Genomic DNA, 56708 nt, shown 5'->3' with positions numbered 1-56708 from the left:
CGGCCTGTGCGGTTGGCGCCCTTGCGACCGGGCGCCAGGCCGACCACCAGAAGCCGAGCGTTCTTGTCGCCGAACGACGGCGCCGGGCCGTTGAACCAGTCGGGATAAAGGTCCTGGTTCTCGCGCCGATAGGCGACGAGGCGAGGGCACAGCGGACAGTCGCGCGGTGGCTCGGCGGGGTTGGGGACGACTTCGCCGACGATGTTGGAGGGCTGGGCCATGCTCAGTACTCGTCGTCTGCGTCGCGTTCGGCCGGGGTGCGGCTGTCCATCACCTGCCGGGGCGGGGCGCGTTGCGGGCGGCCGATGATGGTTCCAAGGTCGGCGAGGTCGACGAAGTTGTCGGCCTGACGGCGCAGGTCGTCGCTGGTCATCGGCGGCTGGCTCTTCATCGTCGAGACGACCGTGACCCGGCGGCCCTTGCGCTGGACGGCCTCGACCAGGGCGCGGAAGTCGCCGTCGCCCGAGAACAAGACGAGATGATCGGCGGTCTCGGCGATCTGCAGCATGTCGACGGCGATCTCGATGTCCATGTCGCCGCGCCAGCGCTTGCGGCCCTGGCTGTCGGTGAACTCGCGCGCCGGCTTCGTGACCAGGGTGAAGCCGTTATAGTCCAGCCAGTCGACCAGCGGCCGGATCGGCGAATAGTCGTCGTTCTCGGCGATCGCGGTGTAGTAATAGGCGCGGATCAGAATCCCGCGCTTTTTGAACTCGTCGAGAAGCTTGCGATAGTCGATGTCGAAGCCCAGAGCCTTGGCGGCGGAATAGAGATTGGCCCCGTCGATAAACAGGGCGATGCGGTCGGTCGGATAGAAGGTCACGGTAATTCCTTGAAAAATCAGGTCGTTCGAAATGACTTGGACGAGGCCGTTGTCGTGGCGCTCGGCTGCAATCTGCCCGGAGCCTATCCGAGTCGCGAGGCCTTGTTGGAAGCCGCCGTGGCGGCGCTGCCGCAGGTCGGGCTGGAGGTGGTGACGCGGTCGGGCTGGTGGACCTCCGCCGCTTGGCCTGACCCGGCGGGGCCCGCGTATCTGAACGGCGTGGCGGTCGTGCGGACGACGCTCTCGCCGCGTCAGGTCCTGGACGCGCTGCATTCACTGGAGGCGCGGTTCGGGCGGGCGAGGGGAGAGGCCAATGCGCCGCGCACTCTGGACTTGGACCTGATCGCCCATGGCCGCACGGTGCTGGACGACGGCCTGGTCGTGCCGCACCCCCGCGCCCACCAGCGGCTGTTTGTGATGGGGCCGCTTTCGGAGCTGTATTCTGGCTGGATTCACCCCGTCACCGGCGAGCCGGCTTTTCGCCTGGCGGCGACCGCGACGGTCGGCCGCGATGCGCGACCAATGGCGGCGCCGACGGCCTAGAGGGTGGACATCGCACCCCGAAGCGGGCATAAGCGCCCGCTCGCGAAAGCAGGATGCTCGTGCGCGGCGTTGCGTGTCGCGGCACAGAAGCCTATTTTGCGATTGCTTACCGGCAGCCCGAGGAACTCATGGCCCGCGTCACCGTCGAAGATTGCGTCGAGAAGGTTCCGAACCGCTTCGCGCTCGTTCTGCTCTCGGCCCACCGCGCTCGCGGCATTTCCGCCGGCGCCGCGCTGATGGTCGACCGCGATAACGACAAGAACCCGGTTGTCGCTCTGCGCGAGATCGCCGACGACGTGATCGACCACGAAGGCCTGAAGGAACACCTCATCAGCACGCTGCAGCGCGTTGACGAGCACACCGAGGCCGAGGAAGAGGCCGAAACCCTGGCCCTGCTGGCCGATCCCAGCCACATGCAGATGAGCGAACTGGAACTGGTCCGCGCGCTGCAAAGCGACCGAGACGGTGGTCAGGAGGAGCGGTACTGAGCCCCGACGGCGCAGACCCTCTGACCCTTGAAGCGGTCGATCAGACCGCTCCATCCGAACGCGCGCCGGATTCGCCCCCCACGGGGACCGAATCGGGCGCGTTGTCGTCTGTGGCCCCCGTCGCTGTGACCGAAGCGCCGGCCAAGCCGCGTCCCAAGTTTCTTCGCCAGTACGAACTGATCGAGCGGGTCCACGCCTATGACCCGACCGCCGACGAGGCGCTGCTGAACCGCGCCTATGTCTATGCGATGCGCATGCACGGCTCGCAGACGCGGGCCAGCGGCGATCCCTACTATGCTCACCCGATCGAGGTGGCGGGCATCCTCACCGAGTATCGGCTGGACACCGCGACCATCGTCACCGCGCTCCTGCACGACGTGATCGAGGACACCCCGGTCACTAAGGAAGAGATCGCCAAGCTGTTCGGCGAGGAGATCGGCGAGCTGGTCGAGGGCGTCACCAAGCTCTCCAAGCTTGAGCTGCAGGCCGAGCATATGCGGCAGGCCGAGAACCTGCGCAAATTCATCCTGGCCATCTCCAAGGACGTGCGCGTCCTGCTGGTCAAGCTGGCCGACCGTCTGCACAACATGCGGACGCTGCACTTCATCAAGAACCAGGCCAAGCGCGAGCGCATCGCCCGCGAGACGCGCGACATCTACGCGCCCCTGGCCCGCAATATCGGCTGTCACCGCATCTGCACCGAGCTGGAGGAGCTCAGCTTCCAGCACACCAACCCGGTGGCGCGCGACGCCATCATCCGGCGCCTGGACGTCCTGCGCGAGGAGCAGGGCGGGGCGGTGACGCTGGTCAGTCAGGAAATCGCGGCGCGCCTGGAGTCGGCCAGTTTGCCGGCGCGGGTCTTTGGCCGCGAGAAGTCGCCCTATTCGATCTGGCGCAAGCTGCAGCGCAAGTCGATCGGCTTCTCGCAGATGTCCGACATCTATGCGTTTCGGGTGATCGTCGACAGCGAGGAAGACTGCTATCGGGCGCTTGGCGTGGTCCACCGCGCCTGGTCCAGCGTGCCCGACCGCTTCAAGGACTACATCTCGACGCCCAAGCGGAACAACTACCGCTCGCTGCACACCACCGTGGTGGGGCCGCGCGGCATGCGCATCGAGATGCAGATCCGCACCGAGAGCATGGACCGCGTCAACGAAGAGGGCGTCGCCGCCCACTTCCGCTACAAGGACGCCTCCTACGGCCTCGACCTGGAAGGCATGGAGGCCGCCGGCGGCCGCGACCCGCTGGCCAACCTGCGCCAGTTGGTCCAGGTGCTGGAGCATGGCGGCGACAGCGAAGAACTGGTCGAACACGCCAAGCTCGAGATGTTCCTCGACCAGGTGTTCGTGTTCACGCCCAAGGGCAAGCTGGTCAGCCTGCCGCGCGGGGCCATGCCACTGGACTTCGCCTATGCGGTTCACACCAGCGTCGGCGACACCTGCATCGGCGTGAAGATCAACGGCGAGCTCAAGCCGCTGCGCACGCCGCTGGTCAATGGCGACGTGGTCGAGGTCGTGCGGGGCTCCAAGCCCGTGGTGCCGCCGGACTGGCGCTCGCTGACGGTCACGGGTCGCGCCCGCTCGGCCATCCGTCGCCATATCCGCCAGACCGAGAAGGAAGAGTTCCTGCGTCTGGGGCGCGCTTCTCTGGAGCAGGTGTTCGAGCGGGCCGGCAAGAAGCTGAAGGACGTGTCGCTGCGACCGATCCTGGAGCGCTTCGTGCTGGAGACTGACGAGGCCCTGTTCGACGCTGTCGGGCGCGGTCGGGTGTCGCCCAGCCAGGTGCTGGAGACGGCCTATCCGGGCATGAAGGACTCCGAGCGCGAGGCCGCGACGGCCCGGCGCAAGATCGAAGGCGGTCAGGAGGCGGCGCGGCTCTATGTGCGCGGCGGCGGCCTGACGCCGGGCGTCTCATTGCATTTCGCCCATTGCTGCAGCGCCGTGCCGGGCGACCGCATCGTCGGCATTCTGCGCGAGGACGGCGAGGGCCTGGACGTCCACACGATCGACTGTCCGCGCCTGGCCGAATACGAGGACCGCGAGGAGCTCTGGCGCGACCTGAACTGGACGCCCGAGGCCGAGCGCTCGACCATCTCGCTGACCCGCCTGCACGCCACCATCCAGAACGCGCCCGGCGTGCTGGGCCTGGTCTGCACGATCATCGGCGAGGCCGGCGGCAACATCGTCAACCTGCGCATGCACCACCGGCAGAGCGACTTCTTCGACACCGACATCGACGTCGAGGTCCGCGACGCCAAGCACCTGACCAATATCCAGGCGGCGCTGCGGGCGTGTCCGTCGGTGGAGACGGTGGACCGGACGCGGGGGTAGGGGGGCGTCTTCGGTCGCGTTATGGGATGGGCGTTGATGTCCGGACACGACCCTTGTCGGACGATCGGAAAGTCAGCTCTAAGATTGCGCGCGTGGCCTGCCTCAGCGACAAGGGCCCATGGCCAGGTCGAAAATTGGCGACATCGTCGAGATATCCACGGGCCGAGGCTTTGCCTACGCTCACCATACCCATCGACATGCGATCTACGGATCGCTGTTGAGGGTGTTCACAGGCTTTGACGCAGAGCGTCCTGACGTTCTCCAGGTTGCTAGCCGACCTGTTCGGTTCTCAACATTCTTTCCTCTGAACACCGCCGTGACACGGAAGCTCGTCCAAATTGCTGGACACGCACCCGTTGCTCCCTCCCTGACCTCGTTCCCCACCTTCCGAGCTGGAGTTGTCAACCCTCTCACCGGAGAGGTCGGTACCTGGTGGCTGTGGGACGGAGAAAACGAATGGCGCGTCGGGGCTTTAACCCCTGAACAGAGACAGTTTCCCGTTCGCGGAGTGATGATCGACACTCTTCTTATCGAAAGGATCGAGGAAGAGTGGAATCCGGCGATCGATGTCCGATAACCACCCGTTGCGGAACTTCCCTTCGACCGCTCCCGGCGCGAGCGCCTAACCCGCCCCCAACGCCGCCACCGCATCCCGCGTCGCCGCCGTCAGCGGCGAGGGCAGGGCGTCCAGGGGAAACCAGCCCCATTCGTGGAGGGCGTGGGCTTCCTGAATGAGCGGCTCGCCCTCGAAGCTTTCGGCGGCGTAGGTGATCGCCACCCAGTGGTAGTCGTCGGCGACCATGTCGGTGACGGCCAGGACGCGGCCGGCGGTGATCCGGACGCCCAGCTCTTCATGGATCTCACGCGCAGCGCAGGTGCGGGTGGCTTCGCCCCAGTCCAGCTTGCCGCCGGGCACGCCCCAGTGGTCGGCTTCGGGGGTCTTGACCCGCTTGACCAGCAAGAGGCGGCCCTGGTCGTCCAGAATGGCTGCGCCGCAGCCGACGCGGGGGCGTTGGGCTTCTTCCGTCATGGTCGCGGTAGAGCCCGAAACGCGATGCCGAGGCAACCGGGATTTGAAGACTCGCCCGCTTGGGCCTATAGGCAGCGCTCATGACCAACGACGACGTCCTCGACGAATTCCGCGCCGCAGGGGCCCTGCGCGAAGGCCACTTCGTGCTGTCCAGCGGCCTGCATAGCCCGGTGTTCCTGCAGAAGAACCTGGTGTTCATGCGCCCCGAGCGCTGCGAGCGGCTCTGCAAGGCCTTGGCCCAGAAGATCATCGCCACGGTCGGCCAGGTCGACGTGGCGGTTTCGCCGGCCGTCGGCGGCATCATTCCGGGCTATGAGACCGCGCGCCACCTCAACGTGCCGTCGATCTATGTCGAGCGCGAGGGCGGCGGCTTCAAGTTCCGGCGCGGCTTCCACCTGGAGCCCGGCCAGAAGGTCGTGATGGTCGAGGACATCGTCACCACCGGCCTGTCGTCGCGCGAGTGCATCCAGGCGATCAAGGACGCCGGCGGCGACGTCGTGGCGGCTGCGTGCATCGTCGACCGCTCGGGCGGCAAGGCCGATGTCGGCGTGCCGCTGATCGCCCTGGCCAGCCTGGAAGTCCCGGCCTATCCGGCCGACGCCCTGCCGCCGGAGCTGGCCGCGATCCCGATCGAGGATCCGGGCAGCCGCCGGCTGAAGGGCTGAGCGAGCACGTCACACGATAAAGGGTGTCATCCCGGAAGCCTCGCAGAGGCTATCCGGGACCCAGGGGTGACGAAGCGCTGTGCGCGCCGCCCCTGGGTCCCGGCTCTACCCCCGGCTTTCGCCGGGGTTCGGCCGGGATGACACGCGTTCTTGGGACTGGGTTGCCCCTGCCTACTTCGCCGCCGCCGGCGGTGTCAGCGTCTTCACCGGCCAGGCGACGCCCAACTGCTCCAGGTATGTGCCGTACTTGTCGGGGTCGTAGTAGAACGCCTTCATCTCGGGCCGGTACGTCGCCATGATGTTGGCGTTCATCTGGGTCTGCGGCTTGTCGGCGGCCGAGAGCATCGGCACGTACTTCTGGTCCTTGGTCTGGACGTTGGTGAAGTAGGCCTTCGAGTCGGCCAGCAGCTTGGGCTGGGTCAGCAGGTCCAGCGTCGTCATCGCCACCACCTTGGAGCCGGCCACCACGCCCTTGTGGGCGATCGGCGTCGCCATTGAGATGGCGTTGGCCCAGTGGTGCCCCGGCAGGTCGGGGATGTTGGACGGATAGTTGATGGTGATCGTCGGCATGATCCACGAGATGTCGCCGATGTCGTCCGACCCGCCGCTCTCGGGCTTTTCCTCCGGCGGCTTCAAGCCCTTCAACTTGACGTCCAGACCCTCCTGCTTGGTCGAGCCGACGTTCTTCTGAACCGCCTTGGCGAAGGCCTGCTCGTCTTCGGTCCATTTGGGCAGGCCGACCTGCTCGATGTTCTTCTGGGCGGCCTCGGCCATGGGGCGGTTGAAGTGGCGCGGCGCGGCCGTGCCGACGATGGCGGAACTGACCTTGGTGTCGGTCATGTCGGCGGCGGCCTTGGCGATCTTGTCGCCGATCGCCCAGTTCTTCTTGATCGCGTCGAAGGTCTGTTCGCGGAAATAGTACCAGACGGTCGCCGCGGACGGCACGACATTGGGCTGGTCGCCGCCGTCGCTGATCACGTGGTGCGAGCGCTGTTCGGGCCGCAGATGCTCGCGGCGCATGTTCCAGCCGATGTTCATCAGCTCGACCGCGTCCAGGGCGCTGCGGCCGCGCCAGGGCGCGCCGGCCGAGTGGGCGGACTCGCCGTGGAAGCTGTACTTCACCGACACCAGGCCTGTGCCTGACGGCTGTCCCCAAGTGGTCTGCAGGTTCGCGCCCACATGGGTGAAGATCGTCGCGTCGACGCCTTTGAACACCCCGTCGCGCACCATATAGGCCTTGCCGGCCACCAGCTCCTCGGCGACGCCGGGCCACAGCACCAGGGTCCCGGCGATGTTCTGCTTGACCATCAGGTCCTTCACCGCCAGGGCGGCGACGACATTTACGGCCTGACCGGAATTGTGTCCTTCACCGTGTCCCGGCGCGCCGGGGATGATCGGATCATGCCAGGGCACGCCCGGCTTCTGCGAGGCCTTGGGGATGCAGTCGATGTCGCTGCCCAGGGCGATGGTCGGACCGCCCTGGCCGTGGGTCCAGGTCGCCGTCCAGGCGGTCGGGATGCCCGACACGCCACGCTGGATGGTGAAGCCGTTCTCCTCCAGCACCTTGGTGATGTAGGCCGAGGTCTCGACCTCCTGGAAGCCCAGCTCTCCGAACGAGAAGATCTTGTCGTTCATCACCTGGGCCAGCTTGGCCCGGCTTTCGACGCCCGCGACGGCGTCGGCCTTCAGGCTCTTGAGCTTGCCGGCCGAGATTTCGGCTGCAGCAGCGCCTTGCGCGACGACGAGCGTCAGCAGGCTCGCGGTGATCGCGAGACCAGTCTTCCTGAACATGGCTTGATGTCTCCCCCAATTGCCCCGGCCGCACGATCCGACGCCTTCCGGGCTTTGTCCATCCGGCGAACGCCCGCCCCCGTTGCAAAGCCTCACCTGCCCAAGTGAGGTGCGGCGCCCTAGGATTCGGGCGGCGGGGGGAGTAACCCTGCCGTCGAAGGCAGGAGGACCTGAGCGCATGAGCTTGCGGCTGGGCGTCAATATCGATCACGTGGCCACGATCCGGAACGCGCGCGGCGCGTCCTATCCCGAGCCCGTACGCGCGGCCGAGCTGGCGCTGATCGCCGGCGCCGACGGCATCACCGCCCACCTGCGCGAGGATCGCCGCCACATCAGCGACGCCGACATCGCCGTGCTCACCGACCTCTGCCACAAGCGCGGCAAGCCGTTGAACTTCGAGATGGCCGTCACCGACGAGATGGTCGGCATCGCCCTCAGCGCCCGTCCGCACGCGGCCTGCTTGGTGCCCGAGCGCCGCGAGGAGGTCACCACCGAGGGCGGCCTCGACGTCATCAAGGGCCAGAACCGCATCGCTGATGCGACCGCGCGGCTGCGCACCGTGGGCGCGCGGGTGTCGCTGTTCATCGAGCCCGATCCCGACCAGATCCGCGCCTCGGTCGCCGCCGGCGCCCAGGTCGTGGAGCTGCACACCGGCGCCTATTGCGACGCGGCGCGGGCGGGGGAGGAGGCCCGGGCCGAGGCGATCCTCAAGCGCCTGAAAGCCGGCGCCGCCCTGGCTCACGACCTGGGTCTGGAGGTCCATGCCGGCCATGGCATCGACTACGCCACGGTCAAGCCGATCGCCGCCATCCCGCAGATCGCCGAGCTCAACATCGGTCACTTCCTGATCGGCGAGGCGATCTTCGTGGGTCTGCCTGAAGCGATCCACCGCATGCGGGCCCTGATGGAGGCTGCGCGCGTCGAACTTGAGGCCCTGGCGTGATCATCGGCATCGGCTCGGACCTCTGCGACATCCGGCGGATCGAGAAGTCGCTGGAGCGCTTCGGCGACCGGTTTACGCACAAGGTCTTCACCGAGACCGAGCGCATGCGCTCTGAGCGCAAGCCTGATCGAGCCTCCAGCTACGCCAAGCGGTTCGCGGCCAAGGAAGCCTGCTCCAAGGCCCTGGGCACCGGCCTCAAGCGCGGCGTGCATCTGGCCGGCATGGGCGTGGTCAACCTGCCGTCGGGCCAGCCGACCATGGCCCTCACCGGCGGGGCGCTGGAGCGCCTGAACGCCATGGTGCCCGAAGGGATGGAGCCTGTGATCCATCTGTCGCTGACCGACGATCACCCCTACGCCCAGGCGTTCGTGATCATCGAGGCCCTGCCAAAGCGCTAAGGGAGACCTGCGTGGCCGAGTACATCCTGCTGATGCATGACGACGGCGGGGAGGAGCGGGCGGCCGACTGGGAGGCCTATCTGGATGGGCTGGCCGGCGCGGGCCGCCTGCGCGGCGGCAGCGCCATGGGCGAAGGCGCCTGTTACCGGAAGGTCGGCGCTCCAGGGCCGGTCTCCGGGCATGTGACGGGCTTTGTCCGCATTGTCGCCGAAAGCCTCGAAGACGCGGCGCGTTGTCTGGCCGGCAACCCGGTCTACGAGGCCGGCGGCACGGTGGAAATTCGCCTGCTGCCCGAGGACGTTTGACGCGGCGGCCCAAACCTCGCCATGAAGCTTGGCTACGCGCCGCTCTTGCCCGTCCGGCCAAGCCCGTCTAGCAAAGCCGAACCGGTTCGCCGGCCATCCCATTTCGTAGAGCTCCGCGCCCGCATGACTGACGCCGCCGACGACTTCACGCCGCCCGAAGAGAAGGGCGTCGTCGCCGAGCTTATCGAGATCGTCAAAACCGTCGCCTATGCGCTGGGTATCGCCCTGGTGCTGCGCGTGCTGCTGTTCCAGCCCTTTACGATCCCGTCGGCCTCGATGGAGCCGAACCTCTACCAGGGCGACTACATCATCGTGTCTAAGTTCAGCTACGGCTGGAGCAAGCACTCGATCCCGTTCAGCCCGCCGATCATCAAGGGCCGAATCTTCGATCGCGCGCCCAAGCGCGGCGACATCGTCGTGTTCAAGCTGCCGCGCGACAATCGCACCGACTACATCAAGCGCCTGATCGGCATGCCCGGCGATAAGGTCCAGATCCGCGGCGGCGAAGTCTACATCAACGGCAAGGCCCTGCCGCGCAAGGCCCAGGCCCCGGCCCTCGTTGACACCGGCTATGGCTTCACCCAGCAGGTCCAGCGCTTCCAGGAAACGAGCCCCGAGGGCCGTCCGTACAACATCCAGGACTTCGGCCCCGACAGCCGTGGCGACAACACCGGCATCTATACGGTTCCGGCCGGCTGCTACTTCTTCATGGGCGACAACCGCGACAACTCGGCCGACAGCCGCTTTGATCCGGGCGTCTCGCCCTACAAGGAAAGCGCCTGCAAGTGGGACTATGAACTGGACCAGTACATCGGCGACGAGATCGGCGTCGGCTTCGTGCCGGCCGAGAACCTGGTCGGCCGCGCCCAGATCATCCTGCTGTCGTGGAACGCTGAGGCGAGCCTCTTCAAGCCGTGGACCTGGTTCCTGGACGCGCGTCCCAGCCGCTTCTTCCACGTGCTGAAGTGATCTTGCCTCATGGATAGACGGGTCGCCGCCGTCGGCGACCTGGAGCGCCGGATCGGCCACAGGTTCGAAGACCGCGAACTGCTCGAACGCGCCCTGACGCACGCCAGCGTCGGGGACGGGGCCAAGAAGGTCCGCGACAACGAGGTGCTGGAGTTCATCGGCGACCGCGTGCTGGGCCTGCTGGCCGCCGAGGCGCTGGCGCAGCGCTTCCCCAAGGCCAAGGAGGGCGAGCTTGCGCCGCGCCTCAACGCCCTGGTCAGCCGTGAGACCTGCGCCCGCGTCGCGCGCAAGGCCGAACTCGGCCCCGCCCTGCGGCTGTCGGCCTCGTCCAGCAAGATCGGCGGCCGCGAAACCGACTCGATCCTGGCCGGCGCCACCGAGGCCCTGATGGCCGCGCTTTACCAGGACGGCGGGCTGGAGGCGGCGCGCAAGGTGTTCCTCGATCTGTGGAACGACGAGTTCGACCGGGCGGGCGAGGGGCGTCCGCGCGATCCCAAGACCGCGCTGCAGGAGTGGGCGCAGGGCCAGGGCCGCCCGCTGCCGACCTACCGCGTGCTGGACCGCACGGGTCCCGACCACGCGCCGGTCTTCACGGTCGAAGTCGCGGTCAAGGGCGTCGATCCGGCCATCGCTAAGGGCAAGTCCCGGCAGGAGGCCGAAAAAGCGGCGGCTAAGGCGCTGCTGGAGCGCGAGGGGGCTGATTAGCTCCGCGCCACGAGACGCGCTGGATCCGCAGCAGGCGGCGGCGCCGAAGACCCCTTTCGACCCGAGACAGACATCCGGCTAGGTTGGCGCCTCGGCTCGTGGCCATCAACGGGACGGTGCGATCTCGTTGGGCATGCACCGCAAACATCCGGCCGCCGTCCGCTACATGCCACGCCCCAAGCCGACGTATCCCTAATGCGAGAGCAGCATGGGGACCGGAACATGATGAAGCATGTGTTCGGTCGCTCCGCCCAATAAAAACTCCCTTGCCCGCGAATGGCCATAGGCTCCCATGACGAAAAGCCCGGGACGCTTCGCTGCGACATAGTCCGAAAACACGACCCCTGTTCGACGTCCATCGCCGTCTATCTCTTCGGCCACGGCGCTTATGCCGTGGGCTCCGAGATACCGCACGACGTCCCGGCCCGCGCCCGAGCCGGTGGACGCTTTATCGTTTGTCACGGTGAGCACCGTGATCTCACGAGCTTTCCGAAGGATCGGCATGGCGTCGGCCATGGCGCGCGCCGCCGTGCGGCTCCCATCCCAGGCAAGCACAACGGTATCCAGACCGCTGGGTGGCAGATCCGCGCCCCCCGGGCAGAAGGTTAGAACAGGGCGGCCAGACCCGAAGGCGACGGCCTCAACGACAGCGCGCTGACCGTCTGACTGGGAAGCAACAGGTACGATACACAAGTCGCGCGTCCTAGACCGCTCAGCAACATAGGCCGCGACAACGTAGAGGTCAGCTTTTGCGTGGATAGCCTCGCCCAAAACGCCCAATTCGCGAGCCTTTGATGTGAACGTCCCAAGCGCCGCAGTGCAGAACTCGCGGCTCTTTCGCTCCTCTTCCGCCGCCATGTGGCTGAGGCCGATCACATAGTTGGCCAGACGATTATTTGGAGGTTTGATGTCCACCTCAACCGCGATAGCTGACAATACCCCGCCAACCGAGGCGGCAAATCGTACTGCTTGATCAATCGCTTCAGTTGAAGTCGCTTCGGGGTAAGCGTCAAGATGAAGTAAAATGTCCAGCGGCGGCATGATTTGTCTCCACGAAGCGTAGATTGACTGTGAACGCTTGGGATTTTCGGACTTTGATCTAAGTCAAAATAGCCGGCTGGATACGAACAGCAGACCACCCCTTAGATGGGCTCCGGCCAAGGTCGGCTTCCACCCTCAACAGCCCCTGCGAACATCCGCTCTCACGTCGGTTGAAGCCCCTCGCTACCGCCGAACCCCCATTGGTGCTACACGCACGCGCAATGACTGACACCACCTCCAAAACCCGCGCAGGCTTCGCCGCCATCATCGGCGCGCCGAACGCCGGCAAGTCCACCCTGGTCAACCGCATGGTCGGGGCCAAGGTCTCGATCGTGACCCAGAAGGTCCAGACCACCCGCTTCCCCGTGCGCGGCGTCGCCATCGAAGGCGACACCCAGATCGTCCTCGTCGACACCCCCGGGATCTTCAGCCCTCGCCGCCGCCTGGACCGCGCCATGGTCCGCGCCGCTTGGGCTGGATCGGAAGAGGCCGAGGCCACCGTTCACCTCGTTGACGTGCAGGCCGAACTGGCCAGCCGTGCCGACAAGGCCACGCCCGGCGAGTATCGCTCGGCCCAGGACGTGCAGACCATCATCGAGGGCCTGAAGGCCGCCGACCGCAAGGTCATCCTGGCGCTTAACAAGATCGACGGGATCAAGCGCGACACCCTGCTGGCCGTGGCCAAGGACTTCTTCGACACCGGCGTCTATTCCGACGTCTTCATGATCAGCGCCTCGACCGGCGCGGGCGTCGAGGACCTGACGGCCAAGCTGGTGTCGATGATGCCGGAAGGGCCCTGGCTCTATCCGGAAGATCAGACCGCCGACCTGCCGGCGCGGCTGCTGGCCGCCGAGATCACCCGCGAGAAGGTCTATCTGCGCGTCCACGAGGAGCTTCCTTACGCAGCGACGGTCGAAACGACCGCCTTCGAGGAGCGCAAGGACGGCTCGGTGCGCATCGAGCAGACCATCCTGGTCGAGCGCGAAGGCCAGCGGGTCATCGTCATCGGCAAGGGCGGCCAGACCCTGAAATGGATCGGCCAGGCCTCGCGCGAGGAGCTGTGCGACATCCTGGATCGCAAGGTGCACCTGTTCCTGCACGTGAAGGTCAAGGAGAACTGGGCCGAGGAACGTGGCCTGTTCAGCGACATCGGCCTGGACTTCGATGTTTGACGCGCCGGCGCCGGCCGTGGAGCTGGACGCCTATTTCCGGCGTATCGGCTATGACGGCCCGCGCGAGCCGACCCTGGATACGCTGCGGGCCATCGCCTTCCGCCACCCGGACGCCATCCCGTTCGAGAACCTCGACGTCCTCTTGGGGCGTGGGATCAGCATTGTCCCCAACGATGTCGACGCCAAGCTGATCGGCGCCGGGCGGGGCGGCTATTGCTACGAGCAGAACGGGCTTTTGAAACGCGTGCTGCAGGCGCTGGGCTTCCAAGTCGAGGGGCTGATGGCCCGCGTGCTGTGGATGGCGCCGGAAGGTGCGCCGCCGCGTCCGCGCTCGCACCAGGTGCTGGGTGTCACAATCGACGGCGAGACCTGGCTGGCCGACGCCGGCTTTGGCGGCTGCGTGCTGACCGCGCCGCTGCGCCTGTTCTCGGACGAGGTCCAGGACAGTCCGCACGGCAAGTTCCGCATCGTCGACACGCAGACGAACGGCGTCGCCGAACGCCAGGTCCAGGCCGATTTGTCGGGCCGCTGGGCGCCGCTCTATCAGGTGTCGCAAGGCGCCTGGGCCGAGGTCGACTACGAGCAGGCCAATTTCTACACCTACACCCACCCCAGCTCGCACTTCACCTGGAGCATGACGGTGGGGCGCACGACGCCGACCGCGCGCTATGCCCTGAAGAACAACCGCTTCACCCATCGCGACGTCACGGGCGCCGTGGTTGAGCAGCGCGACCTGAGCGTCGATGAGCTGGAGGCGACCCTGCGGGAGGTGATCGGCCTGCCGGTGGAGCCGGACTGGCGGCCGGTGCTGGAAAAGGTCGTGGCGTGGGGAACCCCCGCTTGAGCCTGGAGTGGGAGGACGAAGCCTATGTCCTCTCGGCCCGCTCGCACGGCGAGACGGGGGCCATTGTCGAACTCCTGACCGAGGCGCGTGGCAAGGTCGCCGCCCACGTGGCCGGCGCGGCGTCGCGGCGGATGAAACCCTTCCTGCAGCCCGGCGCGCGGGTGATCGTCCGCTACCGGGCCAAGGTCGAGGGGCAGCTGGGCTCAGCCACTTTGGAGCCGATGGGTGAGGGGCCTTCATCCCTGTTCGATGATCGCCTGGCCCTGGCCGGTCTCTCGGCCGCGGCGGCCGTCGCGGCGGCGGCCTTGCCGGAACGCGAGGCTCACCCTGGCGCGTTCCACGCCCTGGAGGCGCTGATCCGCGTGCTGGAAATCCCCGAGATCTGGCCGGCGGTCTATGTCCGCTACGAGGCGGGGCTGTTGCAGGAGCTCGGCTTTGGCCTCGATCTGTCGAAGTGCGCAGCGACCGGCGCGTTCGACGATCTCGTCTATGTCAGCCCGCGCACCGGGCGGGCCGTCAGTCGTGAAGCGGGCAAACCCTATCACGACAAGCTGTTGCCCTTGCCGCCGTTCATGCTGTCGTCGCAAGGCGGACTGGCAGAGGGCGACGTGAAGGCGGGCCTGGACATCACCGGCCACTTTCTGGAGCAGTTCGTCTTCGGCCCCCTGAACAGGCCGCTGCCACCGGCCAGGCTTTGGCTGCTGGATCGCCTGACTGAGGCGGGAAGGCTTTAAGAGGCGTCATAAATGCGGTTTATCCCGAGACGGAAGTTTCGGAGCCGCTTGATGTCTGTTCTCGATCGTTACGCTCTCAGCCGCCGCCGTCTGCTGTCCGTGTTCGGCGGCGCGGCCGTCACCGCGCTCGCCATCCCGATCGAGAGCGGCAAGGCGCTGGCCCAAGCCGTGTTCTCGACCTACCCGTTCCAGCTGGGCGTCGCGTCGGGCGACCCGTCGTCGGATGGCTTTGTGATCTGGACGCGTCTGGCGCCCGAGCCGCTCGAGATCGGCTACGGCATGCCGTCCGCGCCGGTCGCCGTCGAATGGGAAGTCGGTGACGCGCCCAACATGCGCAACATCGTGGCCAAGGGCACGGCCATCGCGCCGCCGGAGCTGGGCCACGCGGTCCACGTCGAAGTCGGCGGCCTGCAGCCCAATCGGGACTACTGGTATCGCTTCACCGCCGGACGGGAGCGCAGCCTGCTGGGCCGGGCCCGCACGACGCCGGCGCTGGGCGCGGCGCTGGAGCGCGTGCGCTTCGCGGTGGCCGGCTGCCAGCACTACGAGCAGGGCTACTATACGGCCTATCGCCGTCTGGCCGAAGAAAACCCCGACTTCGTCTTCTGCTACGGCGACTACATCTACGAGTATCGTGGCAACCGGGTCTGGAACAGCGCCAGCGGTCCGGTGGAAAACGTGCGCCAGCATTTCGGTGGCGAGATCTACAGCCTCGACGACTATCGTCGCCGCTACGCCCAGTACAAGATGGACACCGACCTGCAGGCCGCCCACGCGGCCGCGCCGTGGTTCACGGTCTGGGACGACCACGAGATCGACAACAACTGGGTCACTGACCTCGACCAGGACGGCGTCGATCCCAAGATCTTCAACCTGCGCCGCCAGGCCGCCGTCCAGGCCTATTACGAGAACATGCCGCTGCGGGCCTCGAGCTTCCCGACCGGCACGTCGCTGCAGATCTATCGCCGGGCGACCTATGGCCAGCTGCTGAACCTGAACCTGCTGGATACGCGCCAGTATCGCACCGACCAGCCCTGCGGCGACCGGTTCGGCTACTGCGACGCGGTGGAGGCTTCGCGCGCCGAGGTCATCGGCCAGGTTCAGGAAAAGTGGCTGACCAACGGGCTGATCGAGTCCAAGTCGACCTGGAACGTGCTGGCCCAGCAGATCATGATGATGGACCTCGACCGCGAGCCGGGCGAGGGCAAGGCGGTCAATCCGGACTCGTGGGCCGGCTATCGCATGCCGCGCAATCGCCTGCTGCAGACCATCCGCGACCGCAAGGTCGGCAATGTCGTGGTGCTCACCGGCGACGAGCACCAGAACTATGCCGGCGATCTCTATCTCGACGGCGCCAAGGCCGAAGGGGCTCCGATCGCCTCGGAGTTTGTCGTCACCTCGATCAGCTCCGGCGGCGACGGGACTGACCAGCGCGCCGACATGGCCAGGATCCAGGCCGCCAATCCGATCCTCAAGTTCAACAACGCCCAGCGCGGCTATGCGCTCTGCGACGTCACGCCCAAGGCGTTCGTGGCCGAGTTCAAGGTGCTGGACGCGATCACCCGCCGGGACGGCAAGCTGTCGACCCGCGCCAAATGGGCGCTGGAGGCCGGAAAGACGGGGATCGTTCAGGCCTAAGAGGCCCTGACCGCTCGAATCATCGAGGGGATTTCTGCTAGGCTCCTTCCCCGGAGTAACGAATCCCCTCGATGAACAAGCCTGTCCTTCCTCCCCCCGGCGGCCCCGACGACGGCGACCGCATTCTCGACGAGCCGCTGACCGAGGCGCTGTCGCGGCGCTATCTGGCCTATGCGCTGTCGACGATCGGCTCGCGGGCGCTGCCTGACGTGCGCGATGGCTTGAAGCCCGTGCACCGCCGCGTGCTCTACGCGATGAGCAATATGCGGCTGAACCCCGACGCCGCCGCGCGCAAGTGCGCCAAGGTGGTCGGCGAGGTGATGGGTAACTTCCACCCGCACGGCGACCAGTCGATCTATGACGCCCTGGTGCGCCTGGCGCAGGACTTTGCGCAGCGCATCCCGCTGGTCGAAGGGCAGGGGAACTTCGGCAATATCGACGGCGATAACGCCGCAGCCATGCGTTACACCGAATGCAAGATGACGGAGGCGGCGACGCTTCTGCTGGACGGCATCGACGAGGACGCGGTCGACTTCCGCCCGACCTATGACGGCCAGGACGAAGAGCCGGTCGTGCTGCCCTCGGGCTTCCCGAACCTGTTGGCCAACGGCTCGTCGGGCATCGCCGTCGGCATGGCCACCTCGATCCCGCCGCACAACGCCGCCGAGCTGATCGACGCCTGCCAGCTGTTGCTGGCCAATCCCGACGCCACCACCGAAGACCTGCTGGAAAAGGTCCCGGGGCCGGACTTCCCGACCGGCGGCGTGATCGTCGAGTCCCGCGCCTCGTTGCTGGAAACCTACGAGACCGGACGCGGCGGCGTGCGGATGCGCGCCAAGTGGGAGAAGGAAGACACCGGTCGCGGCACCTACCAGATCGTCGTCACCGAGATCCCGTATCAGGTGAAAAAGTCAGACCTGGTCGAGCAGCTGGCCGACCTGATCGACAGCAAGAAGGCGGCCCTCTTGGGCGACGTCCGCGACGAGAGCGCCGAGGACATCCGTCTGGTGCTCGAGCCGAAGTCCAAGAACGTCGAGCCCGAAGTGCTGATGGAGAGCCTGTTCAAGCTCTCGGCGCTGGAGAGCCGGTTCCCGGTCAATATCAACGTGCTGGATGCGCGCGGCACGCCGGGCGTGATGGGCATCAAGCAGGCGCTGATGGCCTTCCTGGCTCACCGCCGCGAGGTGCTGACCCGCCGAGCTCGCCACCGCCTGGCCAAGATCGAAGCCCGTCTGCACATCCTGGACGGCCTGCTGATCGCCTATCTGAACCTCGACGAGGTCATTCGGATCGTCCGCTATGAGGACAAGCCGAAGGAAAAGCTGATCGAGACCTTCGGGCTCACGGACATCCAGGCCGACGCCATCCTCAACACCCGCCTGCGCCAACTGGCCAAGCTGGAGGAGATGGAGATCCGGCGTGAGCACGCCGAACTGGTGGAAGAGCGCGACGGCATTCTGGCCATGCTGGCCAGCGAGGCCAAGCAGTGGAAGCTGGTCGGCGTGGGCCTCTCCGAGGTCCGCACAGCGCTGCTCAAGATCAAGCATCCGCTCGACAAGCCGCGCCCCACGGGCGTGACCGGCCGTTCGGTGTTCGGCGAGGCCCCGCAAGTCGACGCCGACGCCGCGATCGAGGCGATGATCGTGCGCGAGCCGATCACGATCATCCTGTCCGAGCGCGGCTGGATCCGCGCCGCCAAGGGCAAGATCGACGATCCCTCGGAACTGAAGTTCAAGGAAGGCGACAAGCTGGGCTTCCTGGTCCCGGCCGAGACCACCGACAAGCTGCTGATCTTCTCCAGCGACGGGCGCTTCTTCACGCTGGGCTGTGACAAGCTGCCCAGCGCGCGCGGTCACGGCGAGCCGGTACGGATGATGATCGAGCTGGACGACAAGGTGAAGATCATCGACGTCTTCCCGTTCAAGGCCGGCCGCAAACGCATTCTGGCCTCGAAGGGCGGCTATGGCTTCCTGATGCCCGAGGAAGAAGCCCTGGCCAACCGCAAGGCCGGCAAGCAGGTCCTGAATGTCGGCAATGAAGGCGCGGCCTTCTGCCTGGAGGCCGTCGGCGACCAGCTGGCGGTGATCGGCGACAATGGCAAGATCCTGATCTTCCCGCTGGAAGAGCTGCCGGAAATGCCGCGCGGCAAGGGCGTCAAGCTGCAGGCCTACCGCGAAGGCGGCCTGCGCGACGGTCTGTCGTTCAACGCCGAGACCGGAGCCTACTGGATCGACACCGCCGGCCGGCGTCGTGACTGGGCCGAGTGGAAGGAATGGGTGGGCCGCCGCGCGGGCGCCGGGAAGCTGGTTCCCAAGGGCTTCGCCACCAACAAGCGGTTCCGTCCCAAATGAGGATCGGACGGTCGCGTCGCCGCGCGTTGAGCCTGTTGGCCGGCGTTTTCGGCTGCGCGGCCGTCGCCGCGACTCCGGCGCTGGCCCTGCCCAAGGGCAAGCCGGAGGAGGGCGGCTTCAGCGCCGAACGACTGAAACGCCTCGACGACCATATGCAGACCATGGTCGATCGGGGACAGATCGCCGGCGGTGTAACCGTCCTGGCGCGCCACGGACGGGTGGTTCAGGCCCGCGCCTTCGGGCGCCGCGTGCTGGGCGGCGACCCGATGCCGATGGACGCGATCTTCCGCATCCGCTCGGAGACCAAGCCGGTCACCGGCGTCGCCATGATGATGCTCTACGAGCAGGGGCTGTGGCGGCTGGACGATCCGGTGAGTCTGCACATTCCGGAGTTCGCCAATCTGCGTGTGGCCAAGGGCGTCGATGAGACCGGACAGCCGATCCTGACCCCGGTCTCCAGATCGCCCACCATGCGCGAGCTGATGACCCATACGGCGGGCTTTGCCTATGGACTGGCCAACGATCCCAGCAGCCCGGCCGACCAGGCCTATTACCGGGCCGAAGTCCTGCAGTCGGCGTCGCTGACCGACCTGGTGCAGAAGGTCTCGGGCCTGCCGATGTTCGCCGAACCCGGACAGCTGTGGCGCTACAGCGTGGCGGCCGACATCCAGGGCTACATCGTCGAGAAGCTGTCGGGCCAGAGCCTGCCGGTGTTCATGCAGGAGCGCATCTTCACGCCGCTGGGCATGAAGGACACGGCCTTCTATGTGCCCGAGGAGAAGCAGGGGCGTCTGGCGGCGCTGTATGACGGCGATCCGGCCACGGGGCAGTTGGTCCCTGCGGTCGAGGGGGCCTGGCGCGATGTCAGCAAGCCGCCGGCCGCGCCGCTGGGGGGCGGTGGTTTGCTGTCGACGGCCAGCGATTTCGCGCGCTTCGCCCAGATGATCCTCAACAAGGGTGAGCTCGACGGCGTCCGGATTCTGAAGCCGGAAACCGTGGCGCTGATGACCCAGAACCATCTGCCCGAGGGTTTCGTTGTCACCACCAATGGCACCGCAGGGGTTCTGGCGCCGGCGGCTCGGCCTTTTCCGTTCGCTGCGGGTATGGGCTACGGGATCGACATGGCGGTCGCCGTCGACCCGGCGGCGTCTGGCGCGCCGGTCGGCCCCGGCACGGTCAGCTGGGGCGGCAGCGCGGGCACCTGGTTCTGGATCGACCCGACCAACAACCTGTTCTTCGTCGGCATGATCCAGCGACTGGGCGGCGTGGGCCCTGGCCTGGACGCGCAATCGCGTACGCTCGTTTACCAGGCGCTGGAGCGGCCGCCTCTTCCGCCGGTCCAGGTCTCGGCCAAGGCGCCCGCCAAGCCGACGGCGTCCCGCTGAGAAGGAAAGCTCCCCCCGCCGTAAGGCGAGGGGAGCTCCTGCGCGACCTGGAAGGGCTGAAGTTCTAGGCCGCGAAGAGGATGTCGCCGGCGCCGTTGGCGCGTCCGACCGAAAGGCCCGTGACGCCGGACAGCTTGATCAGACCATCGCCCGCATCCAGGCCCGCCACGCTGTTCTGATGGAAGACGTAAGTGTCGCCGTTCCATTCGAAGACGGTGTTGCTGTTCGCGGCGGTCATGCCGGCATAGGCCGTCAGGGCGTCGTCGAAGGTGGCCGTGGTGATGAAAAAGAGCTGCTTCTTCTCGCCCGGTCCGACGACGCCCGCGAAGCTGAGCAGGTCACGGCCTTTCTGGAAGTCTTCGATGACGGCGATGTCGGAGACCTTGCCGCTTGCCATATGGACGCCCGCGAAGGACCCGACATCCACGGAGTCATAGCCATCGCCGGTGGTGATCCGACCGTCGAATTGCTCGACAAAGATGATGTCGTTGCCGGTTCCGGTGTCGATTTGACCGCGCATCGGACCATTGTCGGCATGGACGATGTCATTGCCGCCGCCGGTGCGGATGTAGCGCCCGGCGTCCAGCCCGCCCTTGTCGGCCACGATCGGCTTGAGGATGTCGTTGCCCTCCGTGGCCAGCACATGGACGTCCTGGCCCTCCCTCTTGGAAACATCCACGTTCCAGTCATGGGCGTAACTGGCGCGTTCGCCGGGCAAGCCCGGATCTGAAGCGCCGCCCTTGGCGTAGTCGCCGCCGGGCCCATAGGCCGAGATGAACACCGAGAGCGGCGAGGCCGTTCCGTCGATCCCGATGTCGGCGAGATAGGCGTGCGCAGCCTCGACATAGGGGCCCTTGTTGGCCTTGATCGCTTCGGCCATCAGCCAGCCGACCATCGCCGCCCGCGTGCCGAGGCCATTGCCGCCGTCGCCGCCAAGTTCGGCAGAGTACTCTCCGCGCGTATAGGCGCCGCCACGGCCGTTCGTGATCTCTTCGGCCAGGATATGGATCACGTCGTCAATCGACTTTTCGACCCCGAAGAGCTTGGCGTACGCCTTGCGGAAGGTGTCGTAGGCGGTTCCCGACGCGCCGTAGGCGTCGATGAAGTTCTGCTTGGCCTCGCCGTGCTTCACGAGGTTGACCGCGAAGTTGATGTAGCGGTTCTCCAGGTTGAAGTTGGCGTAGTAGGCGCTGTTGAGGTTGTTGGGATTGCCGCCCGCTGGAGACACCAGATAGTCCAGACCCGCGCGGCCCAAGGTGATGTCGGCGAGGAAACCATACGACAGGGCCGCGACTTGGGTCGTCGTCCTCGCGCTGTCGTAGATCCATTGGACCGCCGAGGCGTATGACCAGGGATCGGCGACCTGACCGTTGCGGCCCGCATCGATCCCATTCGCCATGATGGAGAGCTGCGCATCCGCCGATGGGGGGAGAGGATCTTTTCCGGGGAGCCGTGTGACGTTCCGGTAGAGCGTTGTGAGATGGTCGAGCGTGGCCATGGCTGGCTGAAACCTGTCTATTTCGTAATCCCTCGTGCAGTAAAAAATATACATACCTCGCGTCCAGGCAACCCAGCTTCACATGAAATAACCTTCACCTTGCGGGTCGGACTCTGGGTGAGGATCGCGCGAAAAACGGGTTCCAAGGTTTGGAGCCAAGCTCTAAGGTCTCTCAAACAATTGTTTGGGAGGTAGGGTTGGCGTTCCGGAAATGGGTGGCGGCCAGTGCGGTCGCGATGCTGCTGGCGAGTGGAGCGCCGGCGGCCTGGGCGGAGACCAAGGCGCCCGCCATTGTCGCGGCTGCGCCCGAAAGCGTCGGCTTCTCGGCCGAGGGGCTGAAGAAGCTCGACGCCCACATGCAGGGCCTCGTCGACAAGGGTCACCTGCCGGGCGTGACCACCATGCTGATGCGCCACGGCAAGGTCGTGAACTTCCAGGTTCATGGCAAGAAGGGCTTCGACGGCCCGCCGATGACCAAGGACACGGTCTTCCGGATCTATTCTCAGACCAAGCCGGTCACCGGCGTGGCCATGATGATCCTCTTTGAAGAGGGCAAGTGGACGCTGGATGACCCGGTCAGCAAGTTCATCCCCGAGTTCGCCAATCTTCGTGTTCTGAAGGGCGTCAACGCCGACGGATCGTTTGACACGGTCCCGGCCGAGCGCCCGCCGACGATGCGCGAGCTGATGAGCCATTCGGCGGGCTTCGCCTACGGCCTCACGCCCGATAACCCGCTCGACAAGGCCTATGCCGACAAGGTGCTGGGCGCGCGCTCGCGGGCTGACTTCGTCAAGGCGATCGCCGAGATTCCCCTGGTGGACCAGCCCGGCAAGCGCTGGAAGTACAGCATCGCCGTCGATATCCAGGGCCTGATCGTTGAGAAGCTGACCGGCCTGTCGCTGGGCGACTTCATGAAGAGCCGTATCTTCGACCCGCTGAAGATGAAGGACACCGGCTTCTGGCTTCCCGCCGAGAAGGCGGACCGCCTGGCGTCGCTCTACGTTTGGAGCCCGAAGGTCAACAAGCTGGTCCCGGCGGACGGCTACATGGTGCTCGACATCACCAAGCCGCCGGCCATGGCCTCGGGCGGCGGCGGTCTGGTCTCGACCAATGCCGACTACGCGCGTTTCGCCCAGATGCTGCTGAACGGCGGCGAGCTGGAAGGCGCCCGCATTCTTAAGCCCGAGACCGTGACGTTGATGCGCACCAACGCGCTGAGCGATGCGATCATGACTTCTAGCGAACCGCCGTTTAACACGGCGCGCGGTCGCGGCTTCGGTCTCGACTTCGCCATCGTGCTCGACAGCGCCAAGGCCGGGCCGCAAGGCGAGGGGACCTACAGCTGGGGCGGGGCGGCCGGCACCTGGTTCTGGATCGACCCGAAGAACGACCTGTTCTTCCTGGGCATGATCCACATCCTCAACAAGGCCGGCGATCCGGCGATCAAGGACATCGACGACGACAGCGCCAAGCTCGTCTACGACGCGCTGATCGATCCGAAGAAATAGCGGCCAAAGCTGCAAACTGTTCAGGGAGGATCGCCCCATGAAGGCGGCTGTCTATTATGAAACCGGCGCTCCGGACGTCCTGCGCTATGAGGATGCCGCCGATCCGGTCTGCCACGCGCAAGGCGTCGTCATCCGCGTCGAGGCCGTCAGCATCGAGGGCGGCGACACGCTCAATCGCGGCGGCGGCCAGATGGCGGGCGTCCCGCACATTGTCGGCTACCAGGCGGCCGGCGAGATCATCGAAGTCGGCGCCGAGGTCTCGCACCTGAAGGTCGGCCAGAAGGTCGTGACCGTGAACGCCTTCGGCTCGCATGCCGAACTGCGCTCCGTGCCGGCGCGTAACGCCTGGCCGATCCCCGAGGGCTTTGATCTCCACAAGGCCGCGGCCATCCCGGTGCCGTTCGGTACGGCGCATGAGTGCCTGTTCGGCGCGGGGCGCCTGAAGGCCGGCGAGACGGTTCTGGTGCAGGCCGGGGCCGGCGCCGTGGGCCTTGCCGCCATTCAACTGGCCAAGCAGGCCGGTGCGACGGTTCTGGCCTCGGCCTCCAGCGACGAGCGTCTGGAGCGCCTGAAGCCGTTCGGCATGGATCACGGGATCAACTATCGGCGCGATGATCTGGTCGAACAGGTCATGAAGCTGACCGGCGGCAAGGGCGTCGATCTGGTCGTTGACCCCGTCGGCGGCGCGACGCTGCCCGGCAGTCTCGCGGCGCTGGGCTATCGCGGCCGCGTCTCGCTGGTCGGCAACGCCGGCCGCGAGCCCATGAAGGTCGATGTCGGCTCACTGATGGGCGGCAATCGCAGCCTCACCGGCGTGTTCCTGGGCGCCGAGATCATGACCGATCGCGTCCACGATATGATCCAGGACCTGATCGAGAAGGCCGCGCGCGGCGAGCTTGAGGTCGTCATCGACCGCACCTTCCCGCTGTCGCAAGCCGCCGCCGCCCACGCCTATATCGAAAGCCGCCAGGCCGTCGGCCGCGTGCTGCTCATCCCCTGAGGCCGATCATGACCAACCGCGTGCTTGCCCATACCGGGGCGAAATATCCGATCATCCAGGCCCCGATGGGCTGGATCGCCCGCTATCAACTGGCCAGCGCCGTCTCCCGCGCCGGAGGCCTCGGGATTATCGAGACCTCGTCGGGCGAAACCGAGAACTGCAAGGCCGAGATCACCAAGATGGCCCAGAGCGGCCTGCCGTTCGGGGTGAACCTGCCGATCATGTTCCTGCGCGACGACGCCATGCTGCGGTTCGTCTGCGAGAGCGGGGTCAAGTTCGTGACCACCTCGGCCGGCAGTCCGGCCAAGTTCATCGGCCCGCTGAAGGACGCCGGCATCGTCGTCTATCACGCCGTGCCGACCGTCGATGCGGCGGTCAAATGCGTGGAGGCCGGCGTCGATGGCCTGGTGGTCGAAGGCGCCGAGGGCGGCGGGTTTAAGAACCCCGAGGAGGTCTCGACGCTGGTCCTTCTGCAGGCCATCCGTGAGAAGGTCGAGGTGCCGCTGGTCGCCGCGGGCGGCATCTGCGACGGGCGCGGCATGGCCGCCGCCTTCGCCCTGGGCGCCGAGGCCGTGCAGATGGGCACCCGCTTCGTCAGCTCGGCCGAGAGCCCCGTCCACGCCAACTACAAGGCCGCCATCACCGGGGCCAAGGAGACGGGCACCTGGGTTCTGAACAAGAAGGCCAGCCCCTGCATCCGGGCCATCAAGTCTGAGCTGACCAAGGAAATCCACGACGCGGGCGTCATGCCGCCCGACGTTCTGAAGAACATTCTCGGCGTCTATTTCGGCGGCGACATGGAGGCCGCGCCGGCCCTGGCCGGTCAGACCGTGGGTCTGATCAACGAGGTGAAGTCCGCCCACGACATCATCGACGAGACGGTCGCCCAGTTTCACCAGATCACCGGGCGTCTCGGCGCCCTGGCCGCCGCTCGCGGCTTCTAGAGGACGAAGACTATGCAGAACCTGTTTTCGCTTGAGGGCCGCGTGGCCCTGGTCACCGGCGGCTCGCGCGGTATCGGCGCGATGATCGTCAAGGGCTTCCTGACCCACGGCGCTAAGCGCGTCTACATCACCGCCCGCAAGGCCGCCGCCTGTGACGCCGCCGCCGAGGAACTGAGCCAGTACGGCGAATGCGTCTCGCTGCCGGGCGATGTCTCGACCATGGAAGGTATCCAGGGCCTGGCGGCCCGCATCAAGGAGCGCGAGCCCAAGCTCGACATCCTGGTCAACAACGCCGGCGCCGCCTGGGGCGCGGGCTTTGACGAGTTCCCCGAGAGCGGCTGGGACAAGACCGTCGACCTGAACATGAAGACGCCGTTCTTCCTGACCCAGGCCCTGATCGGCGAACTGCGCGCGGCGGCCAAGGACCGTGTCGCCAAGGTGATCAACATCGCGTCGATCGACGGCCAGTCGGTGACCAAGGACGAGACCTATCCCTATGGCGCCTCCAAGGCCGGCCTGCTGCACATGACCAAGCGGATGGCCCTGCGTCTGGCGCCGGAGAACATCGCCGTCAGCTGCATCGCGCCGGGCGCCTTCGCCTCGGACATGAACAAGGTCGCCCGCGACCACGCCGACGCCGTGGCCAAGATGATCCCCGCCGGCCGCATCGGCGAGGCCGAGGACATGGCGGGCGCGGCCATCTATCTGGCCTCGCGCGCCGGTGACTATGTGATGGGCGGTGCGGTAACCGTCGACGGCGGCGTCAGCTTCGCGCGGTGATCGGTCAGACGCTCCCCGTTCTTCCCGAGCGGGGAGCGTCTAATCCAGGTCTTCTATGTCCGCCGGCTGGGCGTCGCTGAGCGGCAGGTCGCAGGCGTCCTTGAGAGCGCCAGGCCCACGCGGCGGCCGCGCGCCGCGCTCGCGGGCCGACATCAGCGACCAGCCGCCGGGCTTGAGGATCTCCAGCGGCGAGAAGCGCGCCTTGTAGGCCATCTTCTCGCTGCCAGGTACCCAATAGCCGAGATAGACATAGGGCAGGGCGTTCTGCTGCGCCTGCACGATGTGATCCAGAATGATGAATGAGCCGAGGCTGCGACGTGGCTGGTCCGGCTCATAGAAGCTGTAGACCAGCGACAGGCCGTCAGCGAGCACGTCGACCAGGACGCAGGCCACGAGATCGCCGGGGCCTCGGTCGAGTGACTTGCGGCGATACTCGATCAGGTGCGTACGCACCGCCGTGTCCTCGACCATCGCCACATAGTCTGGCCAGGTCATCTCGGCCATGCCGCCATCGGCGTGGCGGGTCAGCAGATAGCGGCGCAGCAGCTCGAACTGCTCCAGCGTCGCTTCTGCTTCGACCAGGTGACGTTCCAGATCATCGTTGCGGCCGAGGATCTTTCGCTCGGAGCGCGACAGGATGTACTCCGTCGCCGGCGCGCGAGCGGACTGACATGCACGGCATGTCTCGCAGGCGGGGCGATAAGCGATGTTCTGGGAGCGGCGAAAGCCGACCTGGGTCAGGCTGTCATTGACGATGGGGCCGTCGGACAGCGGCAGGTGGGCGAAGACCTTCCGCTCCTCGCGACCGGGCAGGTACGGGCAAGGCGTGGGCGCCGTCAGAAAGAACCGAAGCTGTCGCGTCGGAAAATGCTGCGTCACGTCTAGCCAGTCCCTTTCAGCGCTCTGTCACCTTGAACGAGATTAGGCGGCATACCGTTTCGTTGCGCAAGCTCCACAAGAGGCCACGCGCGGAGAACGGTCACAGGCCGTCAGGCAGTACGGGCTTTTCTCGAAGCAGGACGATGGAAATCCGCCGGTTGCCCGCCAGGGTCGGGTCGTCGGCGTAGAGTGGTTCGGAGTTGGCCTTGCCCGACACCTGATAGACGCGGTCATCGTCGACGCCGGCGCTGCGGAGCACCTGCCGCGACGCGTCGGCGCGCTGGGCCGAGAGCGCCCAGTCGCCGTCCTGCTTCTTGCCGAAGGCGTTGGCGCTGGTGTGGCCGGAAATGGTCACGCGGTTCGGAAGCTGGTTGATCACCTTGGCGACCGCGCGAAGCAGCACCCGGGCCCGGTCATTAGGCTCGCGCGAGTTCTCCTTGAACATCGAGCGACCTTCCTGATCGACGAGCTGGATGCGCAGGCCTTCGGGCGTCTGATCGATCAGGATCTGCTTCGAGAGTTCGGCCAGTTCCGGCATGTCTTGCAGCGACTGGCGCAAGGACTGGGCCGCAGAGGCGAAGCTGTCCTGCTCCTTCTTGGCCAGGGCGTCGCGAAGGGCCTGCTCGCTGGCCGAGTCCAGATTGGCCGTTTCGCTGCTCTGGGCTTCCTTGGTGACGTCCTGGGCCTCGGGGGCCATCTGCTGGACGACCGACAGCTTGCCGTCGGCCTTGGCGCCGTCATCGCCCAGCGACGTGCCGCCCAGGATGCCGCCGGAGCCGCTGGTGGTGGACGAGATCGAGGCCGGCGCGAAGTAGTCAGCGATGCCCTGCTTTTGCTCGGGGCTGGTCGTGTTCAGCAGCCACATCAACAGGAAGAACGCCATCATCGCCGTCACGAAGTCGGCATAGGCCACCTTCCAGGCGCCGCCATGGTGACCATGACCGCCGCCCTTCTTGACCTTCTTGATGATGATCGGCTGTTCGCTGTTGACCGCCATCGTGCTTAAGCCTGCTTAACCTTAAGTCCGCAACCTGCCCAAAGGTCGTTAAGATGGGGTTGCCGGAATGGTCATGGCGCGCGTAATCCCAGCCTTCTTTTTAGGAGCAGCGGCATGAAGACGGCGTTTATCGGCATGGGCGTGATGGGCTTCCCGATGGCCGGTCACCTGAAGGCCGCAGGCCATGAGGTCGCCGTTTACAATCGCTCCCCCGAAAAGGCCCGTCGCTGGGCTGAAAAGCATGGCGGAGCGGCTTTCGAGACCATCGCTGAGGCCGTAGCCGGCGCCGAGGTGGTGCTGCTGTGCGTCGGCAACGACGACGATGTCCGCGACCTCGTAGCGCAGGTCCTGCCGGCCATGGGCGAGGGCGGCGTGATCGTCGACCATACGACCACCTCGGCCAAGGTGGCTCGCGAGATGGCGGCGCTCGCCGCCCAGAGCGGGAGAGCCTTCGTCGACGCGCCCGTCTCCGGCGGCCAAGCCGGCGCCGAGAGCGGCCAGCTGACCATCATGGCCGGCGGCGACCAGGCGGCCTATGACCGGGTGCTGCCTGTGATCGAGGTGTACGCCAAGGCCGTGCGGCGCATGGGCGAGGTGGGCGCGGGCCAGCTAACCAAGATGTGCAACCAGATCGCCATCGCCGGCGTCGTCCAGGGCGTCGCCGAGGCGCTGCATTTCGCCAAGCGCGCAGGCCTCCCGACCGACGATGTGCTGGCGGCGATCTCGAAGGGCGCGGCCCAGTCGTGGCAGATGGAGAACCGCTGGCCGACCATGGCGCAGGGCAAGTTCGACTTCGGCTTCGCGGTCGACTGGATGCGCAAGGATCTCGGCATCGCCCTGGACGAGGCGCGAACCAATGGCGCGAAACTGCCGGCCACGGCTCTGATCGACCAGTTCTACGCCGAGGTCCAGGCTATGGGCGGGAACCGCTGGGATACCTCCAGCCTGGTGGCTCGCCTCGAGAAGGACGGCTAGGCCATAAGCAGATCGACCAGCGACCCTGCGTCCCAGGTTCCGGCGCGGGGCGCGCTCAGGATCGTCGCCTGGTGTTCGAACGCGCGCAGCAGGCCCAGGGTCTGATCCAGGTCCGGCGCGTCCAGGCTTTCGCTGACCACGATCGCCGCGATGGACAGGCCTCGCGCGCGCAAGACCTCCAGCGCCGTGAGGAGGTGACTGGCCGTGCCCAGATAGCTGCCCGCCACCAGCAGGACCGGCAGTCCAAGCGCGACCATCAGGTCCAGATTGGTCGCCTCGTCGGTCATGGGCGACATCACCCCGCCTGCGCCTTCGATCAGGGCCAGACCGACATCGCGCCCGATCAGCCACTCGCGACAATCGGTGATGAGGTCGTCCATCTGGAGGGTGTCGCCTTCCAGCCGCGCGGCGATGTTCGGCGCCAAAGGCGCGCGGTAGCGACGCGGCGAAACGTCTGTCCAGGCTTCCGGGCGGCCCAGGGCGCGGGCCAGCCGGGCGGGGTCGCTGTCGTCTGGCGCGTCCGGATCAAAGCCGCTGACCACGGGCTTGAAGGCGTCAACACTCAGGCCCCCCGCGCGCGCAGCCTCCAGAAGGGCGCAAGCGACATGGGTCTTGCCAAGGTCGGTTCCCGTACCGGCGACAAAGAGCGATTTCACGAGGCGGTCTCCCGGAGCTTGGCGATGGCGTCGGCCAGTCGGATGATATCGGCGTCTTCATGGGCGGCGCTGAATGCGATCCGCAGGCGCGCCGTGCCGTCTGGAACTGTCGGCGGGCGGATCGCGACGACGAGGAAGCCCTGGTTCTGCAATTCCGTAGAGGCGGCGAGGGCGCTTTCCGCCGATCCCAGCACCACAGGAACGATGGGGCTGCAGGCCTCGGGCAGGCCCAGACGGCGCGTGAACAGCCGCGCCTTGGCCAGCGGGACTTCGGTCATCGTCGGGTTGGCCGCAATCAGGTCCAGCGAAGCCAGCGCCGCCGCAGCGGAGGCGGGGGGCAGGCCGGTCGCATAGACCAGGGTTCGGGCGCGGGTCTTCAGAAGGTCGACCACCGCCTGAGAGCCGCACAGATAGCCGCCATACGATCCCAGCGCCTTCGACAATGTGCCCATCTGCAGGGGGATCTTGGCGGTCGGGAAGAGCGCGCCCGAGCCGCGTCCCTCAGCGAGGACGCCAACGCCGTGCGCGTCGTCACTGAGCAGCCAGGCGTCATGGCGCTGGCAAAGCTCCGACAAAGCGTCCAGCGGCGCGATGTCGCCGTCCATTGAAAAGACGCCGTCCGTGGCCACCAGGGCGTGGCGGGCCGCGCCGCGCTCGGCGAGCAGAAGCCGCTCGAGATCGGCCGGATCGTTGTGTGCGAACTTGACGACCTTGGCGCCCGACAGCTGCGCGCCCGCCCAGATGCAGGCGTGGGCCAAAGCGTCGATGAGGATGACGTCGCCGGGGCCGACCAGGGTCGGGATCACCCCGGTGTTGGCCAGGTAGCCGGAGCCGAAGACACAGGCGGCTTCGGTTCCCTTCAAGCGCGCCAGCCGCTTTTCGAGGTCGGAGAGCAGCGGATGATCGCCGGTGACGAGACGCGAGGCCGCCGCGCCGGCGCCGTAGTTCAACGCCGCTTCAGCCGCCGCAGCCCGCACTAGATGGTGCTGCGACAGGTTCAGATAGTCGTTGCAGGAGAACGAGATCATCCGCTTGCCGTTGCGTTCGACCACCGCGCCGTCGTGGCGACGGGTCGGGGACAGGCGCCGCCTGAGGCTCTGGGCGTCGAGAGCCGCCAGCTTTTGGCCGGCGAAGGCGTCGAGGCTCCGCATGTCATTTTCCTTTCCGAGGATCGAGCCGGGGGATAGGCAAGGCGCCCCGAGTCCGCAAACGGAAAGCGACATGTCCGATCCTCGCTGGCTAACCGAAGGCGCACCGCACGTCTGGCGCCCGTACTGCCAGATGAAGACCGCCAGGCCTCCACTGCCGGTCGTCGCCACGCGCGGCGCCCGCCTGATCCTTGAGGACGGGCGTGAACTGGTCGACGGTCTGGCGTCCTGGTGGACGGCCTGTCACGGCTACAACCACCCCCATATTGCTGGCGCGCTGCGCAAGCAGATCGAGACCATGCCGCATGTCATGTTCGGTGGTCTGGCGCATGAACCCGCCTATCGCCTCGCCAAGCGGCTGGCCCGCCTGCTGCCGGGTGATCTGGACCATGTCTTCTTCGCCGAAAGCGGCTCGGTCGCGGTCGAGATCGCGATGAAGATGGCGCTGCAGCACCAGATCAATCGGGGCGTGGGCGGTCGTACACGGTTCCTGGCTTTCCGGGGCGGCTACCACGGCGACACCCTGGCGACGATGACGGTCTGCGATCCCGAGGAAGGGATGCACAGCCTGTTCGCCGGCGTGATGCCCGCTCAGGTGATCGCCGACCTGCCCCGGGACCCTGCGTCCGAAGCGGCGCTCGATGCTCTGCTCGCCGCGCGCGGACACGAGATCGCCGCCATGCTGGTGGAGCCTCTGATCCAGGGCGCAGGCGGGATGCTTCCGCACCCGCCTGAGGTGCTGCGGACCCTTCGCCGCCTGGCCGACAAGCACGGCGTGCTGCTGATCTTCGATGAGATCTTCACAGGCTTTGGCCGGACGGGATCCTTGTTCGCCATGCAGGCGGCGGGCGTCGAGCCGGATATCGTCACCCTGTCCAAGGCGCTGACCGGCGGAACCTTGCCGCTGTCGGCGGCGGTCGCCCGCCGGCATGTGTTCGAGGCCTTCTGGTCGGATGATCCGGGCGCGGCCCTGATGCACGGCCCCACCTACATGGCCAATCCGCTGGCCTGCGCCGCCGCCAACGCCTCGCTGGATCTGTTCGAGGATGGCGCCTGGGCGCGCAACGTCGCGCGCGTGTCGGCGGCGTTGGCCGAAGGGCTTGAGCCCTGTCGCGCCGGCGAGGGCGTGGTCGATGTCCGCACCTTGGGCGCGATCGGCGTCGTCGAGTTCGAGGCGCCCGTGCCTGTATCGGATCTCTGTGCGCGGTTCGCCGCCCTGGGCGTCTGGATCCGGCCGATGGGCAAGGTGGTCTATCTGACGCCGGCCTTCACGACGCCAGACGAGGATCTTTCGCGGCTCACCTCGGCGGTGCGACAGGTTGTCGGCGTCGATTGACCGGGCTCGCCGGGTCTGGTCCAAGCGTGGCCATGTCCGGCAAGTCATCCCCGCTCTCGGTCCTGGAGTATCTGGCGATCTTCGCGATCATCATGACCTGGGGGATCAACAACGCCGCCGCCAAGGTCGCGACCGCCTATTTGCCGCCCATGACCGTCGGCGGTCTGCGTTTCCTGGCCGCGCTGGTCTTTCTGTTTCCGTTCATTCGTCCGCCGTTCCCCGAGCCCAAGAAACTGGCGGCGATCGTGCTGCTGACCGGCCCGATCCACTTCGGTCTCGTCTATGTCGGGTTCGGCATGGGCCAGTCGCTGAGCCCCCTGGTGGTGGCCAGCCAACTCTGGATCCCGTTCACGGCCCTGGTCGCCTGGAAACTGCTCGGCGAGACCATGCGGCTGCCGGCGGTTCTGGGCCTGATCGTCGCCTTCGTCGGGGTCGCCTGGATGACCCTGGATCCCCACACCTCCGGTGATCTGCCTGCGATTGTCCTGATCGTGCTGGCCAGCGCCTGCTGGGCGGTGGCGACGATTCTGGTCCGTATGACGCCGGGCGCGAAACCCCTGAAGGTGCAGGCGGTCACGGCGCTGTTCGCCGCGCCGAGCCTTCTGGCGATGTCGTTCGCGTTCGAGACCCAGGTCGTAGAACGGATCATGACCGCGCCGCCGATCGCCTGGGCGTGCGTGATCTTCGCGGGGGTGGTCTCAACGATCGGCGCCAGCGCGCTGCTCTTCTGGCTGGTCCAGCGGCGCGAGGCGGGCCGGGTGACGCCGTACTTTCTGCTGACGCCTCTGGTGTCCTGCACGCTCGGCGTCGCTTTCCTGGGCGACAAGCTTACACCGCAACTGCTGATCGGCGGGGCGGCGACGATGGTCGGCGTGGCGCTGGTGGCCATGACGGAAAAGCGCGCGCGGGCCGAAGAGGCGCTGGCGGAAACGGCCTAGAGCCCTTTCCCATGGCGGGCGGACCGCCATGGGAGGAGGCTCATGATGGCTACTTGATCACCCCGCAAGCCACCCGCGCGCCGGCGCCGCCGATGGGCTGAGTCTTGTGATCGTCGGGGTTGGCGTGAACGACGATCGACGAGCCGTCCGCATCCAGCAGGGCGGGGCGGCCGCCGGCGCCCTTCAGCGAAACGAGCGGCGAGTAGATTTCAGCCGTCGCCGCGCCATCTGCTGCGGCGAAGATGTTCGGCAAGTCGCCGCTATCGTTGGCGTCGGGGTTCAGCAGGCCGTGGACGGTGGTCGCGGCGGTGTGGACGTGCGCGCCCGCCGACTTGAAGTCCGGGGTCCCGCAGTCGCCCTTCTCGTGGAAATGCACCGCGTGCCAGCCGGGCGTCAGGCCCTTGAGTTCGAGCTTGAGGAGCACGCCGCGCGGGGCTTCGGTGACGGTCACCGCGCCGGCGTCCTTGCCGTCGCCCGCCTTGACGACGGCGGTCGCGCTGGTCTGCGCCAGGGCCGGGGAGGCGGCGAGGGCGGCGGCGAGGCCGAGCGCGGCGGCGGCGGAGAGACGGATCATGCGTTTTTCCTTCGGATTCAAGCGAAACGGTGGGGAGAAGCCCCCCGAAAGGTGGCGTCTTCCCTGTCCGAATGCTAACAGTTTTAGACAGTTCCGTGTTCGATTCTGACGGCGAAAAATTCCCTTGAGCGACGATCACAACACCATCCCCGCTGACGGTTCGCGCGGGGATATCGCCCCGATCAATATCGAGGACGAACTCCGCCGCTCGTATCTGGATTACGCGATGAGCGTGATCGTCAGCCGCGCCCTGCCGGACGCGCGCGACGGTCTTAAGCCCGTGCACCGCCGGGTGCTGTTCTCGATGCATGAGCAAGGGCAGACGCCCGAGCGGCCTTACGTCAAGTCGGCCCGCGTGGTCGGTGACGTGATGGGTAAGTATCACCCGCACGGCGACGCCTCGATCTACTTCACCCTGGTGCGGATGACCCAGTCGTTCTCGATGGGTCTGGTTTTGATCGACGGCCAGGGCAATTTCGGCTCGGTCGACGGCGATATGCCCGCGGCCATGCGCTACACCGAGTGCCGGATGGCCCCGCCGGCCATGGCCCTGCTGGCTGATCTCGACAAGGACACGGTCGATTTCGCCGACAACTACGATGGCAAGGAGCAGGAACCGACCGTCCTGCCGTCGCGGATTCCCAATCTACTCGTCAACGGCGCGGGCGGCATCGCCGTCGGCATGGCCACCAATATCCCGCCCCATAACCTGGGCGAGGTCATCGACGCCTGTCTGCTGCTGATCGATCAGCCGGACGTGACGACCGACCAACTTCTTGATCTCGTGCCCGGCCCCGATTTCCCGACCGGTGGCGAGATCATCGGTCGCGCGGGTCCGCGCCAGGCGCTGCTGACCGGCCGTGGCTCGGTGATCATGCGCGGCGTCGCTAGCGTTGAAGAGCTGCGCGCGGGGCGCGAAGCGATCATCGTCACCGAGATCCCGTATCAGGTGAACAAGGCCAATCTGGTCGAGCACATCGCCGAACTGGTGCGCGACAAGAAGATCGAGGGTGTCGCCGACATCCGCGACGAGTCCAACCGCGACGGCATGCGCATCGTAGTCGAGCTGAAGCGCGACGCCTCGGGCGAGGTGATCCTGAACCAGCTCTATCGCTTCACCGCGCTGCAGAGCTCGTTCGGCGTCAACATGCTGGCCCTGAACCGGGGGCGCCCGGAGCAGATGGGCCTGCACCAGCTGATCCAGCTGTTCGTCGACTTCCGCGAGGAAGTCGTCGTCCGCCGGACCAAGTTCGAGCTGGGCAAGGCCCGTGATCGCGGCCACGTGCTGGTCGGTCTGACGATCGCCGTCGCCAATATCGACGAGTTCATCCACATCATCCGCTCGTCCAAGGATCCGACCGAGGCGCGCGAGCGCCTGGTGGCCAAGTCCTGGCCGGCCGGTGACATGCTGCCCCTGGTCGAGCTGATCGCCGACCCGCGCACCGTGCAGGAAGACGGCGGCCTCATCCGCCTGACCGACGAGCAGGCCCGCGCCATCCTGGCCCTGACCCTCTCGCGCCTGACCGGCCTTGGCCGTGACGAGATCGGTAACGAGGCGGCGGCCCTGGCCGACGCCATCCGCGGCTATCTGGAGCTGCTGTCCGACCGCGCCAACATCATGGCCGTGGTCCGCGAGGAGCTGGTCGAGGTCCGCGAGAAGTTCGCCATTCCGCGCCGCTGCCAGATCGTCGACGGCGACGCCGACATGGAAGACGAAGACCTGATCGTCCGCGAGGACATGGTCATCACCGTCACCATGGGCGGCTACGTCAAGCGCACGCCGCTGGCCAACTACCGCACCCAGCACCGGGGCGGGAAGGGCAAGTCGGGCATGGCGACCAAGAACGAGGACGCCGTCACCCGCGTGTTCTCGGCCTCGACCCATGCGCCGCTGCTGTTCTTCACCTCGGGCGGCAAGGTCTACAAGATGAAGGTGTGGCGTCTGCCGCTGGGCGTCGCCAATTCGCGCGGCAAGGCGTTCGTCAATCTGCTGCCGATCGAGCCGGGCGAGACCATCACCTCGATCCTGGCCCTGCCGGAGGACGAGGCCACCTGGGGCGGCCTGGATGTGATGTTCGCCACCCGCTCGGGCAGCGTCCGCCGCAACAAGCTCAGCGACTTCGTGGACGTGCGCCGCAACGGCAAGATCGCGATGAAACTGGACGAAGGGGATGGCATTGTCGGCGTGGCGGTGTGCAACGCCGACCAGGACGTGCTGCTGACCACGGCGGCCGGCCGCTGCATCCGCTTCTCGGTCGATGAAGTGCGTGTGTTCGCCAGCCGCGACTCGACCGGCGTGCGTGGCGTGAAGCTGCTGGACGGCGACCAGGTCATCTCGATGGCCGTGCTGCGCAGCGTGGACGCCACACCTGCTGAGCGCGCCGCCTACCTCAAGCATCAGCGCGCCATGCTGCGCGCCGCCGACGGCGAGGAGGGCGAAGACACCGCGACCGCCGCGGATGACGGCGATGAGGAGGTCGGCGAAGCGTCCCTGACGCCCGAGCGCATCGCCGAGCTGGGCGCTGCCGAGGAAATCCTTCTGACCGTCTCGTCGGAAGGCTTCGGCAAGCGGACCAGCGCCTATGATTTCCGTCGCACGGGTCGTGGCGGTCAGGGCCTTGCGGCGCAGGATCTGAGCAAGCGAGGCGGCCGTCTGGTGGGCTCGTTCCCCATCGATGAGAGCGACCAGATCCTTCTCGTCACCGACCAGGGACAGCTGATCCGGGTGCCAGTCTCGCAAATTCGTGTTGCGGCGCGGAATACTCAGGGCGTAACCATCTTCCGCACCGCGCAGGACGAGCACGTCGTCAGCGTCGAGCGCCTCGCCGATTCCGGCGGGGACGACAACCAGGGCGAGGACAGCGGGGCGGACGAGACCCCGTAACCCTCGGAGCCAGAATAGGGGGTTGCATGCGGGTCGGGCTTTATCCGGGGACCTTCGATCCGGTCACCAACGGTCACCTCGACATCATCGGGCGGGCCGTGAAGCTGGTCGACAAGCTGGTGATCGGCGTCGCGATCAATATTGGCAAGGGCCCGCTGTTCTCTCTGGAGGAGCGGGTTGAGATCCTCGAGCGCGAGACCGCGCATCTCAAGAAGATCGCCGAGATCGAGGTGCGGCCCTTCGACAGCCTGCTGATGCACTTCGCCCGTGACGTGAACGCCCAGATGATCGTGCGCGGCCTGCGGGCCGTGGCCGACTTTGAGTACGAATTCCAGATGACGGCGATGAACCAGCAGCTGGATCGTGAGATCGAGACAGTCTTCCTGATGGCCGATCCGCGCCACCAGGCGATTGCTTCACGGCTGGTGAAAGAAATCGCGACCCTCGGCGGCGACATCGGCAAGTTCGTGCCGCCCGGCGTGGCGGAGCAGCTGCTCGCCAAGGTCCGTAGGGGCTAGTTTGTCCGGCCTGGTGGTTCGTCGCGCGCGTCAGACCGACGGGAGCGCGCTTTGCGCCATCCTTAACGATACCTACGAGAGCACTTGGCTTCCTCAGCTCAAGCCCGACGCCGCGCGGGCTTTTCCGGGTGAGAACCGGCCAGCGGCCTATGTCGCCGAGCGCGGGACCCTTTTCTGGGTGGCCGAGACGGACGACGAGGTTGTGGGCTTCGTCGATTGGGACGCCGATTTCGTCAATGCGCTTCACGTGCGCGCAAGTCATGCCCGGAGGGGTATTGGCGCTCGCCTGATGGATATGGCTGAAGATGAGATTGCCCGCGCTGGGTACACCGCCGCGCGCCTTGAGACCGATACCTTCAATACACGTTCTCGCGCGTTTTACGCCAAGCGTGGCTATCGCGAGGTCGATCAGTATCCGGATGAGGAATGGAGAAGCGGTCTCACGACTTTGCTCCTAGTGAAGACATTTGATGAAGCGTGACCCTTGGCGACAAAACAACGAGGCGCTCGCCCCGAAGCCGCCGAATTCCTGCGCTTGAACGGTCGCCGCACTTGTCGGAAAGGCCGCGCCGTTCTACGCCCGGCTCCGACTGTTCTGTTCGGGGTACTCCATGAAGCTCGCCATGACCGCCGCCGCGCTGGCGCTGGCCGCCACCACGGTTTCCTTTGGCGCGGCCTCGGCCCAGGCCGTGTCTGACTGGCGCACGCCCGATCCCAACAATGTCCTGGTGGTCGAGACCAACAAGGGCCGCATCATCGCCGAGCTCTATCCCGAGGTCGCGCCGAACCACGTCGAGCGCGTGCGCGGCTTGGCCAAGAGCGGCTTCTATGACGGCCTGACCTTCTTCCGCGTGATCTCGGATTTCATGGCCCAGACGGGCGACCCGAAAAACACCGGGGAGGGCGGATCGGACCTCCCGGACCTGACTGCGGAGTTCAACTTCCGTCGCGGCGCCGACATGCCGCTGGGCGCCGGTTTCAAGGTGGGCAGCAACGAGTCGGGCTGGGTCTACGCGCTGCCCGTCACCAGCCAGCCCTCCGCCCTGGCCGTCATGACCGCCGACCGCAAGGTGTCGACCTGGGGCAACTTCTGCCCCGGCGTGGTGGGCATGGCGCGGGCGGGTGACCCGAACAGCGCCAACAGCCAGTTCTACTTCATGCGCGCTGCGAACGCGGGCCTCGACAAGACCTACACGGCCTTCGGCCGCGTGCTGCAGGGCGTGGATGTGGTCAAGGCCATCAAGACCGGCGAGCCCGTGCCGGACCCGCAGGACAAGATGCTGAGCGTGAAGGTTCTGGCCGACATCCCGGCTGACAAGCGCCCGACGATCCAGGTCATGGACACGCGCGGCCCCGCGTTCAAGGCTCTGGTGACCAAGCGCCAGGGCGAGCTGGGCTCCAGCTTCACCAATTGTGACGTCGACGTCCCCGCCCAGGTGAAATGATGATGCTCTCGCGCGCGCTTCTGACCGGTCTTTGTCTTGCCGCCTGCGCCAGTGTCGCAACGGCGGCGCCGAAGACGGCGAAGCCGGGCGAGGCTGATTGGCGCACGCCTGCGCCTGAATCGATCATGGTGATCGACACCAACAAAGGCCGCGTGCTGGTCGAACTGGTTCCAGAGGTCGCCCCCAACCACGTGGCGCGCCTGCAGGACCTCTCCCGCGCGGGTGTCTATGACGGCCGTACGTTCTTCCGCGTCATCGACCGTTTCATGGCTCAGACCGGTGACCCGACGAACACGGGCGAGGGCGGTTCGGATCGCCCGAACCTGAAGGCCGAGTTCACGTTCCGGCGCGCCGCCGACACCGGCTTTGTACCGATGGCCGCGCCGGCCGGGCTTGAGGTCGGCTACATCAAGTCGCTGCCCGTCGTCAGCCAGAACTGGAGCTGGAGCGACGTCACCAGCGACAAGAAGGTCGCCGCCTGGGCCACCTATTGCCCCGGCGTGATCGGCATGGCGCGAAGTGAGGATAACAACTCCGCCAACAGCCAGTTCTTTCTGATGCGCCAGCCTTATCCGTCGCTCGACAAGCGCTATACGGCGTTTGGTCGGGTGATCAGCGGCCTGGATGCGGTCCGCGCGATCAAGACGGGCGAACCGGTTCCCGCGCCGCAGGACATGATGCAGAAGGTCCGTCTGCTCTCGGACATCCTCGAGAGCGAGCGGCCCAAGGTGCGCGTGATCGACCCCAAGGGTCCCTGGTTCGCCGCCGAGACCAAGCGCCTGCGCGCGGAGAAGGGCGCGGACTTCTCGGTCTGCGATATCGCGCTCCCGGTCGAGGTCCGCTGAGGCTAAACCGATTTCCGGCCGCAACTTGGTTCACAGGCGGGCGTGAACCGCGCTAGAAGCGCGGATAACACTCGCCATCCAAGGGAAGACCATGTCGGCCGACCTCGAAAACACCCTGATCCTGACGCTCGAGAGCGGTCCGGTCACCATCAAGCTGCGTCCCGACCTGGCGCCGGGGCACGTGGCCCGCATCAAGGAACTGGTGCGCGAAGGCTTCTACGACGGCGTCGTCTTCCACCGCGTGATCCCGGGCTTCATGGCCCAGGGCGGCGACCCGAGCGGCACCGGCCGTGGCGGTTCGGACAAGCCGGATCTGAAGGCCGAGTTCAACGACGAATCGCACGTGCGCGGCGTCTGCTCGATGGCCCGCACGCCGAACCCGGACTCGGCCAACAGCCAGTTCTTCATCGTCTTCGACGACGCCACCTTCCTCGACAAGCAATACACTGTCTGGGGCCAGGTGACCGAAGGCATGGAACATGTTGACGCCCTGCCGAAGGGCGAGCCGCCGCGCGCGCCGGGCAAGATCGTCAGCGCCAAGATCGCCGCTGACGCATAGAGCCCTTTAGCTTTAGATTGAAACATCTAAAGCGTTTGAAAGGACTCTAAGTGTTTGATTTTAGAGCCTGTTTATCTGGTTTAGATGGTTCCATCTAAACCAGACAGGCTCTAAGGTCTCCCGCAGAGATCGGCAGACGGCCTCGGACCTCGTCCGGGGCCGTTTTCTATTGGCGGCGGAACGTCACCACGATCGGCCGATGGTCCGAACCGACGGCCGGTCCCCGTTCAACCTTGACCGCGCGCCATTGCTCGCCCGCGTAGACGTGATCGATCGGCAAGAACGGAGCGGGCGCGGCCATGATCCGCGAGAACTTGCCCGCCGGCCAGGAAGCCATCGCCCGCGTCCACCGTCGCAGTCCCAGGGTCTCGTCCTGTCGTTTCAGCGTGAAAGACCAGGGCGTTGAGTTGAAATCGCCGGCTAGGATCATGCTTTTGCGGTCAAATCCGGAAGCCAGTCTGGCCAGCTTGCGGCCTTGCGCCTGCTGAGGTCCGGCAGGCACGGGCCAAGTGTAGTGCACGCCGATCACCGTGAAGGGGCCCTTGGCGTCTGCCAGCGTCGCCCAGGCTGCGGAAAGATAAGGCCCTTCAAAGGTGGCTCCGCCTCGGGCGATCATCTTCTTGCGGGAGAAGATCCAAGTCTCGCAGCGCGCGCCCTTTCCGCAGGAGGCGAAGGGATAGTTTGCGCGGAGCGCCTTGACGATCGGCCAAGATTCGCCGGCGCCTTCCTCAATCACAACGACATCCGCGTCTTGGGCGAGGATCCAGGCGAGGCTCTTTTCAGGCGATCGGTTGTCGTGCCAGACGTTGAACTGCACGACCTTGAGATCACTTTGGGCGACCGTCGCCGGCTTGAAGCGCGCGGCGGCCCAGAGTTCCGGCGCCATCAGGATGGTGCATGCCAGCAGGCCGATCCCGCCGAGGGAGACCATCACCCACCGCTCCGCGCCACGGGCGCAGACGCCACCCAGGACCACCGCGCCAACAGCCATCGCCAGCCATAGCGGCGCGGCGTGGGTGAAGGCGTCCAGCCGGTCGCTGAACGCGCCGCCGAGACAGACGAGGGCCATGCCGGCGCCCACCAGACCGAGCATCAGCGCGGTGCCGCGGAAAAGCAGGCTGAGGAGTTGGGCGAGCAAGCGCATGGATGGCCCTTAGCACGGCTTTGCGACGGTGAAAGAGCGATCTAGTCGCCGGCGAAATAGCTGAGGGCGATGTTGCGCAGCCGCAGGGCGCCCACGGTGAGATCGCCGCGTAGAACAGGTCGATCTACGCTCTCGGCCTCGCCGCTCTTGGCCGCCGCGAGCGCCTCCAAGTCAAAGGCGCCGGTAAAGACTATCTCGCCAAGCTTCGGATCCTTGGCGCGATAGACCACCTCGCGCGTGTTCACGCGATAAGCTTCCGGCAGAAGGCGTATGCTGACGGTATAGTAGGTCTGCCCCAGTTCGCTGACGGCGGTGGGGCTGGTGACATTGTCGAACTCCAAGAAGATCGGGGCGTAGGTGCTGGTACGTTTGCCGCCCTCCCAAGCCGCGAAGTCGTCCAAAGCCCCGATGTGCAGGGAGGAAAGTTCCCAGTCGCCTGATCGGACGGGGGTTTCGCTAAAGTAGTAGCCGAAGGCGTCCAGTTTGGGGTCATGCTGAAAGCCTGCGACGGTCGACGGGGCAGGGCCTTCCTGCGCTGGCTTGGCCGCTGATTGCGTCGCGGGCGGGGGCTTGCTCCCTTGGCTTGCCGGATCTTCGCAGGCGGCCAGGAGCGCAAGAGGCGCCACGAACGGAACAAGCAGACGTTTCATTATGATGGGGCCCTCAATCGTCTTCGCAGCGAGCATGCGATCTTGCGAGCGGCGTTGTCTACCGAGCCACGAAGACGGGCGCGTCTTGACCTTGGGCGGTCATCGTGTGCTTGAAGCCGCCCATGCGACTTTCCGATTTTGATTTCGACCTGCCTGAGGACCGCATCGCGTTGCGACCCGCAGAGCCCCGCGACTCAGCGCGCTTTCTGGTCGTGCGCCCTGATCAGGCTATAGCTGATCACATCGTCAGCGACCTGCCGGACTTCCTGCGGCCGGGCGATGCTCTGGTGTTCAACGACACGCGGGTGATCCCCGCGCGCCTTTCCGGTCTTCGCGAAGGGCGCACGACGGGCGGCGCCGACGGTACGCCCGTGGCCGTCGAGGCCACCTTGCACCGCCGCCTGGCGCCCGATCGTTGGAGCGCCTTCATGCGCCCCGGCAAGCGTCTGAAGGTCGGCGATCGGGTCGCGTTCGGCGGACACGAAGGCCGCGTCGGCGATCTTGGCCGCCTGGACGCCGTGATCGCCGAGAAGCATGACGGCGGTGAAGTCGTCCTGACGTTCGACCTTTCAGGTCCGGACCTGGATGTCGGCATCGCCCAGCATGGCGACATGCCGCTGCCGCCCTATATCGCCGCCAAGCGGGGCGAGGATGAGCGCGATCGCGCCGACTACCAGACGGTCTACGCCCGCGAGGACGGTTCTGTCGCCGCCCCGACCGCGGGGCTGCACTTCACGCCGCAGCTCCTAGAGCGCCTGAAGGCCAAGGGCGTTTCGCTCCACTTCGTCACGCTGCATGTCGGCGCGGGCACCTTCCTGCCCGTCAAGACCGACGAGGTCTCCGAACACAGGATGCACGCCGAGTACGGTCAGGTGACGCAAGAGATCGCCGACGCCCTGAACGCCGCGCGCGCGGCCGGCGGACGCATCGTCTGCGTCGGCACCACCTCGTTGCGGCTGCTGGAGAGCGCGACGGGCGAAGACGGGATTGTGCGGCCGTTCGCCGACGAGACTGCGATCTTCATCACGCCCGGCTACCGGTTCCGGGCGGCTGATGTGCTGATGACGAACTTCCACCTGCCGAAGTCGACTCTGTTCATGCTGGTCAGTGCCTTCGCCGGGACGCAGGCCATGCGCGCGGCCTATGAGCATGCGATCGCGACGGGTTACCGCTTCTATTCCTACGGCGACAGCAGTCTGCTGTTCAAAGACGAGACCTGCTGATGGCAGCGTTCCCCTTCGAGATCGAAGCCACGGACGGCAAGGCGCGCACCGGCGTGCTCAAGACCCCGCGCGGCGACATCCGCACGCCAGCCTTCATGCCGGTCGGCACCGCCGCGACGGTCAAGGCCATGACGGTCGATCAGGTCAAGGACACCGGTGCCGACATCATCCTGGGCAACACCTATCACCTGATGCTGCGGCCCTCGGCTGAGCGGGTGAAGCGCCTGGGCGGGCTTCATAAGTTCATGCGCTGGGACAAGCCGATCCTGACCGACAGCGGCGGCTTCCAGGTGATGAGCCTGTCAGGGATCAGCAAGCTGACCGAGGAGGCGGTGACCTTCTCCAGCCACGTCGACGGCTCAAAGCATGTGCTGACGCCTGAGCGTTCGATCGAAATCCAGGCCGACCTTCTGGGCAGCGACATCGTCATGCAACTGGACGAGTGCGTCGCCTGGCCGGCGGAAGAGGCGCGGGCGCGCAAGGGCATGGAGCTTTCGGCGCGCTGGGCCAAGCGTTCGAAGGACGCCTTCGGAACCCGCGACACCCAGGCCCTGTTCGGCATCCAGCAGGGCTCGACCTTCGAAAATCTGCGTCGCGAGTCGTCCGAGCGCCTGCGCGAGATCGGCTTCGACGGCTACGCCATCGGCGGCCTGGCGGTCGGCGAGGGTCACCAGGCGATGTGCGAGGTGTTGGACTATGCGCCGGGTTTCCTGCCTGAAGACCGCCCGCGCTATCTGATGGGCGTGGGCAAGCCGATCGATTTGGTCGAAGCGGTGGCCCGAGGCGTCGACATGTTCGACTGCGTGTTGCCCACGCGCTCCGGCCGCCATGGTCAGGCCTGGACCTGGGACGGGCCGATCAACCTGAAGAACGCCAAGTACGCCGAGGACGAGACGCCGCTGGATCCCGACAGCGACTGCCCCGCCAGCCGCGACTATTCGAAGGCCTATCTGCGCCACCTCTTCAAGGCCGAGGAAATCCTCGGCCAGGTGCTGCTGTCCTGGCACAATATCGCGTTCTTCCAGGCGCTGACCGCCGCCATGCGCGCGGCGATCGCGGAGGGGCGCTTCGAGCAGTTCCGGCGCGATTTCGCCGCGCGACACCTCGGCGGCTAGAGCCCTTTAGCTTTAGATGGAATTATCTAAAGTGTTTAAAAGGGCTCTAAGTATTTGATTTTAGAGCCTGTTTATCTGGTTTAGATGGTTCCATCTAAACCAGACAGGCTCTAGTCTTCAGGGCCGTTGGGAACCCGAGGGGCCTCTTCCTTGACGATCGGGAATCTCGGGCGCCGGGGACCATAGGGGTCAGGCGGCGGCGGCATGCCGGGATCGACCACCGGCGGCGCAGTGGGAGGCTTGTGCTGAGGCGTGGCCGGCGGGGGACAGCCGCGCGCTTCGCCGAGGCCCTTCAGATAGGCCCGGCGCACGGCGCCTGAAGCGATGGCGCTTTGCACGAGCTTGTCGTGCCGTTCGGCCCCGGTCAGCTTGCGCACCCAGCCTCGCAGGGGAATCAGATCCTGGGCGGTGCTGGCGATCGCGCCCAGCGCGGCGTCACCGGCGGCCTTGCGCCCCCGATCCATCAGATCCTCGTTTTCCTGGGGCGGGTTGCGATCGATATCCTCGCCCAGGGCGGCGTCGAGCGGCTGAACCAGGGCGATCAGCGTCCGGCAGTCCGCGCGGGCAGGGCGCTGGTAGGGGTCATCCATCGCCTCCAGCAGAATGCGCGGGATCTTGGTGCGGACGATGTTCACGTCGCGCAGCGGGGCGCTGACCGCACCGGTGATTCCTTCCTTGTTGGCCTCGGAGGTTGACTTGATCCGCTCGTCGCTTCCGGCGGCCGGGGCTTGTTGAGCGCGCGCGGAAGCGCCAGCGGCGAGCGTCGCGCCGCAAAAGGCCGCCAAAAGCAAGGTTCGACGCATGAGTCACCCTAACGCGTACACAGCTTTACCGTCATCCCACGCAAAAACGGCGAAACCGTGCTTGCGACGCAGGCGACCCCCGACTATGTTCCGCGCCGCTTCCACCGGTCCCCGCCGGATCGTGAGCGGGCCGGTAGCTCAGTGGTAGAGCATTCGACTTTTAATCGAATGGTCCTGGGTTCGAGTCCCAGCCGGCCTACCAACTCCCCGAATACCCAAGCAGAAACAATGCGACGGGTCGGGTTAGACACTGAGATTGCTGAAGCGCCGCCCCTCGTGCGCCGCGGCTGCCCCGGTGGCAGGCGTCACGCTCTTGATGAGCGTTGAACAGCGCGGGTCGTACCTGGTTTAGCGTTGTCCTGGATCAGCGACAGGTCGGCATTGACCCGATCAGCGTCGCCCTTACTCACCCCCCAGCCATCATCACAGCGATGGACGGCGTCTTGGGCTGGCGCCAGTCCATCTTTATGCCGCCTTTACGCCCGGCGACGTCTTCCGCATGGAGCCTTTACGCGCCTCCGTGGTCCCTGGCCTCCGACACCTAAGGAGGCCGCGATGGCTGATCTTTTCTATGGGGCGCTGGCCTTGGGCCTGTTCGCCCTGTTCGGCGCGTTCGTCGCCGCGCTGAGGCGCGTCTGACGATGCTTGTGAACATCCTGTGGGCCGCCGGCGCGATCATCGTCGCCGGCTACATGGTCGCGGCGATGCTGCGGCCCGACAAGTTCTGACGGACCAATTCCATGACATGGCAAGGATGGGCGGAAATCGCCCTGACCCTGAGCCTAGCGGTCGCCATCGGCTGGCCGCTGGGCGTCTTTCTTTCGCGCGTCTGGAACGGCGAGAAGACCTTCCTCGATCCTGTGATGCGCCCCGTCGAGGGCCTGTTCTACAAGGCCTGCGGCGTTGATCCGAGCAAGAGTCAGAGCTGGCACGCCTACGCCCTGGCGCTCCTGGCCTTCAACCTGATCGGCTTTGTCTTCGTCTATGCGGTGCTGCGCCTGCAGGGCGTGCTGCCGCTGAACCCGCAGGGCTTCCCGGGGCTTTCGGGCCACCTGGCGTTCAACACGGCGATCAGCTTCATCACCAACACCAATTGGCAGAGCTATGCGGGCGAGACCACCATGTCGACGCTCAGCCAGATGCTGGTGCTGACGGTGCAGAACTTCGTTTCTGCGGCCACCGGCGCGACTGTGGCGGCGGCCCTGGCGCGAGCGTTCGTCGCCAATCGCGGCGAGGGCGTCGGCAACTTCTGGGCCGACCTGATCCGTACCACCCTCTACCTGCTGCTGCCCCTGGCGTTCGTGGTCGCGGTCGTTCTTGTCGCCCTGGGCCTGCCCCAGACCCTGGCCGCCGGCGTCACCGCCCATACGCTGGAAGGCGCCGAGCAGAAGATCTCGCTCTATGCGGTGGCCTCTCAGGAGGCGATCAAGATGCTGGGCATCAACGGTGGCGGGATCTTCAACGCCAACTCGGCCCACCCGTTCGAGAACCCGACCCCGCTGACCAATCTGATCACGGCGATCTCGATCAACACCCTGGGCTGGGCGGCCTTCTTCGCCTTCGGTCGCACCGTGCTGGCCAAGAAGGACGTCCGCGCCCTGGTGATCGCCGCCTTCGTGCTGCTGTTCGCCGGCGCGGCGGGAGTCTACGCCGCCGAGACGCAACCGGCCCCGGCCCAGGTCGCGGCGCAGGTCGACACCTCGGCGAACATGGAGGGCAAGGAGGTCCGCTTCGGCGCCCCCGCCACGGCCGCCTGGGTCGCCATGACCACCGGCGCCTCGAACGGCTCGGTCAACGGCATGCACTCCAGCCTGATGCCGCTTGGCGGCGGCATCGCGATGTTCCTGATGCAGCTGGGCGAGATCCTGCCCGGCGGGATCGGCTCGGGTGTGGCGATCATGGTGGTGATGGCCCTGCTGTCGGTGTTCGTCGCCGGCCTGATGGTCGGCCGCACGCCCGAATATCTGGGCAAGAAGATCGAGGCGCGCGAGATCCAGTTCTCGATCCTGGCGGTGGTGATCATCCCGCTGTCGATGCTGGGCTTCTCCGGGGTCGCCGCGGTTTTGCCCGAGGCGCTGAAGGGCCTGATGCACAGTGGCCCGCATGGGCTGTCGGAAATCCTCTACGCCTACGTCTCGGGCACGGCCAATAACGGCTCGGCCTTCGCAGGGCTCACCGCTAACGCCCCCTGGTGGAACGTGACTCTGGGCATCGCCATGGCCATGGGCCGCTTCATGCCCATCGTCGCGGTGCTGGCCATCGCCGGCAGCCTCGTGAGCAAGCCCAAGCTCGCCCCAACCGCCGGCACGCTGCCGACCGACGGCGGCCTCTTCATCGGCCTCCTGATCGGGGTGATCCTGATCCTGGGCGGCCTGCAGTTCTTCCCCGCGATGGCGCTGGGACCGATCGTCGAGCACTTCCAGGCGCTCGACGCGGTCGCCGCCCTCCGCTGAGTGGTGATCCCATGAGCACTCCCGACATCCATGCCGATCAGGGCCGACGCGCCCTGGCCGGCGGCCTCTCCAACGCCGTGCTCGCCCGCGCGGTCAAGGAGGCCTTCCTCAAGCTGGATCCGCGCAAGCTGACCGGCAATCCCGTGATCTTCGCCACCTGGATCGTGGCCCTGCTGGCCACCCTCTCGGCGGTTGCGGCGGTCGTGGGCCAGCAACCGGCGGGCTTCGCCATCCAGATCGCCGTCTGGCTGTGGGCCACGGTGGTGTTCGCCAACCTGGCCGAAAGCGTCGCCGAGGGGCGGGGCAAGGCGGCCGCCGACAGCCTGCGCGCCACCCGCGTGACGACCAAGGCCAAACTGATCGTCGATCCCAACACCGGAACCTGGATTCCCACTCCCGCCCACAAGCTGGGCGTCGGCGAGGTGATCCTGGTCGAGGCCGGCGAGGTGATCCCGACCGACGGCGAGATCATCGAAGGCATGGCCAGCGTCAACGAGGCGGCCATCACCGGCGAGAGCGCGCCTGTGATCCGCGAAAGCGGCGGCGATCGCTCGGCCGTCACCGGCGGCACCACGGTCGTCTCCGACTGGATCAAGGTGCGGGTGACGGCCGAGGCGGGCTCGACCTTCCTGGACCGGATGATCGCCATGGTCGAGGGCGCGGACCGTCGCAAGACGCCGAACGAGATCGCGCTCGCCGTGCTGCTGGCGGGCCTGACCCTGATCTTTCTGATCGCCGTGGTGACCCTGCTGGGCCTGGGCAAGTTCTCGGGCGTGGCGCTGGACCCGCTGGTGCTGGGCGCGCTGTTCATCACCCTGATTCCGACGACCATCGGCGGCCTGCTGAGCGCCGTCGGCATCGCCGGCATGGACCGCCTCTTGAAGGTCAATGTCCTGGCCACCTCAGGCCGCGCGGTCGAGGCGGCGGGCGATGTCGACACCCTGCTGCTGGACAAGACCGGCACCATCACCTTCGGCAACCGGATGGCCACCGAGGTGATCCCGGCGCCGGGTGTGCGTCCCGACGCGGCGATGAAGGCGGCCCTGATGGCCTCGCTGGCCGATGAGACGCCGGAAGGCCGCTCGATCATCGAACTGGCGCGCAACGCCGGCCTGACCCTGGAGGCCCCGGACGGCGCCACAGCGATCCCCTTCACCGCCCAGACACGCCAGTCGGGCCTCGATCACAGTGGTCGCAGCTGGCGCAAGGGCGCGGTGGACGCCGTCTACAGGACGCTTGGACTGGAGCCCCAGAGCATTCCGACTGAACTGTCCGCCGCCGTGGATCGCATCGCCCGCTCGGGCGGCACGCCGCTGGCGGTCAGCGAGGATGGCGTCCTGGTCGGCGTCATCCACCTGAAGGACGTGGTGAAGCCCGGCGTGAAGGAGCGCTTCGCCGACCTGCGCCGCATGGGCCTGCGCACCGTGATGATCACCGGCGACAACCCGGTGACCGCAGCGGCGATTGCTTCCGAAGCCGGCGTCGACGACTTCCTTGCCGAGGCCACGCCCGAGGACAAGCTGCGGCTGATCCGGGAAGAGCAGGGCAAGGGCCGCTTGGTGGCCATGTGCGGCGACGGCGCCAACGACGCGCCCGCGCTCGCTCAAGCCGACGTCGGGGTGGCCATGCAGACCGGCGCCCAGGCCGCGCGCGAGGCCGGCAACATGGTCGACCTCGACAGCGACCCGACCAAGGTCATCGAGATCGTCGAGGTCGGCAAACAGATGCTGATCACGCGCGGCGCCCTGACCACCTTCTCGATCGCCAACGACGTGGCCAAGTACTTCGCCATCATCCCGGCGATGTTCGTGGTCTCGCTGCCGGCGCTCGGCGCGCTGAACGTGATGAAGTTGCACAGCCCGCAGAGCGCCATCCTGTCGGCGGTGATCTTCAACGCCCTGGTGATCGTCGCCTTGATCCCGCTGGCCCTGAAGGGCGTGAAGTACCGCGCCGTCGGCGCCGGCAAGCTGCTGTCGCGTAACCTGACCCTTTATGGGTTGGGCGGCCTGATCGCACCGTTTGTCGGCATCAAGCTGATCGACCTCGTGGTCTCAGCCCTGGGTCTGGCGTAAACACGAGCCATCGGAGAGTCATCCGTCATGCTTTCACATCTTCGTCCCGCCCTGGTCTCGATGGGGCTGTTCACCGTCCTGCTCGGCTTGGCTTATCCGCTGGCCGTCACCGGCGTGGCCCAGGCGGCCTTTCCCAACCAAGCCAATGGCAGTCTGATCCGCGACGCCGACGGCAAGGCGGTCGGCTCGGCCCTGATCGGCCAGGTTTTCGCCAAGCCCGAGTACTTTCATGGTCGTCCTTCGGCTGCGGGCGCCGGCTATGACGCCAGCGCGTCGAGCGGCTCCAACATGGGCCCGCTGAACGAGACCCTGATCGCCCGGCAAAAGACCGATGCGGCCGCCCTGCGGGCCGAGAACCCCGGCGTGGCGATCCCCGCCGACGCTGTCACCACCTCGGGCTCGGGCCTTGATCCGGACATCTCGCCGGCCAACGCCCGCTTCCAGGCGCCGCGCGTGGCCGGGGCGCGAGGCGTTCCCGAGAAAGACGTGACCGCGCTGATCGACGCACAGGTCCAGCAACCGTTGTTGGGCTTCATCGGCCAGCCCCGCGTCAACGTCCTGGCCCTCAACCGGGCGCTCGACGCCCGCTATCCGCCACTCGCCAGCCAGAAGGACGGCTAGTGCCGGCGGACGACCCGAAACGACCCGACCCCGAGGCGCTCCTGGCCGCCGCCAACAAGGCGCGCAGGGGGCGCCTCAAGGTGTTCCTGGGCATGGCGCCGGGCGTGGGCAAGACCTACGAGATGCTGCGCGCCGCCCGTCGCCGCAAGGCCGAGGGCGCCGATGTGCTGATCGGGGTTGTCGAGACTCATGGTCGGCGCGAAACCGAAAGCCTGCTGCGCGGCATGGACGTGCTGCCACGTCGGCCGATCGAGCATCGCGGCCGCGTCCAGATGGAGTTCGACATCGACGCGGCCCTTGAGCGCAAGCCCAAGATCCTGCTGGTCGATGAGTACGCCCACTCCAACGCCATCGGCTCGCGGCATCCCAAGCGCTGGCAGGATGTCGAAGAGCTGCTTGCGGCGGGCATCGATGTCTGGACCACGCTGAACGTCCAGCACCTGGAGAGCCTGGTCGACGTCGTCCAGCGCATCACCGGCGTGCGCCAGCGCGAGACAGTGCCCGACAGCGCCCTCTCTCGCGCCGACGACATCGAGCTGGTGGACATCACGCCCGACGAGCTGCGGGAGCGGATGGCGGCCGGCAAGGTCTATGTGCCCGAGACGGCGCGCCTTGCGGCGGACAACTTCTTCAAGGTCGAGAACCTCACGGCGCTGCGGGAACTGGCGCTGCGCCGGGCGGCCCAGACAGTGGACGATCAGCTGATCGCCACCATGCGCGAGAAGGGGGTCGAGGGCCCCTGGGCCGCCGGCGAACGGATCCTGGTGCTGGTCAGCGGCGACACCATGGCCGCCACCCTAGTGCGGGCCGGCCGGCGCCTTTCGGACATGATGATGGACGCCCCGTGGACGGTCACCCACGTCGAACGGACCGATCGGCCGCTGGCCAGGGATGGCGACGTCGCCCGGCTGCGCGAGGCCTACCGCCTGGCCGAGCAACTGGGGGGCGCGACGGTGGCCCTCAGCGGCGGGGACATCGTCGACACGGTGATGGCCTACGCCCGCCGTCACAACGTCACCCAGATCGTGATCGGCAAGTCCGTCGAGAGCCGCTGGCGGGAGCTTCTGGGGCGGTCCCTGGCCGGCGCGCTGCTGCGCGAAGCGCGCGGCGTTGCGGTTCACGTCGTCACCGAGGCCGCGCCCGAGCGTGAGCCGAGACCGCCCGCGCCGCTCCGGCCCGATCGTTGGCGCGGCTATGCGGTCGGCGCCCTGTTCATCGCAGCGGCCACACTGGCGGCCTGGGGCCTGGACGTGGCGTTCAATCGTGTCGACCTGGGGATGATCTTCCTGGCGGCCGTCCTGGCGGCGGGCGTGCTGCATGGCTTGCGGCCCGCGCTGGCGGCCGCGACCGTAGCGTTTCTGGTCTACAACTATCTGTTCCTGGAGCCGCGCTACAGTTTCGTGGTCGGCTCGCCCACCGATTTCATCACCCTGGTGGTGTTCTGGGCGGTGGCCCTGGCCTCGGGCGGGCTGGCAGGGCGGGTCCGTGAGCAGGCTCTCGGCTCGCAACGGCGCGCCGCCGCCGTCACCACACTGCTGGCCGCCAGCCGCACGTTCTCCGCCGCCAGCGGCCGCGACGCCGTGGCCAAGGCGCTGGCCGAACAGGTCTCCGCCGCGGCGGGCGCGCGCGCCGTCGTGCTGCTGCCCCAGGGGGGCGAGATCGCGCTCGCGCACGGCTCACCGGAGCTCGCCCCTCTGGACGCCGCCCAGATGGCCGCCGCGCGCTGGGCCTGGGAAAAGGGCGAAGTCGCCGGCTTCGGGACGGGCACCTTGCCGCAGAGCCGGTGGACTTTCTGGCCGCTGGACGGTGTCCGCGCCCGCACGGGCGTGGCCGGCCTAGCGGCGGGCGCAGCGCCACTGGGCGCAGACCAGGAGCGCCTCGTCCTGGCGCTGCTGGAACAGGGCGCCGTGGCGCTGGAGCGCTCGCAACTCGCGGCCGAGGCGGTCGAGACCGAAACGCTTCGCCGCGCCGATCGCTTCCGCTCGGCCCTGATGAACTCGGTCAGCCATGACCTGCGAACGCCGCTATCGACGGTGCTGGGGGCCTCCACGACCCTGATCGACTATGGCGACAAGCTGGCCAAGCCCGTGCGGGAGGACCTTGTCGTCAGCATCCGGGAGGAGGCTGAACGGCTCAATCGCTATGTCGCCAACCTGCTCGACATGACGCGCATCGAGGGCGGCGCCCTGCGCCTGCGGACCGACTGGATCGACGTCCGCGATGTCCTGAACGCCGCCGCCGACCGAGTGTCGCGTCGGCTTGGCGGCCGCGATCTCGCCCGGGACTTTCCGCGCGAGCTGTCTCTGATCCAGGCCGATGCGAGCTTGCTGGAGCAGGTGGTCGTCAATGTGCTGGAGAACGCGATCGCCTACAGCCCGCCAGAAGCGCGCATCGAAATGGCCGCCTATGAGGATCGCGCCAACGTGGTGATCAGCATCGAGGACGAGGGGCGCGGGATACCGACCTCCGAGCTGGAGCGGGTGTTCGACAAGTTCCGCCGCATGGAGGAGCCCAGCGACCGCACTCAGGGGGCGGGCCTTGGGCTTTCGATCGCCAAGGGCTTCATCGACGCGCTGGGCGGACGTATCGCCGCCGCCAGCCCGATTCACGATGGAAGGGGCACGCGGATTCTCATCAGCCTGCCCAAGACCGTCACGACGCCGCATCACCTGCTATGACGGAACCATGAGCGCGCTTCGCCACCGCATCCTTGTCATCGACGATGAACCGCAAATCCATCGCTTCCTGGGACCGGCGCTTGATGCGGCCGGCTATGAGGCCCTGCGCGCTGACAGCGGCCAGGAGGGCTTGCGCGGCATAGCGCTGTGGTCGCCCGACGCCGTGGTGCTGGATCTGGGCTTGCCCGACATGGACGGCAAGGACGTGCTGGAGAAGGCGAGAGCCTTTTACGAAGGCCCGATCCTGATCCTCTCCGCCCGGGATCGCGAGGTCGAGAAGATCGAGGCTCTGGATCGCGGGGCTAACGACTATGTGGAAAAGCCGTTCGGTGTCGGCGAACTCCTGGCGCGCCTGCGCGTGGCGCTCAGGCAATCGGCAGCATCGAAACGGCCCACGGGGCCCCTGACCTTCGGTGATGTGGTCATCGATCTTGATCTGCGCCTCGTGACCAAGGCGGGCGCCGCCGTGAAGCTGTCGCCCAAAGAGTTCGAACTTCTCGCTCGCTTGGCGCTTTCGCCCGGCAAGGTGCTGACCCACAAGGAGCTTCTGGTCGGAATCTGGGGCGCCTCGCACACGGACGACACTCAGTATCTGAGGGTGTTCGTGGGGCAGCTCCGGCAGAAGCTTGAGGACGACTCCGCGCATCCCAGATTGATCCTGACCGAACCTGGCGTAGGCTATCGGCTCCAGGGGGCGGCCAGCTAGCGGGCAGGGCTGACGTCGCCAAGACTACCGGCAGCCGGAGGCTAACCGCCTCTTGATGATGGCTATCAGGTAGCGTCAGTGTGTCGCTGATCTCGGGCGTAGTTTTTCTGTGATCGTGATGTGGCTTTTCTCGTTTGCCCGATCGACATGGTAGAGATTTAAGCGGCTCACGTTCGATGTCGGTGATCCCCCTCGGGGATCGTGATGTCGCCCCCCTCGCGCCGCGCTGTTGGCGGTTCTGGACCCTGGACGACGATCAGACGATGACCGCCGACACCGCCGATCAGCGGCCGCCAGTTCAGACCGTGCGAAAGCCGTTTTTCCGCAAGCGATCAGCCATACCGGGCTTCGGCCTGACCATGGGCGTGACGCTGACGATTCTCTCCCTGCTGGTCCTGATCCCTTTGAGCGCCGTGGTTCTCAAGGCCGCGCAACAATCGCCGGCCGAGTTCTGGGCGGTGGCGACGTCGGAGCGCGCCATGGCCGCCTATCGGCTGAGCTTTGGGGCGGCGTTCGTGGCGGCGGCGATCAATGGGGTGTTCGGCGTCCTCACAGCCTGGGTGCTTGTGCGTTACGAGTTCCCGCTCAAGACGCTGGTGAACGCTCTGGTCGACCTGCCTTTCGCGCTGCCGACCGCAGTTGCCGGTATCGCCCTGGCGACGCTTTATGCGCCGACGGGGTGGGTGGGACAGTTTCTCACGCCGCTGGGGATCAAGGCGGCTTACAATCCTGTCGGTGTCGTGATCGCCCTGATCTTCATCGGCTTGCCCTTTGTCGTGCGCACCGTCGAGCCTGTGTTGCGTGACGCCGCCGCCGATGTCGAGGAGGCCGCGGCCAGCCTGGGCGCCAGCCGAATCCAGACGATTGCCCGGATCATTCTGCCGGCGCTGGGGCCTGCCTGGCTGACGGGCTTCGCCATGGCCTTCGCGCGCGGGGTGGGCGAGTACGGCTCGGTGATCTTCATCGCCGGCAACATGCCCTACCGATCGGAGATCGCCCCGCTGCTGATCATCATCCAGCTGGAGCAGTTCGAGTACACGCGCGCGGCGACGATCGCAGTCGTGATGCTGGCGGTCTCGTTCCTGATGCTTCTGATCATCAACGCCATCCAGGCCTGGGCGCGGAGGTTCGACTGATGGGAGCCGCAAGTTCCAAGGCGCGGGGCGCCACCGATGATCCGGCGTGGGCCAAGATCCTGCTCATCGGCGCCGTTTTTGTCTTTCTGGCCTTGGTGCTGATCCTGCCGCTGGTCGCGGTGTTCGCCGAGGCGCTTCGAAAGGGCCTGGACGCGGCGATCTTGGCGGCCCGTCAACCCGACGCTCTGGCGGCGGTGAAGCTGACCTTGCTGACAGCCGCCATCGCCGTCCCGTTCAACGCGGTGTTCGGACTTTGCGCAGCCTGGGCGATCGCCAAGCACGATTTCCGCGGCAAGGCCCTGCTGATCACCCTGATTGACTTGCCATTTTCGGTCTCGCCGGTGGTCGCGGGCCTGATCTATGTGCTGATCTTTGGCCTGCAGGGCTGGTTTGGCGAGTGGCTGCTCGACAACGACATCAGGATCATCTTCGCCGTGCCGGGTATCGTGCTGGCGACGGTGTTCGTGACCTTCCCCTTTGTGGCGCGCGAACTGATCCCGCTGATGCAGGAGCAGGGGACCAGCGAGGAGGAGGCGGCCATCTCGATGGGCGCCAGCGGGCTCTACACCTTCTGGCGGGTCACTGCGCCCAACGTGCGCTGGGGGCTGCTCTATGGCGTGCTGCTGTGCAACGCCCGCGCCATGGGCGAGTTCGGCGCGGTCTCGGTGGTCAGCGGCCACATCCGGGGCCTGACCAACACCATGCCGCTGCACGTCGAGATCCTCTACAACGAGTACGACTTTGTCGGCGCTTTCGCCGTGGCGGCGCTGCTCTGCCTTCTGGCGGTGGTGACTCTGGTGCTGAAGACGGCGCTTGAGATCGCTCAGCCGGACGTGCGTGGCCGCCGCGGACACTGAACGGACTACGGAACCCATGACCATTGCCATCCGCTCCGTCGAAAAGCAGTTCGGGCGCTATCCGGCCTTGAACAAGGTCGATCTGGAGATCGCCGACGGCGAGCTCCTGGCCCTTCTTGGCCCTTCGGGGTCGGGGAAGACGACGCTGTTGCGCACCATTGCCGGCCTGGAGTTTCCTGACGCGGGGCAGGTGCTGTTCGATGGGCAGGATGTGACCTACGCCTCGGCTGCGGCGCGCCGTGTGGGTTTCGTCTTCCAGCAGTATGCGCTGTTCAAGCACATGACCGTGGCCAAAAACATCGCGTTCGGCCTCGACGTGCGGAAGGGCAAGGACAAGCCGTCGAAGGCCGAGATCGCGCGCCGGGTCGAGGAGCTTTTGAAGCTGGTCGAACTCGAAGGGCTGGGCGGTCGGTACCCGTCGCAGCTGTCGGGTGGACAGCGCCAGCGTGTGGCTCTGTCGCGCGCCCTGGCGGTGCAGCCGAGCGTGCTGCTCCTGGACGAACCGTTTGGCGCCCTGGACGCCACGGTGCGCAAGTCGCTTCGCCGTGAGCTTCGCCGCGTTCATGACGCCACCGGGGTCACCACCATCTTCGTGACTCACGACCAGGAAGAGGCGCTGGAACTGGCTGATCGCGTCGCCATCCTGAACAATGGCCGCATCGAGCAGATCGGTACGCCCGATCAGGTCCATGACGCGCCCGAAACCGCCTTCGTCTGCGGCTTTGTCGGCGAGGCGAACCGGTTTGACGGTCAAGTCAGCGGCGGGCGCTTCAACGCGGGCGCCCTGACCGTGCCGGCCTCCGCCTTGAAAGACGGTGCGGCGACAGCCTATGTCCGGCCCCATGACTTCGCGCTGGACGAAGCTGGCTTCGAGGTTCTGATCGAACGCGCGCAGGTCCAGGGCGCCCTGACCGCCGTGACCGCATTGACGTCGGATGGCCGGCGGCTTGAGATCAGTGCTTCCCGCGCTGACGCCGACCGTTTCACCGGCGCTGTGAAGATCGTCGCGCGCAAGGCTCACGTTTACGCGGCTTAAGCATAATTCCGCTAAGTGGACCCAATGTCTGGCGCAACGTTCGCGGGAAGCCCCGAGAAGGTTACGCTATTTCCGAGAATGACTCGGCGGGGTTTGAGAAGCGGATGGTCATGGTCGAGACCTCGGGCGCTGAGCGGCGCGCGCATCCCCGGATGCCGGCGGCGCGGAAAATCTACATCGTGGACGACCCGCGGTCGTGGAAGGCTTCTCTGCTGGACGTCGCCGAGAAGGGCGGGCGGATCTCCATCGCGGGCATCGCTTCACCGCCGGACACCTTCGTGTTCGTGGACGCCGGCGGTAGGCGTGTTCATCTCGCCAACGTCGTCTGGCGCTCCGGGACCGAGGTCGGGGTCCAGTTCGCCGCCACCCAACGGATCGGACCTCGGGCGGGCGGCGCCGCCGGAGCGCTTGAGATCGCGCGTCGGTTTCTCGCCACTCTGCCGGCCGAAGACAACGCCTAGGTGGTGTGGACTCTAAGGATTCCCAGGATCGCTGATGCGTGATTCAAGGCTGTCTTTTGGAGGCGGTCTTGGGTGTGATGGATCGGCTAGTGCTGAGCGACGCGGCGTGGGATCGGA

General features: G+C 66.6%; 52 protein-coding genes, 1 tRNA gene and 1 pseudogene (1 of these 54 running past the window's edge). 40 read left to right on the top strand and 14 right to left on the bottom strand.

Annotated elements, in window-relative coordinates; genetic code table 11:
• Positions 1–221 carry the 5' end (the start) of a uracil-DNA glycosylase gene (locus CVUC_RS14135; protein ID WP_096033164.1) on the bottom strand. 457 nt of this gene lie to the left of the window's left edge, so only the first 221 of its 678 coding nucleotides appear in the window; its start codon is at positions 219–221; the stop codon falls past the left edge of the window.
• Between the two features lie 2 nt (positions 222–223).
• A complete protein-coding gene (locus CVUC_RS14130) occupies positions 224–820 on the bottom strand; it encodes an NYN domain-containing protein (RefSeq protein WP_096033165.1) in 597 nt (198 codons plus the stop codon).
• Positions 821–856: 36 nt separating this feature from the next.
• On the opposite strand from CVUC_RS14130, the gene folK reads away from it, so the two are divergent.
• The 3 genes from folK to CVUC_RS14115 all read left to right on the top strand — a co-directional run bounded on the left by folK (position 857) and on the right by CVUC_RS14115 (position 4181).
• Complete coding sequence (folK, locus tag CVUC_RS14125) at positions 857–1363, top strand: 2-amino-4-hydroxy-6-hydroxymethyldihydropteridine diphosphokinase (protein WP_164468118.1); 507 nt, start codon at positions 857–859, stop codon at positions 1361–1363.
• A gap of 128 nt (positions 1364–1491) precedes the next feature.
• Positions 1492–1851 carry a DNA-directed RNA polymerase subunit omega gene (gene rpoZ, locus CVUC_RS14120; protein ID WP_010919426.1) on the top strand — a complete coding sequence of 120 codons (360 nt, stop codon included), beginning with the start codon at positions 1492–1494 and terminating at the stop codon, positions 1849–1851.
• A gap of 101 nt (positions 1852–1952) precedes the next feature.
• A complete protein-coding gene (locus CVUC_RS14115; protein WP_010919427.1) occupies positions 1953–4181 on the top strand; it encodes a RelA/SpoT family protein in 2229 nt (742 codons plus the stop codon).
• Positions 4182–4803: 622 nt separating this feature from the next.
• On the opposite strand, the gene CVUC_RS14110 is transcribed toward CVUC_RS14115, so the two are convergent.
• Positions 4804–5211, bottom strand: coding sequence for an NUDIX domain-containing protein (locus tag CVUC_RS14110; RefSeq protein ID WP_101685839.1), 408 nt, complete (start codon positions 5209–5211; stop codon positions 4804–4806).
• A gap of 80 nt (positions 5212–5291) precedes the next feature.
• On the opposite strand from CVUC_RS14110, the gene pyrE reads away from it, so the two are divergent.
• Complete coding sequence (gene pyrE, locus CVUC_RS14105; RefSeq protein WP_010919429.1) at positions 5292–5876, top strand: orotate phosphoribosyltransferase; 585 nt, start codon at positions 5292–5294, stop codon at positions 5874–5876.
• A 171-nt stretch (positions 5877–6047) separates the two neighbouring features.
• On the opposite strand, the gene CVUC_RS14100 is transcribed toward pyrE, so the two are convergent.
• Positions 6048–7667 carry a M20 family metallopeptidase gene (locus CVUC_RS14100; RefSeq protein ID WP_164512728.1) on the bottom strand — a complete coding sequence of 540 codons (1620 nt, stop codon included), beginning with the start codon at positions 7665–7667 and terminating at the stop codon, positions 6048–6050.
• Between the two features lie 178 nt (positions 7668–7845).
• Here CVUC_RS14100 and CVUC_RS14095 point away from each other — a divergent pair, with 178 nt between their 5' ends.
• From CVUC_RS14095 to rnc, 5 genes are all read left to right on the top strand, one after another.
• Complete coding sequence (locus tag CVUC_RS14095; protein ID WP_096033167.1) at positions 7846–8610, top strand: pyridoxine 5'-phosphate synthase; 765 nt, start codon at positions 7846–7848, stop codon at positions 8608–8610.
• Positions 8607–9008: a holo-ACP synthase gene (gene acpS, locus CVUC_RS14090; protein WP_096033168.1), complete on the top strand. Its 402-nt coding sequence runs from the start codon at positions 8607–8609 to the stop codon at positions 9006–9008. Before CVUC_RS14095 ends, acpS begins: the two co-directional genes overlap by 4 nt.
• A gap of 11 nt (positions 9009–9019) precedes the next feature.
• Entirely contained in the window at positions 9020–9313 is a 294-nt protein-coding gene (locus tag CVUC_RS14085; protein WP_012640268.1) for a hypothetical protein, read from the top strand.
• 123 nt (positions 9314–9436) lie between these two features.
• Complete coding sequence (gene lepB, locus CVUC_RS14080; protein ID WP_010919433.1) at positions 9437–10282, top strand: signal peptidase I; 846 nt, start codon at positions 9437–9439, stop codon at positions 10280–10282.
• Between the two features lie 9 nt (positions 10283–10291).
• A complete protein-coding gene (rnc, locus tag CVUC_RS14075; protein ID WP_096033169.1) occupies positions 10292–10987 on the top strand; it encodes a ribonuclease III in 696 nt (231 codons plus the stop codon).
• Between the two features lie 192 nt (positions 10988–11179).
• Here rnc and CVUC_RS14070 read toward each other — a convergent pair whose 3' ends face one another.
• The gene (locus CVUC_RS14070) at positions 11180–12028 is read right to left on the bottom strand and encodes a universal stress protein (protein ID WP_096033170.1); all 849 of its coding nucleotides are present in this window, start codon (positions 12026–12028) and stop codon (positions 11180–11182) included.
• A gap of 221 nt (positions 12029–12249) precedes the next feature.
• Here CVUC_RS14070 and era point away from each other — a divergent pair, with 221 nt between their 5' ends.
• From era to CVUC_RS14040, 6 genes are all read left to right on the top strand, one after another.
• Positions 12250–13200 (top strand): GTPase Era, encoded by a 951-nt coding sequence (era, locus tag CVUC_RS14065; RefSeq protein ID WP_012640271.1) that lies wholly within the window; start codon positions 12250–12252, stop codon positions 13198–13200.
• Positions 13193–14044: an arylamine N-acetyltransferase family protein gene (locus CVUC_RS14060; protein ID WP_096033171.1), complete on the top strand. Its 852-nt coding sequence runs from the start codon at positions 13193–13195 to the stop codon at positions 14042–14044. Before era ends, CVUC_RS14060 begins: the two co-directional genes overlap by 8 nt.
• A gap of 2 nt (positions 14045–14046) precedes the next feature.
• Complete coding sequence (recO, locus tag CVUC_RS14055; RefSeq protein WP_096034766.1) at positions 14047–14778, top strand: DNA repair protein RecO; 732 nt, start codon at positions 14047–14049, stop codon at positions 14776–14778.
• Between the two features lie 51 nt (positions 14779–14829).
• Positions 14830–16416 carry an alkaline phosphatase D family protein gene (locus tag CVUC_RS14050; RefSeq protein ID WP_096033172.1) on the top strand — a complete coding sequence of 529 codons (1587 nt, stop codon included), beginning with the start codon at positions 14830–14832 and terminating at the stop codon, positions 16414–16416.
• Positions 16417–16487: 71 nt separating this feature from the next.
• Complete coding sequence (gene parC / locus CVUC_RS14045; RefSeq protein ID WP_096033173.1) at positions 16488–18767, top strand: DNA topoisomerase IV subunit A; 2280 nt, start codon at positions 16488–16490, stop codon at positions 18765–18767.
• A complete protein-coding gene (locus CVUC_RS14040) occupies positions 18764–20152 on the top strand; it encodes a serine hydrolase domain-containing protein (RefSeq protein ID WP_096033174.1) in 1389 nt (462 codons plus the stop codon). Before parC ends, CVUC_RS14040 begins: the two co-directional genes overlap by 4 nt.
• 64 nt (positions 20153–20216) lie before the next feature.
• Here the strand turns inward: CVUC_RS14040 and CVUC_RS14035 are convergent, their stop codons facing one another.
• Positions 20217–21551 carry a hypothetical protein gene (locus CVUC_RS14035; protein ID WP_096033175.1) on the bottom strand — a complete coding sequence of 445 codons (1335 nt, stop codon included), beginning with the start codon at positions 21549–21551 and terminating at the stop codon, positions 20217–20219.
• 296 nt (positions 21552–21847) lie between these two features.
• Between CVUC_RS14035 and CVUC_RS14030 the strand changes: the two genes are divergently transcribed.
• The 4 genes from CVUC_RS14030 to CVUC_RS14015 are packed head-to-tail and all read left to right on the top strand — an operon-like array spanning position 21848 to position 25882.
• Complete coding sequence (locus tag CVUC_RS14030; RefSeq protein ID WP_096033176.1) at positions 21848–23158, top strand: serine hydrolase domain-containing protein; 1311 nt, start codon at positions 21848–21850, stop codon at positions 23156–23158.
• Positions 23159–23195: 37 nt separating this feature from the next.
• Positions 23196–24158: a quinone oxidoreductase family protein gene (locus CVUC_RS14025; protein ID WP_010919443.1), complete on the top strand. Its 963-nt coding sequence runs from the start codon at positions 23196–23198 to the stop codon at positions 24156–24158.
• An 8-nt stretch (positions 24159–24166) separates the two neighbouring features.
• Positions 24167–25102, top strand: a complete 936-nt coding sequence (locus CVUC_RS14020) for an NAD(P)H-dependent flavin oxidoreductase (protein WP_096033177.1) — start codon at positions 24167–24169, stop codon at positions 25100–25102.
• A 12-nt stretch (positions 25103–25114) separates the two neighbouring features.
• Complete coding sequence (locus tag CVUC_RS14015) at positions 25115–25882, top strand: SDR family oxidoreductase (protein ID WP_010919445.1); 768 nt, start codon at positions 25115–25117, stop codon at positions 25880–25882.
• A 39-nt stretch (positions 25883–25921) separates the two neighbouring features.
• Here CVUC_RS14015 and CVUC_RS14010 read toward each other — a convergent pair whose 3' ends face one another.
• Complete coding sequence (locus CVUC_RS14010; RefSeq protein WP_010919446.1) at positions 25922–26761, bottom strand: arginyltransferase; 840 nt, start codon at positions 26759–26761, stop codon at positions 25922–25924.
• A gap of 100 nt (positions 26762–26861) precedes the next feature.
• Entirely contained in the window at positions 26862–27758 is an 897-nt protein-coding gene (locus CVUC_RS14005) for a flagellar motor protein MotB (protein WP_010919447.1), read from the bottom strand.
• A 90-nt stretch (positions 27759–27848) separates the two neighbouring features.
• On the opposite strand from CVUC_RS14005, the pseudogene CVUC_RS14000 reads away from it, so the two are divergent.
• A pseudogene (locus CVUC_RS14000) lies at positions 27849–28733 on the top strand (NAD(P)-dependent oxidoreductase); the annotation flags it as partial.
• Here the strand turns inward: CVUC_RS14000 and bioD are convergent.
• Complete coding sequence (gene bioD, locus CVUC_RS13995; protein ID WP_096033179.1) at positions 28730–29389, bottom strand: dethiobiotin synthase; 660 nt, start codon at positions 29387–29389, stop codon at positions 28730–28732. The pseudogene CVUC_RS14000 and the gene bioD sit on opposite strands and share 4 nt — an antisense overlap.
• A complete protein-coding gene (bioF, locus tag CVUC_RS13990) occupies positions 29386–30540 on the bottom strand; it encodes an 8-amino-7-oxononanoate synthase (protein ID WP_096033180.1) in 1155 nt (384 codons plus the stop codon). Before bioF ends, bioD begins: the two co-directional genes overlap by 4 nt.
• A 70-nt stretch (positions 30541–30610) precedes the next feature.
• Between bioF and CVUC_RS13985 the strand changes: the two genes are divergently transcribed.
• Together CVUC_RS13985 and CVUC_RS13980 are read left to right on the top strand one after the other, a co-directional pair.
• A complete protein-coding gene (locus CVUC_RS13985; protein ID WP_096033181.1) occupies positions 30611–31873 on the top strand; it encodes an adenosylmethionine--8-amino-7-oxononanoate transaminase in 1263 nt (420 codons plus the stop codon).
• Entirely contained in the window at positions 31870–32811 is a 942-nt protein-coding gene (locus CVUC_RS13980; RefSeq protein ID WP_164468119.1) for a DMT family transporter, read from the top strand. The genes CVUC_RS13985 and CVUC_RS13980 overlap by 4 nt, the downstream gene beginning before the upstream one ends.
• 49 nt (positions 32812–32860) lie before the next feature.
• Here CVUC_RS13980 and sodC read toward each other — a convergent pair whose 3' ends face one another.
• Complete coding sequence (gene sodC, locus CVUC_RS13975; protein ID WP_096033183.1) at positions 32861–33385, bottom strand: superoxide dismutase[Cu-Zn]; 525 nt, start codon at positions 33383–33385, stop codon at positions 32861–32863.
• Between the two features lie 124 nt (positions 33386–33509).
• Here sodC and gyrA point away from each other — a divergent pair, with 124 nt between their 5' ends.
• The 6 genes from gyrA to CVUC_RS13945 all read left to right on the top strand — a co-directional run bounded on the left by gyrA (position 33510) and on the right by CVUC_RS13945 (position 39636).
• Positions 33510–36269, top strand: coding sequence for a DNA gyrase subunit A (gyrA, locus tag CVUC_RS13970; protein WP_010919454.1), 2760 nt, complete (start codon positions 33510–33512; stop codon positions 36267–36269).
• Between the two features lie 26 nt (positions 36270–36295).
• Positions 36296–36787: a pantetheine-phosphate adenylyltransferase gene (coaD, locus tag CVUC_RS13965; RefSeq protein ID WP_096033184.1), complete on the top strand. Its 492-nt coding sequence runs from the start codon at positions 36296–36298 to the stop codon at positions 36785–36787.
• A gap of 1 nt (position 36788) precedes the next feature.
• Positions 36789–37268 carry a GNAT family N-acetyltransferase gene (locus tag CVUC_RS13960; RefSeq protein ID WP_096033185.1) on the top strand — a complete coding sequence of 160 codons (480 nt, stop codon included), beginning with the start codon at positions 36789–36791 and terminating at the stop codon, positions 37266–37268.
• A 130-nt stretch (positions 37269–37398) separates the two neighbouring features.
• On the top strand, positions 37399–38232 hold the full coding sequence (locus tag CVUC_RS13955; protein WP_096033186.1) for a peptidylprolyl isomerase: 834 nt from the start codon (positions 37399–37401) through the stop codon (positions 38230–38232).
• Positions 38229–39077 carry a peptidylprolyl isomerase gene (locus tag CVUC_RS13950; RefSeq protein WP_096033187.1) on the top strand — a complete coding sequence of 283 codons (849 nt, stop codon included), beginning with the start codon at positions 38229–38231 and terminating at the stop codon, positions 39075–39077. The genes CVUC_RS13955 and CVUC_RS13950 overlap by 4 nt, the downstream gene beginning before the upstream one ends.
• Before the next feature lie 91 nt (positions 39078–39168).
• A complete protein-coding gene (locus CVUC_RS13945) occupies positions 39169–39636 on the top strand; it encodes a peptidylprolyl isomerase (protein ID WP_010919458.1) in 468 nt (155 codons plus the stop codon).
• Positions 39637–39802: 166 nt separating this feature from the next.
• Here the strand turns inward: CVUC_RS13945 and CVUC_RS13940 are convergent, their stop codons facing one another.
• Together CVUC_RS13940 and CVUC_RS13935 are read right to left on the bottom strand one after the other, a co-directional pair.
• Positions 39803–40780, bottom strand: a complete 978-nt coding sequence (locus CVUC_RS13940) for an endonuclease/exonuclease/phosphatase family protein (RefSeq protein WP_096033188.1) — start codon at positions 40778–40780, stop codon at positions 39803–39805.
• Positions 40781–40821: 41 nt separating this feature from the next.
• A complete protein-coding gene (locus CVUC_RS13935) occupies positions 40822–41466 on the bottom strand; it encodes a hypothetical protein (protein ID WP_096033189.1) in 645 nt (214 codons plus the stop codon).
• Between the two features lie 86 nt (positions 41467–41552).
• Here CVUC_RS13935 and queA point away from each other — a divergent pair, with 86 nt between their 5' ends.
• On the top strand, positions 41553–42653 hold the full coding sequence (gene queA / locus CVUC_RS13930) for a tRNA preQ1(34) S-adenosylmethionine ribosyltransferase-isomerase QueA (RefSeq protein ID WP_096033190.1): 1101 nt from the start codon (positions 41553–41555) through the stop codon (positions 42651–42653).
• A complete protein-coding gene (gene tgt, locus CVUC_RS13925; RefSeq protein WP_096033191.1) occupies positions 42653–43768 on the top strand; it encodes a tRNA guanosine(34) transglycosylase Tgt in 1116 nt (371 codons plus the stop codon). The genes queA and tgt overlap by 1 nt, the downstream gene beginning before the upstream one ends.
• Positions 43769–43878: 110 nt before the next feature.
• Here the strand turns inward: tgt and CVUC_RS13920 are convergent, their stop codons facing one another.
• Positions 43879–44571: a hypothetical protein gene (locus CVUC_RS13920; protein ID WP_096033192.1), complete on the bottom strand. Its 693-nt coding sequence runs from the start codon at positions 44569–44571 to the stop codon at positions 43879–43881.
• Between the two features lie 127 nt (positions 44572–44698).
• On the opposite strand from CVUC_RS13920, the gene CVUC_RS13915 reads away from it, so the two are divergent.
• From CVUC_RS13915 to CVUC_RS13865, 10 genes are all read left to right on the top strand, one after another.
• A tRNA-Lys gene (locus CVUC_RS13915) sits at positions 44699–44773 on the top strand.
• Between the two features lie 538 nt (positions 44774–45311).
• Positions 45312–47024 carry a potassium-transporting ATPase subunit KdpA gene (kdpA, locus tag CVUC_RS13905; RefSeq protein WP_096033193.1) on the top strand — a complete coding sequence of 571 codons (1713 nt, stop codon included), beginning with the start codon at positions 45312–45314 and terminating at the stop codon, positions 47022–47024.
• Positions 47025–47035: 11 nt separating this feature from the next.
• Positions 47036–49096, top strand: coding sequence for a potassium-transporting ATPase subunit KdpB (gene kdpB / locus CVUC_RS13900; RefSeq protein ID WP_096033194.1), 2061 nt, complete (start codon positions 47036–47038; stop codon positions 49094–49096).
• A 27-nt stretch (positions 49097–49123) separates the two neighbouring features.
• Positions 49124–49717, top strand: a complete 594-nt coding sequence (gene kdpC, locus CVUC_RS13895; RefSeq protein ID WP_096033195.1) for a potassium-transporting ATPase subunit KdpC — start codon at positions 49124–49126, stop codon at positions 49715–49717.
• On the top strand, positions 49717–52395 hold the full coding sequence (locus CVUC_RS13890; RefSeq protein WP_096033196.1) for a sensor histidine kinase: 2679 nt from the start codon (positions 49717–49719) through the stop codon (positions 52393–52395). Before kdpC ends, CVUC_RS13890 begins: the two co-directional genes overlap by 1 nt.
• A gap of 7 nt (positions 52396–52402) precedes the next feature.
• Positions 52403–53101, top strand: a complete 699-nt coding sequence (locus tag CVUC_RS13885; protein WP_096033197.1) for a winged helix-turn-helix domain-containing protein — start codon at positions 52403–52405, stop codon at positions 53099–53101.
• A gap of 263 nt (positions 53102–53364) precedes the next feature.
• Complete coding sequence (gene cysT, locus CVUC_RS13880) at positions 53365–54237, top strand: sulfate ABC transporter permease subunit CysT (RefSeq protein ID WP_096034767.1); 873 nt, start codon at positions 53365–53367, stop codon at positions 54235–54237.
• Positions 54237–55094: a sulfate ABC transporter permease subunit CysW gene (cysW, locus tag CVUC_RS13875; RefSeq protein WP_010919471.1), complete on the top strand. Its 858-nt coding sequence runs from the start codon at positions 54237–54239 to the stop codon at positions 55092–55094. Before cysT ends, cysW begins: the two co-directional genes overlap by 1 nt.
• A gap of 16 nt (positions 55095–55110) precedes the next feature.
• Positions 55111–56130 carry a sulfate/molybdate ABC transporter ATP-binding protein gene (locus tag CVUC_RS13870; RefSeq protein ID WP_096033198.1) on the top strand — a complete coding sequence of 340 codons (1020 nt, stop codon included), beginning with the start codon at positions 55111–55113 and terminating at the stop codon, positions 56128–56130.
• Between the two features lie 104 nt (positions 56131–56234).
• A complete protein-coding gene (locus CVUC_RS13865) occupies positions 56235–56591 on the top strand; it encodes a PilZ domain-containing protein (RefSeq protein ID WP_096033199.1) in 357 nt (118 codons plus the stop codon).
• Positions 56592–56708: the final 117 nt, after the last annotated feature.

The sequence above is a fragment of the Caulobacter vibrioides genome (assembly GCF_002858865.1).
Classification (GTDB): Bacteria; Pseudomonadota; Alphaproteobacteria; order Caulobacterales; family Caulobacteraceae; genus Caulobacter; species Caulobacter vibrioides.
Note: the sequence above shows the minus strand (reverse complement) of the source record. Positions and strands in the feature narration are given on the sequence as shown.

Bases quoted from the DNA above. Each gene is read 5' to 3' on its own strand.
- cysW (WP_010919471.1), top strand. From the start codon at position 54,237: ATGGGAGCCGCAAGTTCCAAGGCGCGGGGCGCCACCGATGATCCGGCG.
- CVUC_RS13935 (WP_096033189.1), bottom strand. From the start codon at position 41,466: ATGCTCGCTGCGAAGACGATTGAGGGCCCCATCATAATGAAACGTCTG.
- CVUC_RS13945 (WP_010919458.1), top strand. From the start codon at position 39,169: ATGTCGGCCGACCTCGAAAACACCCTGATCCTGACGCTCGAGAGCGGT.
- CVUC_RS14015 (WP_010919445.1), top strand. From the start codon at position 25,115: ATGCAGAACCTGTTTTCGCTTGAGGGCCGCGTGGCCCTGGTCACCGGC.
- rnc (WP_096033169.1), top strand. From the start codon at position 10,292: ATGGATAGACGGGTCGCCGCCGTCGGCGACCTGGAGCGCCGGATCGGC.
- pyrE (WP_010919429.1), top strand. From the start codon at position 5,292: ATGACCAACGACGACGTCCTCGACGAATTCCGCGCCGCAGGGGCCCTG.
- CVUC_RS13985 (WP_096033181.1), top strand. From the start codon at position 30,611: ATGTCCGATCCTCGCTGGCTAACCGAAGGCGCACCGCACGTCTGGCGC.
- CVUC_RS13950 (WP_096033187.1), top strand. From the start codon at position 38,229: ATGATGATGCTCTCGCGCGCGCTTCTGACCGGTCTTTGTCTTGCCGCC.
- CVUC_RS14020 (WP_096033177.1), top strand. From the start codon at position 24,167: ATGACCAACCGCGTGCTTGCCCATACCGGGGCGAAATATCCGATCATC.
- CVUC_RS13885 (WP_096033197.1), top strand. From the start codon at position 52,403: ATGAGCGCGCTTCGCCACCGCATCCTTGTCATCGACGATGAACCGCAA.
- rpoZ (WP_010919426.1), top strand. From the start codon at position 1,492: ATGGCCCGCGTCACCGTCGAAGATTGCGTCGAGAAGGTTCCGAACCGC.
- coaD (WP_096033184.1), top strand. From the start codon at position 36,296: ATGCGGGTCGGGCTTTATCCGGGGACCTTCGATCCGGTCACCAACGGT.
- bioF (WP_096033180.1), bottom strand. From the start codon at position 30,540: ATGCGGAGCCTCGACGCCTTCGCCGGCCAAAAGCTGGCGGCTCTCGAC.
- CVUC_RS14070 (WP_096033170.1), bottom strand. From the start codon at position 12,028: ATGCCGCCGCTGGACATTTTACTTCATCTTGACGCTTACCCCGAAGCG.
- era (WP_012640271.1), top strand. From the start codon at position 12,250: ATGACTGACACCACCTCCAAAACCCGCGCAGGCTTCGCCGCCATCATC.
- CVUC_RS14095 (WP_096033167.1), top strand. From the start codon at position 7,846: ATGAGCTTGCGGCTGGGCGTCAATATCGATCACGTGGCCACGATCCGG.
- sodC (WP_096033183.1), bottom strand. From the start codon at position 33,385: ATGATCCGTCTCTCCGCCGCCGCCGCGCTCGGCCTCGCCGCCGCCCTC.
- CVUC_RS14050 (WP_096033172.1), top strand. From the start codon at position 14,830: ATGTCTGTTCTCGATCGTTACGCTCTCAGCCGCCGCCGTCTGCTGTCC.
- lepB (WP_010919433.1), top strand. From the start codon at position 9,437: ATGACTGACGCCGCCGACGACTTCACGCCGCCCGAAGAGAAGGGCGTC.
- CVUC_RS13870 (WP_096033198.1), top strand. From the start codon at position 55,111: ATGACCATTGCCATCCGCTCCGTCGAAAAGCAGTTCGGGCGCTATCCG.
- kdpC (WP_096033195.1), top strand. From the start codon at position 49,124: ATGCTTTCACATCTTCGTCCCGCCCTGGTCTCGATGGGGCTGTTCACC.
- CVUC_RS13940 (WP_096033188.1), bottom strand. From the start codon at position 40,780: ATGCGCTTGCTCGCCCAACTCCTCAGCCTGCTTTTCCGCGGCACCGCG.
- CVUC_RS14035 (WP_096033175.1), bottom strand. From the start codon at position 21,551: ATGGCGAATGGGATCGATGCGGGCCGCAACGGTCAGGTCGCCGATCCC.
- CVUC_RS14100 (WP_164512728.1), bottom strand. From the start codon at position 7,667: ATGTTCAGGAAGACTGGTCTCGCGATCACCGCGAGCCTGCTGACGCTC.
- queA (WP_096033190.1), top strand. From the start codon at position 41,553: ATGCGACTTTCCGATTTTGATTTCGACCTGCCTGAGGACCGCATCGCG.
- tgt (WP_096033191.1), top strand. From the start codon at position 42,653: ATGGCAGCGTTCCCCTTCGAGATCGAAGCCACGGACGGCAAGGCGCGC.
- CVUC_RS14110 (WP_101685839.1), bottom strand. From the start codon at position 5,211: ATGACGGAAGAAGCCCAACGCCCCCGCGTCGGCTGCGGCGCAGCCATT.
- CVUC_RS13955 (WP_096033186.1), top strand. From the start codon at position 37,399: ATGAAGCTCGCCATGACCGCCGCCGCGCTGGCGCTGGCCGCCACCACG.
- CVUC_RS14040 (WP_096033174.1), top strand. From the start codon at position 18,764: ATGAGGATCGGACGGTCGCGTCGCCGCGCGTTGAGCCTGTTGGCCGGC.
- CVUC_RS13920 (WP_096033192.1), bottom strand. From the start codon at position 44,571: ATGCGTCGAACCTTGCTTTTGGCGGCCTTTTGCGGCGCGACGCTCGCC.
- CVUC_RS14060 (WP_096033171.1), top strand. From the start codon at position 13,193: ATGTTTGACGCGCCGGCGCCGGCCGTGGAGCTGGACGCCTATTTCCGG.
- CVUC_RS13865 (WP_096033199.1), top strand. From the start codon at position 56,235: ATGGTCATGGTCGAGACCTCGGGCGCTGAGCGGCGCGCGCATCCCCGG.
- kdpB (WP_096033194.1), top strand. From the start codon at position 47,036: ATGAGCACTCCCGACATCCATGCCGATCAGGGCCGACGCGCCCTGGCC.
- CVUC_RS14005 (WP_010919447.1), bottom strand. From the start codon at position 27,758: ATGGCGGTCAACAGCGAACAGCCGATCATCATCAAGAAGGTCAAGAAG.
- kdpA (WP_096033193.1), top strand. From the start codon at position 45,312: ATGACATGGCAAGGATGGGCGGAAATCGCCCTGACCCTGAGCCTAGCG.
- CVUC_RS14025 (WP_010919443.1), top strand. From the start codon at position 23,196: ATGAAGGCGGCTGTCTATTATGAAACCGGCGCTCCGGACGTCCTGCGC.
- cysT (WP_096034767.1), top strand. From the start codon at position 53,365: ATGACCGCCGACACCGCCGATCAGCGGCCGCCAGTTCAGACCGTGCGA.
- parC (WP_096033173.1), top strand. From the start codon at position 16,488: ATGAACAAGCCTGTCCTTCCTCCCCCCGGCGGCCCCGACGACGGCGAC.